The organism is Devosia sp. (assembly GCF_035944845.1).
In the GTDB taxonomy this organism is placed as follows: Bacteria; Pseudomonadota; Alphaproteobacteria; order Rhizobiales; family Devosiaceae; genus Devosia_A.
Window position 1 is genome coordinate 1 of sequence record NZ_DASZAW010000067.1, and the last position, 56,251, is coordinate 56,251.

The 56,251-nt window shown below is 64.7% G+C and carries 53 protein-coding genes; 33 read left to right on the forward strand and 20 right to left on the reverse strand.

Annotated features, from left to right (window positions below):
- Positions 1 to 550 precede the first annotated feature (550 nt).
- Complete coding sequence (locus tag VGV07_RS11965) at positions 551 to 1,117, reverse strand: hypothetical protein (protein ID WP_326868926.1); 567 nt, start codon at positions 1,115 to 1,117, stop codon at positions 551 to 553.
- 285 nt (positions 1,118 to 1,402) lie between these two features.
- Here VGV07_RS11965 and VGV07_RS11970 point away from each other — a divergent pair, with 285 nt between their 5' ends.
- Complete coding sequence (locus tag VGV07_RS11970; RefSeq protein WP_414649944.1) at positions 1,403 to 2,377, forward strand: LacI family DNA-binding transcriptional regulator; 975 nt, start codon at positions 1,403 to 1,405, stop codon at positions 2,375 to 2,377.
- A 220-nt stretch (positions 2,378 to 2,597) separates the two neighbouring features.
- On the opposite strand, the gene VGV07_RS11975 is transcribed toward VGV07_RS11970, so the two are convergent.
- The 4 genes from VGV07_RS11975 to VGV07_RS11990 all read right to left on the reverse strand — a co-directional run bounded on the left by VGV07_RS11975 (position 2,598) and on the right by VGV07_RS11990 (position 7,990).
- Complete coding sequence (locus VGV07_RS11975) at positions 2,598 to 3,629, reverse strand: aldo/keto reductase (protein WP_326868928.1); 1,032 nt, start codon at positions 3,627 to 3,629, stop codon at positions 2,598 to 2,600.
- A gap of 241 nt (positions 3,630 to 3,870) precedes the next feature.
- Positions 3,871 to 5,682, reverse strand: coding sequence for an ABC-F family ATP-binding cassette domain-containing protein (locus tag VGV07_RS11980; protein ID WP_326868929.1), 1,812 nt, complete (start codon positions 5,680 to 5,682; stop codon positions 3,871 to 3,873).
- A 594-nt stretch (positions 5,683 to 6,276) separates the two neighbouring features.
- Positions 6,277 to 6,753, reverse strand: coding sequence for an iron-responsive transcriptional regulator RirA (gene rirA / locus VGV07_RS11985; RefSeq protein ID WP_326868930.1), 477 nt, complete (start codon positions 6,751 to 6,753; stop codon positions 6,277 to 6,279).
- A gap of 190 nt (positions 6,754 to 6,943) precedes the next feature.
- Positions 6,944 to 7,990, reverse strand: coding sequence for an aldo/keto reductase (locus tag VGV07_RS11990; RefSeq protein ID WP_326868931.1), 1,047 nt, complete (start codon positions 7,988 to 7,990; stop codon positions 6,944 to 6,946).
- 251 nt (positions 7,991 to 8,241) lie between these two features.
- Here VGV07_RS11990 and VGV07_RS11995 point away from each other — a divergent pair, with 251 nt between their 5' ends.
- A complete protein-coding gene (locus VGV07_RS11995) occupies positions 8,242 to 8,580 on the forward strand; it encodes a hypothetical protein (protein ID WP_326868932.1) in 339 nt (112 codons plus the stop codon).
- Between the two features lie 165 nt (positions 8,581 to 8,745).
- Here the strand turns inward: VGV07_RS11995 and VGV07_RS12000 are convergent, their stop codons facing one another.
- On the reverse strand, positions 8,746 to 9,843 hold the full coding sequence (locus tag VGV07_RS12000; protein WP_326868933.1) for an ATP-dependent DNA helicase: 1,098 nt from the start codon (positions 9,841 to 9,843) through the stop codon (positions 8,746 to 8,748).
- On the reverse strand, positions 9,843 to 10,529 hold the full coding sequence (locus VGV07_RS12005; RefSeq protein WP_326868934.1) for a fumarylacetoacetate hydrolase family protein: 687 nt from the start codon (positions 10,527 to 10,529) through the stop codon (positions 9,843 to 9,845). The genes VGV07_RS12000 and VGV07_RS12005 overlap by 1 nt, the downstream gene beginning before the upstream one ends.
- A 166-nt stretch (positions 10,530 to 10,695) precedes the next feature.
- Between VGV07_RS12005 and VGV07_RS12010 the strand changes: the two genes are divergently transcribed.
- Positions 10,696 to 11,538 (forward strand): alpha/beta hydrolase, encoded by an 843-nt coding sequence (locus tag VGV07_RS12010; RefSeq protein ID WP_326868935.1) that lies wholly within the window; start codon positions 10,696 to 10,698, stop codon positions 11,536 to 11,538.
- Between the two features lie 180 nt (positions 11,539 to 11,718).
- Here the strand turns inward: VGV07_RS12010 and VGV07_RS12015 are convergent, their stop codons facing one another.
- Both VGV07_RS12015 and VGV07_RS12020 read right to left on the reverse strand, forming a co-directional pair.
- Positions 11,719 to 12,027: a Dabb family protein gene (locus tag VGV07_RS12015; protein ID WP_326868936.1), complete on the reverse strand. Its 309-nt coding sequence runs from the start codon at positions 12,025 to 12,027 to the stop codon at positions 11,719 to 11,721.
- Positions 12,027 to 12,773 (reverse strand): SDR family NAD(P)-dependent oxidoreductase, encoded by a 747-nt coding sequence (locus tag VGV07_RS12020; RefSeq protein ID WP_326868937.1) that lies wholly within the window; start codon positions 12,771 to 12,773, stop codon positions 12,027 to 12,029. Before VGV07_RS12020 ends, VGV07_RS12015 begins: the two co-directional genes overlap by 1 nt.
- 211 nt (positions 12,774 to 12,984) lie before the next feature.
- Here VGV07_RS12020 and VGV07_RS12025 point away from each other — a divergent pair, with 211 nt between their 5' ends.
- Together VGV07_RS12025 and VGV07_RS12030 are read left to right on the forward strand one after the other, a co-directional pair.
- Positions 12,985 to 13,173 carry a DUF4089 domain-containing protein gene (locus tag VGV07_RS12025; RefSeq protein ID WP_326868938.1) on the forward strand — a complete coding sequence of 63 codons (189 nt, stop codon included), beginning with the start codon at positions 12,985 to 12,987 and terminating at the stop codon, positions 13,171 to 13,173.
- Positions 13,170 to 14,564: an AtzE family amidohydrolase gene (locus tag VGV07_RS12030; RefSeq protein ID WP_326868939.1), complete on the forward strand. Its 1,395-nt coding sequence runs from the start codon at positions 13,170 to 13,172 to the stop codon at positions 14,562 to 14,564. The genes VGV07_RS12025 and VGV07_RS12030 overlap by 4 nt, the downstream gene beginning before the upstream one ends.
- Before the next feature lie 170 nt (positions 14,565 to 14,734).
- On the opposite strand, the gene VGV07_RS12035 is transcribed toward VGV07_RS12030, so the two are convergent.
- From VGV07_RS12035 to VGV07_RS12045, 3 genes are all read right to left on the reverse strand, one after another.
- Positions 14,735 to 15,466 (reverse strand): SDR family oxidoreductase, encoded by a 732-nt coding sequence (locus VGV07_RS12035; protein WP_326868940.1) that lies wholly within the window; start codon positions 15,464 to 15,466, stop codon positions 14,735 to 14,737.
- Positions 15,467 to 15,482: 16 nt separating this feature from the next.
- Positions 15,483 to 15,821 (reverse strand): type II toxin-antitoxin system HicB family antitoxin, encoded by a 339-nt coding sequence (locus tag VGV07_RS12040; protein ID WP_326868941.1) that lies wholly within the window; start codon positions 15,819 to 15,821, stop codon positions 15,483 to 15,485.
- 135 nt (positions 15,822 to 15,956) lie between these two features.
- Entirely contained in the window at positions 15,957 to 17,063 is a 1,107-nt protein-coding gene (locus tag VGV07_RS12045; protein ID WP_326868942.1) for a mandelate racemase/muconate lactonizing enzyme family protein, read from the reverse strand.
- 122 nt (positions 17,064 to 17,185) lie between these two features.
- On the opposite strand from VGV07_RS12045, the gene VGV07_RS12050 reads away from it, so the two are divergent.
- The 9 genes from VGV07_RS12050 (at position 17,186) to VGV07_RS12090 (ending at position 28,291) form a co-directional block, all read left to right on the forward strand.
- On the forward strand, positions 17,186 to 17,944 hold the full coding sequence (locus VGV07_RS12050; RefSeq protein WP_326868943.1) for an IclR family transcriptional regulator: 759 nt from the start codon (positions 17,186 to 17,188) through the stop codon (positions 17,942 to 17,944).
- A 145-nt stretch (positions 17,945 to 18,089) separates the two neighbouring features.
- The gene (locus tag VGV07_RS12055; protein WP_055994716.1) at positions 18,090 to 18,419 is read left to right on the forward strand and encodes an L-rhamnose mutarotase; all 330 of its coding nucleotides are present in this window, start codon (positions 18,090 to 18,092) and stop codon (positions 18,417 to 18,419) included.
- Between the two features lie 12 nt (positions 18,420 to 18,431).
- On the forward strand, positions 18,432 to 19,436 hold the full coding sequence (locus tag VGV07_RS12060; RefSeq protein WP_326868944.1) for a hydroxyacid dehydrogenase: 1,005 nt from the start codon (positions 18,432 to 18,434) through the stop codon (positions 19,434 to 19,436).
- A 66-nt stretch (positions 19,437 to 19,502) separates the two neighbouring features.
- On the forward strand, positions 19,503 to 20,429 hold the full coding sequence (locus VGV07_RS12065; protein ID WP_326868945.1) for a metalloregulator ArsR/SmtB family transcription factor: 927 nt from the start codon (positions 19,503 to 19,505) through the stop codon (positions 20,427 to 20,429).
- 171 nt (positions 20,430 to 20,600) lie between these two features.
- Positions 20,601 to 22,157, forward strand: coding sequence for an alpha-N-arabinofuranosidase (locus VGV07_RS12070; RefSeq protein ID WP_326868946.1), 1,557 nt, complete (start codon positions 20,601 to 20,603; stop codon positions 22,155 to 22,157).
- 177 nt (positions 22,158 to 22,334) lie between these two features.
- On the forward strand, positions 22,335 to 23,111 hold the full coding sequence (gene hyi, locus VGV07_RS12075) for a hydroxypyruvate isomerase (RefSeq protein WP_326868947.1): 777 nt from the start codon (positions 22,335 to 22,337) through the stop codon (positions 23,109 to 23,111).
- Positions 23,112 to 23,281: 170 nt separating this feature from the next.
- Entirely contained in the window at positions 23,282 to 25,927 is a 2,646-nt protein-coding gene (locus VGV07_RS12080; protein WP_326868948.1) for an autotransporter outer membrane beta-barrel domain-containing protein, read from the forward strand.
- Between the two features lie 278 nt (positions 25,928 to 26,205).
- Positions 26,206 to 27,468, forward strand: a complete 1,263-nt coding sequence (locus VGV07_RS12085) for a DUF763 domain-containing protein (protein ID WP_326868949.1) — start codon at positions 26,206 to 26,208, stop codon at positions 27,466 to 27,468.
- A gap of 43 nt (positions 27,469 to 27,511) precedes the next feature.
- Positions 27,512 to 28,291 (forward strand): hypothetical protein, encoded by a 780-nt coding sequence (locus tag VGV07_RS12090; RefSeq protein ID WP_326868950.1) that lies wholly within the window; start codon positions 27,512 to 27,514, stop codon positions 28,289 to 28,291.
- 244 nt (positions 28,292 to 28,535) lie between these two features.
- Here the strand turns inward: VGV07_RS12090 and VGV07_RS12095 are convergent, their stop codons facing one another.
- A complete protein-coding gene (locus VGV07_RS12095) occupies positions 28,536 to 29,603 on the reverse strand; it encodes a LacI family DNA-binding transcriptional regulator (protein WP_326868951.1) in 1,068 nt (355 codons plus the stop codon).
- Between the two features lie 177 nt (positions 29,604 to 29,780).
- Between VGV07_RS12095 and VGV07_RS12100 the strand changes: the two genes are divergently transcribed.
- Both VGV07_RS12100 and VGV07_RS12105 read left to right on the forward strand, forming a co-directional pair.
- Positions 29,781 to 30,317: a hypothetical protein gene (locus VGV07_RS12100; protein WP_326869026.1), complete on the forward strand. Its 537-nt coding sequence runs from the start codon at positions 29,781 to 29,783 to the stop codon at positions 30,315 to 30,317.
- 16 nt (positions 30,318 to 30,333) lie between these two features.
- Positions 30,334 to 30,612: a DUF4242 domain-containing protein gene (locus tag VGV07_RS12105; protein WP_326868952.1), complete on the forward strand. Its 279-nt coding sequence runs from the start codon at positions 30,334 to 30,336 to the stop codon at positions 30,610 to 30,612.
- Positions 30,613 to 30,782: 170 nt separating this feature from the next.
- On the opposite strand, the gene VGV07_RS12110 is transcribed toward VGV07_RS12105, so the two are convergent.
- Positions 30,783 to 31,985 (reverse strand): mandelate racemase/muconate lactonizing enzyme family protein, encoded by a 1,203-nt coding sequence (locus VGV07_RS12110; protein WP_326868953.1) that lies wholly within the window; start codon positions 31,983 to 31,985, stop codon positions 30,783 to 30,785.
- A gap of 115 nt (positions 31,986 to 32,100) precedes the next feature.
- Positions 32,101 to 32,793: a GntR family transcriptional regulator gene (locus VGV07_RS12115; RefSeq protein ID WP_326868954.1), complete on the reverse strand. Its 693-nt coding sequence runs from the start codon at positions 32,791 to 32,793 to the stop codon at positions 32,101 to 32,103.
- Between the two features lie 237 nt (positions 32,794 to 33,030).
- Here VGV07_RS12115 and VGV07_RS12120 point away from each other — a divergent pair, with 237 nt between their 5' ends.
- The 9 genes from VGV07_RS12120 (at position 33,031) to VGV07_RS12160 (ending at position 43,179) form a co-directional block, all read left to right on the forward strand.
- Positions 33,031 to 34,521 (forward strand): extracellular solute-binding protein, encoded by a 1,491-nt coding sequence (locus tag VGV07_RS12120; protein WP_414649943.1) that lies wholly within the window; start codon positions 33,031 to 33,033, stop codon positions 34,519 to 34,521.
- Between the two features lie 75 nt (positions 34,522 to 34,596).
- The gene (locus VGV07_RS12125) at positions 34,597 to 35,556 is read left to right on the forward strand and encodes a sugar ABC transporter permease (protein WP_326868955.1); all 960 of its coding nucleotides are present in this window, start codon (positions 34,597 to 34,599) and stop codon (positions 35,554 to 35,556) included.
- A complete protein-coding gene (locus VGV07_RS12130; protein WP_326868956.1) occupies positions 35,553 to 36,431 on the forward strand; it encodes a carbohydrate ABC transporter permease in 879 nt (292 codons plus the stop codon). Before VGV07_RS12125 ends, VGV07_RS12130 begins: the two co-directional genes overlap by 4 nt.
- A 22-nt stretch (positions 36,432 to 36,453) precedes the next feature.
- The gene (locus tag VGV07_RS12135; protein ID WP_326868957.1) at positions 36,454 to 37,551 is read left to right on the forward strand and encodes an ABC transporter ATP-binding protein; all 1,098 of its coding nucleotides are present in this window, start codon (positions 36,454 to 36,456) and stop codon (positions 37,549 to 37,551) included.
- Positions 37,552 to 37,621: 70 nt separating this feature from the next.
- Positions 37,622 to 38,977, forward strand: coding sequence for a mandelate racemase/muconate lactonizing enzyme family protein (locus VGV07_RS12140; RefSeq protein WP_326868958.1), 1,356 nt, complete (start codon positions 37,622 to 37,624; stop codon positions 38,975 to 38,977).
- Positions 38,978 to 38,987: 10 nt separating this feature from the next.
- The gene (manD, locus tag VGV07_RS12145) at positions 38,988 to 40,199 is read left to right on the forward strand and encodes a D-mannonate dehydratase ManD (RefSeq protein ID WP_326868959.1); all 1,212 of its coding nucleotides are present in this window, start codon (positions 38,988 to 38,990) and stop codon (positions 40,197 to 40,199) included.
- 11 nt (positions 40,200 to 40,210) lie between these two features.
- Positions 40,211 to 41,374: a mandelate racemase/muconate lactonizing enzyme family protein gene (locus VGV07_RS12150; protein ID WP_326868960.1), complete on the forward strand. Its 1,164-nt coding sequence runs from the start codon at positions 40,211 to 40,213 to the stop codon at positions 41,372 to 41,374.
- 26 nt (positions 41,375 to 41,400) lie between these two features.
- Positions 41,401 to 42,171, forward strand: a complete 771-nt coding sequence (locus VGV07_RS12155) for a ribonuclease activity regulator RraA (protein WP_326868961.1) — start codon at positions 41,401 to 41,403, stop codon at positions 42,169 to 42,171.
- 114 nt (positions 42,172 to 42,285) lie between these two features.
- The gene (locus VGV07_RS12160; RefSeq protein ID WP_326869028.1) at positions 42,286 to 43,179 is read left to right on the forward strand and encodes an HNH endonuclease; all 894 of its coding nucleotides are present in this window, start codon (positions 42,286 to 42,288) and stop codon (positions 43,177 to 43,179) included.
- A 136-nt stretch (positions 43,180 to 43,315) separates the two neighbouring features.
- Here the strand turns inward: VGV07_RS12160 and VGV07_RS12165 are convergent, their stop codons facing one another.
- Positions 43,316 to 43,789 (reverse strand): MAPEG family protein, encoded by a 474-nt coding sequence (locus VGV07_RS12165; protein ID WP_326868962.1) that lies wholly within the window; start codon positions 43,787 to 43,789, stop codon positions 43,316 to 43,318.
- A 127-nt stretch (positions 43,790 to 43,916) separates the two neighbouring features.
- Between VGV07_RS12165 and VGV07_RS12170 the strand changes: the two genes are divergently transcribed.
- The gene (locus VGV07_RS12170) at positions 43,917 to 44,567 is read left to right on the forward strand and encodes a TetR/AcrR family transcriptional regulator (RefSeq protein WP_326868963.1); all 651 of its coding nucleotides are present in this window, start codon (positions 43,917 to 43,919) and stop codon (positions 44,565 to 44,567) included.
- 66 nt (positions 44,568 to 44,633) lie between these two features.
- Here the strand turns inward: VGV07_RS12170 and VGV07_RS12175 are convergent, their stop codons facing one another.
- From VGV07_RS12175 to VGV07_RS12190, 4 genes are all read right to left on the reverse strand, one after another.
- Positions 44,634 to 45,683 (reverse strand): mannonate dehydratase, encoded by a 1,050-nt coding sequence (locus VGV07_RS12175; protein ID WP_326868964.1) that lies wholly within the window; start codon positions 45,681 to 45,683, stop codon positions 44,634 to 44,636.
- A gap of 162 nt (positions 45,684 to 45,845) precedes the next feature.
- On the reverse strand, positions 45,846 to 46,730 hold the full coding sequence (locus VGV07_RS12180) for a carbohydrate ABC transporter permease (RefSeq protein ID WP_326868965.1): 885 nt from the start codon (positions 46,728 to 46,730) through the stop codon (positions 45,846 to 45,848).
- A complete protein-coding gene (locus VGV07_RS12185) occupies positions 46,730 to 47,641 on the reverse strand; it encodes a sugar ABC transporter permease (protein ID WP_326868966.1) in 912 nt (303 codons plus the stop codon). Before VGV07_RS12185 ends, VGV07_RS12180 begins: the two co-directional genes overlap by 1 nt.
- Positions 47,642 to 47,877: 236 nt before the next feature.
- Positions 47,878 to 49,206 (reverse strand): ABC transporter substrate-binding protein, encoded by a 1,329-nt coding sequence (locus VGV07_RS12190; RefSeq protein WP_326868967.1) that lies wholly within the window; start codon positions 49,204 to 49,206, stop codon positions 47,878 to 47,880.
- Between the two features lie 260 nt (positions 49,207 to 49,466).
- Between VGV07_RS12190 and VGV07_RS12195 the strand changes: the two genes are divergently transcribed.
- The 7 genes from VGV07_RS12195 to VGV07_RS12225 all read left to right on the forward strand — a co-directional run bounded on the left by VGV07_RS12195 (position 49,467) and on the right by VGV07_RS12225 (position 56,139).
- Complete coding sequence (locus VGV07_RS12195; RefSeq protein ID WP_326868968.1) at positions 49,467 to 50,117, forward strand: GntR family transcriptional regulator; 651 nt, start codon at positions 49,467 to 49,469, stop codon at positions 50,115 to 50,117.
- A gap of 13 nt (positions 50,118 to 50,130) precedes the next feature.
- Positions 50,131 to 50,655, forward strand: a complete 525-nt coding sequence (locus tag VGV07_RS12200) for a putative immunity protein (protein WP_326868970.1) — start codon at positions 50,131 to 50,133, stop codon at positions 50,653 to 50,655.
- A gap of 179 nt (positions 50,656 to 50,834) precedes the next feature.
- Positions 50,835 to 51,638, forward strand: a complete 804-nt coding sequence (locus VGV07_RS12205) for an ATP-binding cassette domain-containing protein (RefSeq protein ID WP_326868971.1) — start codon at positions 50,835 to 50,837, stop codon at positions 51,636 to 51,638.
- A gap of 50 nt (positions 51,639 to 51,688) precedes the next feature.
- Positions 51,689 to 52,738, forward strand: a complete 1,050-nt coding sequence (locus tag VGV07_RS12210) for a sugar ABC transporter substrate-binding protein (RefSeq protein ID WP_326868972.1) — start codon at positions 51,689 to 51,691, stop codon at positions 52,736 to 52,738.
- 191 nt (positions 52,739 to 52,929) lie between these two features.
- Positions 52,930 to 53,919: an ABC transporter permease gene (locus VGV07_RS12215; protein WP_326868973.1), complete on the forward strand. Its 990-nt coding sequence runs from the start codon at positions 52,930 to 52,932 to the stop codon at positions 53,917 to 53,919.
- The gene (locus VGV07_RS12220; RefSeq protein ID WP_326868974.1) at positions 53,916 to 54,911 is read left to right on the forward strand and encodes an ABC transporter permease; all 996 of its coding nucleotides are present in this window, start codon (positions 53,916 to 53,918) and stop codon (positions 54,909 to 54,911) included. Before VGV07_RS12215 ends, VGV07_RS12220 begins: the two co-directional genes overlap by 4 nt.
- 34 nt (positions 54,912 to 54,945) lie before the next feature.
- A complete protein-coding gene (locus tag VGV07_RS12225; protein ID WP_055873456.1) occupies positions 54,946 to 56,139 on the forward strand; it encodes an enolase C-terminal domain-like protein in 1,194 nt (397 codons plus the stop codon).
- Positions 56,140 to 56,251 lie beyond the last annotated feature (112 nt).

The window sequence follows — 56,251 nt, forward strand, 5'->3', positions numbered from 1 at the left end:
TCTCTGGGGACGGCCGGGGTGTTACCTGAACTGTGAGACGAATGGGTGACAGAGGTCACATTCGTTTGGGTCGGTAACACCCGTTGGAGCGATCTACCCATTTACCAATAAGCCCGGTTTGGAGAGTGGTGCGAATAGCGAAGTGCATGTTCGTCTCCTTCCGGCGGCCGATGGCCTGGGTGATTCCAATGCCGGCGAGACTAGCGCGTCGCCCGCAGCTTTTGTGTGGCGAAGCTGAGTCCGCCATCAGGTCCTTGTACGGCGTCGACAGCCTCAGGTCTATCCGGCTTTCGTCGACGCTGGCGCAAAGATAGGTGAGCCCCGGCGGTTTCGCCAGCCCCGCGCGTTCCAAATCGCTAGCATGAAAGTGAAATTTCCTGCCCGGCGGAATCGGTTGGGTGGAACAGGACGCAGTGCGCCTGACGATCGTGCCCTGGGCCCACCCACGGGGTCATTCCCGCGAAAGCGGAACCTCTGGCGCGCCATCGCAAAAGGGAGATCCGCTTTCGCGGGGATGACACGGCGGGTGCTGCAGTCCGTCGGTAGAACTCTACAGGGTCGCGAGCAAGGCCACCCCGCGCGGCGACAGCCGGTAGCCGACTTCGAGGCTGATGGTCAGGCCCAGTGCCTTGAGCTTGCGGATGTTGAGCTTGAAGTCGGCGCGCTCGAGCCCAGCGCTCTCTGCCAGCGTCGTCGAGACCACGCCGGGATGCGCGGCGATCAACTGCAGCGCCCCCTTCGTCCATGGCGCCGGCGCCGCCTTGTCGAGCTTGTGCAGTTTCGCCGCCAGCGTCTTCAGCTCAGCGGCGTCGGGCACCGCCTCGCGCAGCATGTTGCGTGGGTCGGGGCCGGCCGGATGGAGGCGGATGCGGTAGCAGGTGCCCTGCTGCGCGTCGAACATGGCGATGACGCCGTCGCGGTTCTTGTAGCCGGCGGCGCGCGCCTCCTCCTCGGTCACCTCGCTTGCCGCGATCGCTTCGACCGAATCGATGCCGACCATGCCCAGCTGCGTTCGCACCGTGCCGCCCGGCTTCACCGTCGGCTTCTTCCAGCGCCGGAAGGCCAGTGTGCACTGGCCGGAAAAGATCGCTTCGAGGTCTTTCGTGCGGAACAGCATGGGAGCGAACTCTACCCGGAGTTTCGCCTGAAGCAACGGTTGCTACCAAAGTATGCCAACCGGATCAGGCCCCGGGGCTTCCTGCCTTGAAATCGATTGCATAACATGTTGAGCTATGCCTGAGCGGATCCTGGGGAGCATAACCGCTCACCCAAAATGCCTCGCCAGTAGGCACCATCCGTTCGAGGGAGAACATCGTTGGCCGATACGGAGACGCGCGACAACAAGCGCGCCAAGGCGCGCCAGCCACGTCGCGTCGCCGGTAAGCCCGGCGGCAAGCCGACCCTGCGCACCATTGCCGAAATGACGGGGCTCGCCATCACCACGATTTCGCGCGCCCTCAACAACGCGCCCGAACTGTCGGAAGAAACGCGCGTGCGGGTGCAGAAGATCGCCGCCGAAGTCGGCTACGTGCCCGACCGCACGGCGCTCCGGCTGAAGACCGGCCGTACGCACGTGGTCAGCCTGATTCTCGATCCGCACGACGAAATCCTCGGTTTCGGCCAGTCCATGGTCTCGGGCCTGACCGAGGCTTTGCGCGGCACGCCCTACCACCTGGTCATCACCCCGATGTTCACCGGCGGGGCGCCGATCGATCCGATCCGCTACATCCTGCGCAACAAGGCGGCCGACGGGGTGATCTTCTCGCGCACCCAGCCCGACGACGACAGGGTGAAGCTGCTGATGGAGGAGAACTTCCCCTTCGTCTCGCATGGCCGCACCGCCTTCCCCTCGGCCCACCCCTATGTCGACTATGACAACTATGCCTTCGCCCACCATGCGGTGATGCGTTTGAAGGCCAAGGGCTGCCGCAAGGTGACGATCATCCTGCCGCCCGACCGTTTCAGCTTCGGCCACCACCTGCGCGACGGCTTCATGGCCGCGATCGAGGAGACCGGCCTTGCCTACGAGATTCTGGCGCGCGCCAGCCTCGACAACAGCGCCGACGAAATTCGCCTCGCCACCATGCGGCGTATCGCTGAGCCGGACGCGCCCGACGGCTTCATCTGCACCGGCGACGCGGCCGGGCTGTCGATCATGGCCGGGATCACCGACGCCGGCTTCGAGATCGGCAAGGATGTGCAGATGGTGGTGAAGCAGACCTCCGGCATCTTCAGCCAGGTGCGGCCCAAGGTCGACGCCATTTTCGAAGATACGGCGCTGGCCGGCAAACAGATGGGCGAACTGCTGCTCCGCCGCATCAACGGCGAGCCCGCCGAGCAGTTGCAGATCCTGCACGAGCCGAAGGTGTGGTTTTAGCTTGTGGCGCGTGCGAGCGTGGGGCCCCCCCACCCAGCTTCGCTACGGGCCATCGGCCCTAGCTGCGCTACCCTCCCCACAAGGCGGAGGGAGACGCTTGAACCGAGAACGTGCAGCTATCGCCTCCCTCCCCCTTGTGGGGAGGGCAGCAAAGCTTGTGAGCGAAGCGAACTAGCGGCGCTGGGTGGGGGGGGTGGCCCCACGCTGAGCAAGTTGACGCCTATCGCCCGCCCTCGATCTTCCGGTACCGCTGGTTCACCCCGCCCTTGCCGTAGGGATAGTCGGCAACCTCGGGGGCGCTGGCGTCGGTCAGCTGTTGCGTGTGTTCGGCATCGAGTTTCAGACCGGCCGCCGCCACATTGTCGGCCAGCTGTTCGCGGGTGCGGGCGCCGAGGATCACCGAAGTGACGGCCGGCCGGTCGGCGAGCCAGGCCAGCGCCACCTGCGCCATCGAGACCCCAAGCGCCTTGGCCACCGTTTCGACCGCCGCGATGACCTTCCAGGTCCGTTCCTGCTCGTTGCGCGGACCGTAGGATTCCTGCCCGCGGTTGGGGTTCTCACCCAACCGGGTCGACCCGGTCGGCAACTGGTCGCGCTTATACTTGCCGGTGAGCCAGCCACCGCCAAGCGGTGACCACGGCAACAGCCCGATATTGGCATCGAGCGCTGCCGGCACGATCTCGTGCTCGATATCGCGGACGAGCAGATTGTAGTGCGGCTGCAGCGTGATCGGCGGCGCAAGGCCGCCGGCCCTCGCAATCCACGACGCCTTGGTCAGCTGCCAGCCGATGAAGTTGGAAAAACCATAATAGCCGATCTTGCCGTTGCGGATCGCATCGTCGAGGAAGCGCAGCGTCTCCTCGAGCGGGGTCAGCGCGTCGAAGGCGTGCATCTGGTAGAGGTCGATATGCTCGACTCCGAGCCGGCTCAGCGAGGCGTCGAGGGCCTGGTTGAGGTGGCGGCGCGACAGCCCCAGGTCGTTCGGCCCGTTGCCCATCGGGAAGCGCGCCTTCGTGGTGATCAGCACCTGTTTGGCCGCCTCCGGCCGGGCCTTCAGCCAGCGCCCGACGATCTGTTCCGAGGTGCCGGCCGAATAGACGTCGGCGGTGTCGAGGAAATTGCCGCCCGCCGCTACATAGTCGTCCATCAACTGGAACGACGTCGCCTCATCCGCCTCGGCCCCGAATGTCATGGTGCCCAGCGTCTGGGTGGAGACGATGGCGCCGCTATTGCCGAGCTTGCGATACTGCATGATTTCCCTCGATCGATTGAATCGCTTCAAGAGAGGTCATAAGCGCTACGGGTGTCATGGTCGAGTAGAACTATTTGATGAAGCGGGATGGTGCTGGCTGAGGCAGACGGCCCCCTCCCGGCCTCCCCCATGAAGGGGGAGGTGAAGAGTCGAAGCTCTGTCTACGATCGTGCCAAGTGAACCAGCGGGGCACCTCCCCCTTCATGGGGGAGGATGGGAGGGGGCCGTCTCTATCAGTCGACTACCCCTCGATCTCCTCGCGCAGCGCTTCGAGTTCCAACCACTCGTCCTCGGCCTTGCCGAGCGCTGCCTGGGCCTTTTCCAGCGCCTTGCCGGTCTCGGTGAACGTCTTGGGATCACGGGAATATAGGCTGCCATCGGCCAACGTCGCATTCAGCTTGGCGATTTCGGCTTCGAGCTTCGCGATCTCCTTGGGCAGCGTTTCGAGCGCGTGCTTCTGTTTGAAGCTGAGCTTCTGCTTTGCCGGATGCGAAGTGGTCTGCGGCAAAGCTGCCTGCCGCCCACCCTTCGGTTTGGCTGCCGCAACCGGCGCGGTGACGCCATAGCCGCGCTGGCTCACCATATCGGAATAGCCGCCCGGATACTCGGTCCACTGCCCGCCACCATCCGACACCACCACTGAAGTCGCGACCCGGTCGAGGAAATCGCGGTCATGGCTGACGACGATCACCGTACCCGGGTAGTCGGCCAGCATTTCCTGCAGCAGGTCGAGCGTCTCGAGGTCGAGGTCGTTGGTCGGCTCGTCCAGCACCAGCACGTTCGAGGGCAGCGACAAGACGCGCGCCAGCACCAGCCGGCCGCGCTCGCCGCCCGACAGCTTGCTCACCGCGGTACCGGCCTGCTCGGGGCCGAACAGGAAGTCCTTGAGGTAACCCATAAAGTGCTTGGGCTGGCCGTTGATAACAAGCGTATCCGAGCCGCCTCCGGTCACCGCTTCCTTGAGCGTCATGTCGGCGCTCAGCGTGGCGCGGCGCTGGTCGAGGCTGGCGAGTTCGAGATTGGCGCCGAGCCGCACTGTGCCGCTGTCGGGCGGCAACTCGCCGGTCAGCAGCTTGATCAGGGTGGTCTTGCCTGCGCCATTGGCGCCGATAATACCGAGCCGGTCGCCGCGGATCACCCGGGTGGTGAAATCCTTGACGACGACCCGCTCGCCATAGGCCTTGGAGATCTCCTTGGCTTCCATCACCAGCTTGCCCGAGGTCTCGCCCTCGGCCACAGAAATCTTCACCTCGCCGACGTTGCGCTTCAGGTCGCGCCGTTCCTGGCGCAGCGCAAACAGCCCGTCGAGCCGGCGCACGTTGCGCTTGCGCCTGGCGGTGACGCCATAGGTCAGCCAGTGCTCCTCGCGGACGATCTGCCGGTCGAGCTTGTGGCGGGCGGTTTCCTCTTCCTCCAGCACCTGGTCGCGCCATTCCTCGAAGCTGCCGAACCCCTTGTCGAGCCGGCGGGTCACGCCACGGTCGAGCCAGACGGTCGAGCGGGTTAGGTCGGCGAGGAAGCGCCGGTCGTGGCTGATGATCACCAGCGCCGAGCGGATGGTGGAGAGCTCGTTCTCCAGCCACTCGATGGCCGGCAGGTCGAGATGGTTGGTGGGCTCGTCGAGGAGGATGATATCGGGCTCGGGCGCCAGCACCCGTGCCAGCGCGGCGCGACGGGCTTCGCCGCCGGAGAGCCGCTGCGGCTCCTCGCTGCCGGTGAGGCCGAGTGCGTTGCAGAGGTAGGTGGCCCGATAGTGATCGTCGCCGGCCTGCATGCCGGCTTCGACATAGGCCAGAACGTTCGGATAGCCCGAGAGGTCCGGCTCCTGCGGCAGGTAACGGATGGTGGCGCCCGGTTGCAGGAAGCGGCGGCCGCCATCCGGTTCGATCTCACCGGCGGCGATCTTCAGCAGTGTCGATTTGCCCGAGCCGTTGCGGCCGACCAGCGCCACCTTCTCACCCGGCAGCAGGGACAGCTCCGCCCCTTCGAGCAGTTCGCTCGAACCCAGGCGCAGACGGATTTGCTGCAGGAAAAGTATGGGCGCGGCGGCCATCGGCTGGTCCAGTTCAGTGAGTTCGGGGGCATAGAGCACGCGGGCGCCGCGAGATCAACGCGACGGCGCCGTGCCGCAAAATGAGCATGCATGAACCAGGGCTGAAATCGGGAGTCACAAGCCGTTCAAGCTCGGCTTGGCAAAAGCGCCGGGCCTCGGGCTACGGGGCATGCCGGGCAGGTGACCGAGGGCCAGAGCGAGATCAGGAAAAGTTGTGAGACTTTTCCGGTCCGATCTCGCGCCAAGTGAGGGCTGGGAGCTGGAGTGCGATTCAAAGAAACGCAATCCTGCTCGAGGCAACTTGGGCCCTTCGCTGCCTGCCGGCAACCCCAGAGAGAGACTGGGTTCCGCCGCACGATCAACGCCCTCGGGTCGGGCGCGTGTGGCGAAAGGGCGGATGCCGGACGGTTGGAGTCGGTCCGGCATCCGCCGCTAGGGACTCATCTTCCCGGTCCCACTCGGTCAGTACCAACCACGGAGTCATTCCCGCGAAAGCGGGAACCTCTGTTTTGGTACTGCAGGCGAGATCGCAAACGGAGGTCCCAGCTTTCGCGGGGATGACCCGGTGACGGTCGCGGGCAAATGTGCCTGAAATCAGTGCGCCGCTTCCCGGATCAGCACCGGCTCCATGTCTTCGAACTTGAGGCCCAGCCGATCGCGCAGCGATTTCCGCTTCGAAGCGAGGTCCGCAATGGTGTAGCTCTCGAGCACGTTGAAGAACGCCCCCAGCGCTTCGCGCAGCGCCGCATTGACGTCGCAGCTGTCGGCCAGCGGGCACGTCACGTCGCCATCCTCGAAGCACTCGGCCATCGAAAAGCTCTCTTCGGTGAGGCGCACCGTGTCGAGCAGGGTGATCTCGTCGGCCGGCCGGCCGAGCTTGATGCCGCCGCGGCGGCCGCGCACCGTCTCGATCAGGCCGTTCTCGACCAAGGGCTTGATCAGCTTGAACAGGAACAGTTCCGAAATCGCGTGCGCCTTGGCGATGTCGGCGACCCGGCTGAGGCCGGGTGCATTGACCGCACAATAGATCAGCGTGCGGATGGCGTAGTTGGACTGGCGAGTCAGCCTCATCGAATCTCCGATTCGGCGCATCGCGCCGACTTCTTGCTGCTTCCCCCACGGAATCCCTTACGGAATTCCGGCTGGATGGGGTTTCGAACTGCCTCACAGTTTATAACGGTTCTAAACTTAGTCAACAAAACATGACGCCTGAGTTCAGGATTGTGCGGGCAGGGGAGATCGGCCTGCCCGCACAGTTGCGTCACTTGTCGAGATAGGGCCGGTGCAGCGCCAGGTCGGCCTCGCCCAGGCGGTCCTGTGCGGTGAAGCTCTGGTGCCAGTAGGGGTAGGGCAGGTTCGGCTGGCTGACCGCGTCGAGCTTTGCCACGTCCTCGGCGGTGAGTTTCAGCTCGGTCGACTTCAGATTGTCCTCGAACTGCGCGGTGCTGCGCCCGCCGATGATCACCGAGGCCACCAGCGGCCGCTGCAGCAGCCAGGCCAGCGACACCTGCGCGCCGGAAACGCCGTGCGCTGCTGCTACCTCGTTGATCACGTCGACAATGTCCCAGAGCCGGCCCGCGTCGTAGATCGGCGGCTCCCGGAAGCCGGTGACCTGCCGCCCGCTCTCCGGCTTGGAGTTGCGGGTGTACTTGCCCGACAGCCAACCGCCGGCGAGCGGCGACCAGACGAGGATGCCGACGCCCTGGTCGAGCCCGAGCGGCACCAGTTCGAACTCGGCCTCGCGCGAATAGAGCGTGTAGTGGATCTGCTGGGCGACGAAGCGCTGCTGGTGCGCCGCATCGGCGATGGAGAGCGCCTTCATCAGGTGCCAGGCCGAAAAGTTCGACGAGGCGGCGTAGCGGATCTTGCCCTGCTTCACCAGCGTATCGAGCGCCTCGACGGTCTCCTCGAGCGGCGTCTGCCCGTCCCACTCATGCACGTGATAGATGTCGATGACATCGGTTTTCAGCCGCCGCAGCGAATTCTCGCATTCGCGGATGATGTGCCAGCGGCTGAGGCCGCGGTCGTTCGGACCCTGGCCGGTTGGAAAGCGCACCTTGGATGAGATCAGCAGCCGGTCGCGCCGTCCACCGACCAGCGCTTCGCCGATCATGCTTTCGGACTTGCCGGCGTTGTAGACATTGGCGGTATCGATCAGGTTGATCCCGTGATCGAGGCACAGGTCGACCTGGCGTTGCGCATCCTTGAGCTCGGTCTCACCCCATGAGCCGTCATTGCCGAACGTCACCGTGCCGATCGACAGCGACGAGACCTTGAGGCCGGAACGGCCGAGCAATCGATAATCCATCATAACCCTCCACGAAATGCCGGCGCGGAACGTAAAGCGCTTTCAGGAAAAGTTGCAGACCTTTCCTTTTCGAGAACGCGATAAATGAGAGGCAGACCAGCGCCATGACAATGGGGAGTGCCCAGAGGCACGATCGCCTCGAGCCGCCCCGTCCGGCTTCCGCGCCGGCATCCGAGTTAACAAACTGCTACGCCCGCCGTCAGGCAACCGTCAGCGCCACCGCTCTAGTCTACGGTTCGGAGGTGGTGGAGGTGGTCGCATTTATCGTGCAGTTGCCAAGAGGCGACATTCGGCGCTTCGGCATGTTCAGCAGCATCGTGGTGCAGTCCGAGGAGGTCCCAAGCATCGTCAGCATGCATCCCGGCTACGCCGTGCGGCTCATGCAGTCCGACGTTCAGATGGCTGCCGTCATGGGGCAGATGTTCCCGGCCTGGCGGATCGAACGATTGGCGGAGCTTGCGCACCGCCCGCCATCAGGTCGGCCAATGCTGCTGCACCTGCCCGTCCTCGCTCTCCAGGAAGACCCGGTTGTTGCCCCTGGTCCTGCGAGCCATGTCGACCGCGGCGCGAACCGCCCGATCCAGGGTTGAGTGGTTGGCAAGAATCGTGGGGCCGACACTCAGGGTCCAGCGACCTTGACTGGGGGAGACGAGAAATCGGAGGGGCTGCATCATGCGGCGGTCCTCTGCTGCGAGGAGTCCAGCGTGCGAGACGCAGCGTTATCGGCCCGTTAACCCTGCCACCACCCTAAGGGCTCAGGTGACGACAGTAATTTTGTCGCTGGCGCGAGTGACGCCGGTATAGAGCCAGCGTTGCCGGTCCTCACGGAAGACGTAGCTTTCGTCGAACAGGTAGACATTGTCCCACTGGCTGCCCTGCGCCTTATGCACGGTGAGGCAGTAGCCGAAGGTGAACTCGTCGTATTGGCGGCGCTCCGGCCAGCTGAGCTGGTCCTCTTCGCCCGAAAAGAACGCCGCGTGCGTCACCACCTTGGCCTGCGTCGCCTTGGCCCCGGTAACCTCGTCAGGGTCGAGCGTCATCGAGTAGCGGGCATTGGAACGCTTCTTCACGTCCGCCGCGGTCCAGATCTGGCCGTTGAGCAGCTTCTTGATCGGGTTGTTGCGCAGGCAGACCAGGCGATCGCCCGACACCGGCTCGTGCCGCGGCAACTCCTTGATCTCGCGGATCCGGTCATTATAGGCGACGCGCGTCTTGTTGCGGCCAGCCAGCACCTGGTCGGCCTCCATCACCGCGTCGCGGTCGACGTCGGAGCGCGGGATGACGAGACTCTCGCCATAGCGGCCATGCTCGAGATAGCCGCCCTCGCGGATCTCCATCGACATGCGGATGATCGGGTTGTCCGCCGCCTGCCGGTGGATTTCGGTCAGCATGTAGTCGGGCTCGTCCGCGGTAAAGAAGCCGGCGCCCTGCACCGGCGGCAGCTGGAACGGATCGCCCAGCACCAGCACCTTGGTGCCGAAGCTCAAAAGGTCGCGGCCGAGCTGCTCGTCGACCATCGAGACTTCGTCGATAACGATCAGGTCGGCGGTCAGCGCTTCGCTTTCCGGGTCGAGCGCGAACTTCGGTTCGCCATCTTTCTCCGAGACCAGCGCGTAAATCAGCGAGTGGATGGTCGAAGCGCCGCGGGCCCCGTATTTGCGCATCACCATCGCCGCCTTGCCGGTGAAGGCGGCATACTTCACCGACTTCACCCCCTGGGCGAGGTGGCGGGCCAGCGTCGATTTGCCGGTGCCGGCCCAGCCGAACAGGCGGAACACCTGTTTGGCGTCCTTGTCCTTCAGCCAGCGCGACACGGCCTGCAGCGCTTCATCCTGTTGCGGCGACCACTCCATCAGGCGATGCGCACCGTGACGCTTCCGATGCCGGCGATCGAGCCCTCGAGCAGGTCGCCCTTCACCACGGCGGAAACCCCTGCCGGCGTGCCGGTGAAAATCAGGTCGCCCGGAAACAGTTCGAAATATTTCGACAGTTCGGCGATCACATGCGGCAGGTCCCAGGTCATGTCGGCGATATCGGCCGACTGCCGGGTCTCGCCATTGACGCGCAATTCGATGATGCCCTTCAGCGGCGTGGGAACTCCCGCGGCGGGGACCAAGGTGCCGATCGGCGCCGAATGATCGAATCCCTTTGCCACTTCCCAGGGCTTGGCGCCCTTCTTGGCCCAGGCCTGGAGGTCACGACGGGTGAGGTCGATGCCGACTGCATAGCCCCAGACATGGCGCATCGCGTCGGCGACGGCGATGTTCTTGCCGCCGCTGCCGATAGCCGCGACCAGTTCGATCTCGTGGTGGTGGTTCTGCGTTTCCGACGGATAGGGCGAATCGGCGCCGTTGGTCACCAGCGCATCGGCGGGTTTGGCAAAGAAGAACGGCGGCTCGGCATTGGGATCATGCCCCATCTCGCGTGCATGCTCGGCATAGTTGCGGCCCACGCAATAGATGCGGCGAACCGGGAACAGGCCTCCACCCGCTACAGGGACGGCAGGCTGCGGCGGCGGCGCGATAACGTAATCTGACATCATGGTTCCATGCTCTGAGGCGCGCCACCCTAATCGAATCGGTGCTGGGACAAAATGAGAACTTTGCCATTCGGCAAGTTCCCTGGGGGCGGCCGCTGCACCGTTTGGGGTGCTTGACTTGGCCGTTGGGTCGGGCTCGGGTTGGTGGAGCCTGAGGGAGCACGCCGTGACCGCCATCGACCCGTTCGACATTCCCAACCTGGTGCCGGACTTCGAGGCCGTAAAGAATGGCAATCTCGCCGCCAGCGCCCGCACCCGCGCGACGCTCAAAAGCCGGCTTGACCTACACTATGGCGATGGTCCCCGGCAGCGGCTCGACCTGTTCTTTCCCGAAAACGCCACCGGGCCGTTGCCCATCCACATGTTCATCCATGGCGGCTACTGGTTCTTGAACGACAAGGAGATGTTCGCCTTTCCGGCCGAGACCATCACCCGAAGCGGCGCCATCGCGGCGATCGTCGAATACACGCTGATCCCCAATGCGCGCCTGGCGCAACTGGTCGACGAGGTGCGTCAGGCGGCGCGCTGGCTGGTGGCCAATGCGGCAAGTTTCGGCGGCGACCCCGCGGCCTTCTCGGCGTCGGGGCATTCGGCTGGCGGGCACCTCGCGAGCTATCTCGCGGCCCGCGCCCCGCACGAAGCGCATGCGCCCGGGATTCCGGTGAAGTCGCTGTTCCTGGTCTCGGGGCTCTATGATTTGCGGCCGATCACCACGAGCTACCTGCAGCCCGAGTTGTCGCTGACCGACGAGGAGGTGGCGAACTTTTCGCCGCTCGGCGCCGAACAGCTTGCCGGCCCGGATGTCATGGTAGCCATCGGCCACAACGAGACCGAACCGTTCCACCTGCAGGCGCAGGACCTCTGCTTTGCCGCCGAGCAGCGCGGCCTTCATTACGAGCGGATCACGCTGCCCGACCTCGACCACATGACCATCGTCCGCGACCTCGGCCGGCCGGAGAGCCGCATGGGCGGGCTGCTGGCAGAGACGATTGCGGCATCGAGAGGGTAGCGTTTCGAAAATGCGACCGATGGGCCGGTGCGGGAAGAGTACCCCCACCCCTGTCCCCTCCCCGCAAGGGGGAGGGAGACGCCAACTCGGACGTCAGTGTTTTGGTCTCCTCCCCCCTTGCGGGGGAGGGACAGGGTGGGGGGTATCTTCCCGCACGGAACCATCCCCCTCGGGGCTTCGCTAAACCTCGATATCGAACACGAGCAACCCTTTGACCCCGCCCTCGAGCGCTGCCACCAGCCGCGCCCCGGCCTCCTTGTGCTTGCCGTCCACCAGGTACGCGTCACGCGCCGCCGCATCCGGAAAGTCCATGGTGAAACCATCCACAAACCCCTGGTGCAGGCCCTCCGGCGAGAGGTTCGGCCCGTAGCTCATCTGGTCGATCTTGAGATGCACGCCGAGCGCAGCGAGCTGCTCGTAGATGGACTGCTTCTCCTTGTCGGAAACGTCGGAGCGGAACTTCAGGAACACGCAGTGCCGGATGGTCATCAGTAGGTCGTCCGGCCGCCCGAGAGATCGAATACCGAGGCGGTGGTGAAGCTGTTCTCTTTGCTCACCAGCCACGCCACCATATTGGCCAGTTCATCCACCTCGAGGAAGCGCCCGCGCGGAATGCGGCTCAGCATGTACTCGATGAACTCCTTGGTGACTTCCTTGAGGATGGCGGTATTGGCCACCGCCGGTGTAATGGCGTTGACCGCGATATCGTATTTGGCGACTTCCTTGCCGAGCGCCTTCACCAGCCCGAGCACGCCGGATTTCGACGCCGCATAGGCGGCGGCATTGGGGTTGCCCTCCTTGCCGGCCACCGACGAGATGTTGACGATGCGGCCATAGTTGCGCGCCTTCATCGACGGGATCACCACCCGGTTGACGTAGAACGTGCCGTTGAGGTTGATCTCGATGACGCGCCGCCATTCATCGAGCCCATACTCGTCGAGCGGTGCGTTCTTGCCGGCAATCCCCGCCGAGTTGAGCAGGATCGACACCGGCCCGATCGCTTTCTCCACTGCGGCATGGGCAGCGGCGAGTCCATCATAGTCGGTGATGTCGACGGTCTGGCTCGACGCGCCGTCGCCAAGCAGCCCGACTGCCACCTTGAGGGCCTCGGCATCGCGGTCCCACAGGCTGACCATGGCGCCCGAGGCGATGAAGCGCTTGGCGCAGGCCAGCCCGAAGCCCGAGGCGCCGCCGGTGATCACCGCCACCTGGCCGTTGAGATCGATCTGATTCACTTCTGTTCCCTCGCTGCCGGTTTTTCCGGCTGTTTCCTCAACACCACGGCTAACATGTTAGTTGGAGCGAAGCCAGTCGCCGTGCGGGTGTCGGCCTTGTGACGATCAAGGTGATTGCCGGGCAAGCCGCTGTCGTGTGAGGATTATTCAGGGCCGGTAGCACGAGAGCAGGGGGCTGCGCTCGGCCGGCCGCTGCGAGGCATGACGCGCCATGGCCTATAAACCCTTCGATGCCGATGCGCTGATCGATGCTGCAGCGCCACTGCTGCAGCTGCGCATTGCGCCCGAGCATCGCGCCGGCATCAAGCTCAACCTGAAGACCGCCTCAAAGATGGCGGCCGTGGTCGAACAGATCAGGCTCGACGACGACGCCGAGCCGGCGCCGGTCTACCGCGCATGAAGGCGAGCGCCGACGCCACCGAGATCGTCGAGGCGGTCAAATCCGGCCAGGTCACGGCGCGCGCCGTCACCGAGGCGGCGCTCGCGCGCATCGAACGGCACAACCCGATGCTCGGCGCCTTCACCGACGTGACGGCGGAACGGGCGCTGGAGCAGGCCGAGCTGGTCGACAGCAAGATCAGGAACGCCATGGACCCCGGCCCGCTGGCGGGCGTGCCGTTCGCGGCCAAGAACCTCTACGATATCAAAGGCATCCCGACCCGCGCCGGCTCGAAGATCAACCGCGACAACCCGCCGGCGGCGCGCGACGCGACGCTGGTGAGCCGGATGGAAGCGGCTGGCGCGGTGCTGCTCGGCGGCCTCAACATGGACGAGTACGCCTACGGCTTTACCGGCGAGAACGCTCATGACGGCCCGTCACGCAACCCGCACGGGCTCGACCGGATGACCGGCGGTTCTTCCGCCGGGCCCGCTGCCGCGGTGGCCGGCGGGCTGGTGCCGCTGAGCCTCGGCTCCGACACCAATGGCTCGATCCGCGTGCCGGCCTCGTTCTGCGGCTTGTTCGGCCTGAAGCCGACTTATGGCCGGCTAAGTCGAGCTCACAGCTTTCCCTTTGTTTCGAGCCTCGATCATCTCGGGCCGCTCGCCCGGTCCACCCGTGATCTGGCTTTGGCCTATGATGCGATGCAGGGTTTTGACGAGGCCGATCCGGCCCAGACCAAGCGGGTCAACGAGCTGACCTTCGCGCGGCTGAAGCATCCTATCCCCGGGCTGCGCATCGCCGTCGCCGGCGACTATTTCCTCGGCGCGCCCGAAGTGCAGGCAGAGGTGCAGAAGGTGGCCAAGGCGCTCGAGGTGACCAAGACCGTCACCCTGCCCGACGCACAGGCGGCCCGTGCCGCCGCCTTTCTCATCACCATGGCCGAGGGAGCGACGTTGCATCTCGAGCGGCTACGGGAGCGGCCCGACGATTTCGATCCCGAAGTGCGCGACCGCCTGCTCGCCGGGACCATGCTGCCTGCTGTCTGGGTGGAGCGGGCGCAGAAGCTGCGCCGGGTGTTTCGCGACCGCGTGTTGAAGCTGTTCGACGGCGTCGATGCCATCCTCGCCCCGGCAACGCCGATGAAGGCGCCGCTGCTCGGCCAGAAGACCGCGATGTTCGGTGGCGTCGAGCTGCCGGTCCGCCCAAATCTCGGCATCTTCACCCAGCCGATCTCGTTCATCGGCTTGCCGGTGGTGACGGTGCCGATGTGGCAGGACGGCGAGGACCTGCCAATCGGCGTCCAGGTGATCGCCGCGCCGTGGCGCGAGGACGTGTGCTTGCGGATCGCCCACCAGCTGGAAACGGCGGGCGTGTGCAAGGCCCCGGTGGCGCAGGGGTTTGCGGACTGACGAAGCCGGATCGACGCCGGCGCGGGCGGCCCCCCAACCCTGTCCCCTCCCCGCAAGGGGGAGGGAGACGTCAACCTCGATACCAGTGGGAGGGTCTCCCTCCCCATTCTTAGGGGGAGGGGGCAGGGGTGGGGGTCAGCCCGCGCCGGCCTATCGGTTCTGCCCGGCCCTTAAGCCGTCCAGCCGCCGTCGATGATCTGCACCTGGCCCGTCGTATACGTGGCCCCTGCCAGATACACTGCGAGGTCGGCGACCTCTTCCGGCTGGCCGATGCGGCCGATCGGCTGGCGGGCGATGAAGGCTTTCTTCGCCGCTTCGAAATCGCCGGTGGCGTGCCAGCGCTCGTGCAGCGACGGTGATTCCACCGTGCCCGGGCAGATGGCGTTCACCCGGATGCCCTTGTCGGTATAGTCGGCGGCCATCGACTTGGTGAGCCCGACCACGGCGGCCTTCGAAATGGTGTAGGCGGCGCGGTTCGGCACCGCGGTCACCGACGAGGCGACGGTCGCCATGTTGATGATGCAGCCGTCCTTGCGCTCCAGCATCTGCGGCAGCACCGCCTTGATGGCGCGGATCTGCGCCCAGACGTTGAGATCGAAGGCGAACTCCAGGTCCTTGTCGGGCATCTCGAGCACGGTGCCCGACTGCACCACGCCGGCGCAGTTGAACAGGATGTCGATGCGGCCGATCTCGGCCACCGCCTTGTTCACTTCCTCGGTGCTCAAGACGTTGAGCACCCGGGTGGTGACGCCGGGGGTACCGTCGAGCTCTTTCAGCTTTGCCGCATTGATGTCGGTGGCGATCACCTTGGCGCCGGCCTTGACGAAGGCATGCACCGAGGCAAGGCCGATGCCCTGTGCCGCGGCGGTGATGAGAACGATCTTGCCGCTGATATCGGCCATGGGGTTGCTCCTGTGCTTACTTGACCGCGCGTTCGAGCGCGGCGGTGACCCATTTGTTGAGACTGACGCCTTCGCGGCTGGCCGCGGTCGAGACGGCCTTGTGCAAAGCCGGTTCGGCGCGCACGACGAACTGGCCGGAGAATGGCTTCTCCGGCTCTTCGCCGCGCGACCGGCAGAATTCGAGATAGTCTTCGACGGACTCGGCGAGCGCTTGTTTCAGCTCCGCCGCCGAGCTGCCCTGGAAAGTGATGACGTCGCGCAAGTTGATGACTTCGCCGTGGAACAGCTCGGCGTTCTCGTCGAGATAGAGTGACGCTGCGTAACCGTCATAGTGCATCGAGACCGAAGGGCTCATTCGCCGCCCCACTCACCGGTGTCATCCCAGCGAAAGCTGGGACCCATGCCGCCACCTGCGCCAGCCGCGAGTTGGGTCCCTGCTTTCGCAGGGATGACATCGTGGTTGGGAGACGTAGAGGCCATGCCCTGACACCTACAAGTGGATCGAATGCGAGCCTTCGACGGTCATCCGTTCGATGGCGTCGAAATCCCAGGCGATGCCCAGCCCCGGCTTCGACGAGGGGATGGCCTTACCATCCCGGATGGTCATCCGTTCAGTCGTCAATTGGTCTAGCTGCGGGATGTATTCGACCCACCGGCCATTGGGGATGGCGGCGCACAAGCCCACATGCAGTTCCATCAGGAAGTGCGGGCACACCGCGATGTTGAACGCCTCCGCCATGTGCGCGACCTTCAGCCATGGGGTGATGCCGCCGACCCGGCCGACATCGACCTGGATGATCGAGCAGGCATGGCGCTCGAGATACTCGCGGAAATGCATCGCCGAATAGAGGCTCTCGCCGATGGCGATGGGGATCGAGGTGTGCTCGACGAGCCGGGTATGGCCGGAAATATCCTCGGCGGTCAGCGGCTCCTCGAACCAGCCGATATCGAGCGGCTCATAGGCGCGGGCCCGGCGGATCGCCTCGTCGACGTTGAAGCGCTGGTTGGCATCGGTGAAGATCTCGAAGCCCGGCCCGACCGCCTCGCGTACCGCGGCGATGCGGTGCACGTCCTCATGGATCGGCCGGCCGACCTTGAGCTTGCAGCCGCCGAACCCGTCCGCCTTGGCGCGCAGCGCGTCCTCGATCAGCGCCGCCTCTTCGAGATGCAGCCAGCCGCCTTCGGTGGTGTAGAGTGGAATGGCGTCCTGGGCTCCGCCGGCAAGGAGATGCAGCGGCAGCCCGAGCTTGCGCGCCTGCAAATCCCACAACGCCGTATCGATGGCGGCCAGCGCAATCGAGGTGATGGCGCCAGTGGTGGTGGCGTGGGTGAGAAACAGCAGGTCGCGCCAGAGCTTCTCGATCTCGTTGGCCTCGCGGCCGACAATGGCGGGGACTAGGGTACGCTTCAACAGCTCGATCACCGAGTGGCCGCCGGTGCCGATGGTGTAGCTGTAGCCGGTGCCGGTCACCCCGTCCGCATCGGTGATGCGGACGATCGGGGTCTCCTGCGACACGAAGGATTGGATGGCGTCGACCCGCTTCACCTTGGGTTTGAGGTCGACCATCAGCACTTCGACCCGCGCGATCCGCGCCATGGCTTCCTCCCGAGGCGATGCGCACACCGGCTGTTTCCGGCTTGTTGTGCATATGTGAAAAGACTATTCGTGAGTAAGCACGTGAGGTTTGCGGCGTCAATTGCGCCGAAGGGGGAGGGCGCATGGTTCAGGTCGACGATCTGGAGAAGTATCGCGCCCCGGCCCTCGACAAGGGATTGGATATTCTCGAACTCCTGGCGGCCACCGAGGAGAGCCTGAGCCAGGCCGAGATCGCCAAGGCGCTGGACCGCTCGCCCAACGAGATCTATCGCATGCTGGATCGCCTGGTGCGCCGCGGCTTCGTGCGCCGCACCTCGGCGGATCGCTACGAGGTGACGCTGAAACTGTTCGAGCTGGCGCATGCCCGCCCGCCACTGCAGCGGCTGCTGAGCCAGGCGATGCCGGTGATGCGGCGCTTCGCCCGCGACGCGCAGCAGGCCTGTCATCTCGCCATCTATGACCGCGGCAACCTGGTGGTGGCGGCGCAGGTCGATGGGCCGGGTTACTGGAACGTCTCGGTGCGGGTCGGCTCGCGCATCAGCCTGATCAATACCGGCTCGGGCCACGTGCTGCTGGCATTCGCCGCGGCCGACGAACGGCGGCTGATGCTGGAAGAGCAGGATCAGCCCGAGCAGCTGACCCCCGCGCTGGAAGAACGGCTGACCCGGGTACGCCAGCAGGGTTTTGAGAACATGCAGAGCCTGCAGATCGCAGGGGTGAACAACCTGTCGGTGCCGATCCTCGGGCCGATGGGCCGGGTGCTGGCGGTGTTCACCTGCCCCTATTCGGAGCGGCTGGACGTCAAGACCGCACCGGGGTGTGATGCGGCCCTCCAACAGCTGATCGCCTGCGGCCAGGAAATTTCGCAGCGACGAGGATGAGTATCTGGCGTGCCCAGCAAGAAGGCAGTCGGCAGTCGGCAGTAGTAGCAGGACGCTTTCTCACCGGGCAGAAACTCGACTGCCGACTGCCGACTGCCGACTGCCGACCCGCGGAAAACAATCAGAACTTGAGGAGAACTATCCGATGAAACGTTATGGGGCGGTGCTGGGGCTGAAGCCCGAGGCGGTGGCCGATTATGTGCGGGTGCACGCCGCGGTGTGGCCGGATGTGCTGAAGCAGATCAGGAACTCCAACATCCGCAACTACTCGATCTTCCTGAAGCAGCCGGAAAACCTGCTGTTCTCGTATTTCGAGTATGTCGGCACCGATTACGCCGCCGACATGGCGGCGATGGCTGCCGATCCGGTGACGCAGGAATGGTGGTCGGTCTGCATGCCGATGCAGTCGCCGCTCGAAACCCGCAAGGACGGCGAATGGTGGGCCTCGATCGACGAGGTGTTCCATACCGATTGAGGCGCCCCCGCGATGAAGCTGAAGCTCGCCTTCGCCTATGATCCACAGTTCACCGAGCACGTGTTCGCGGCCGAGCAACTGGGCCGGCTCGCCGGTCTCTGCGAGGTGCTGCGGGTTGAACCGCTGTTGGAGCTGAACTCGCCTGAGGCGCGAGCCGTGCTGGCCGAGACCGAGGTTCTCGTTACCGGCTGGGGCCCGCCGCAGCTCGACGCGACAACGCTGGTGGCAGCGCCGCACCTCAAGCTGATCGCCCACTCGGCCGGCTCGATCAAATACTTCATCGCCCCCGAGGTAGTGGAGCGCATCGCCGTGACCTCGGCGGTGGCCGCCAACGCGGTGCCGGTGGCCGAGTTCACCGTTGCGGCGATCCTGTTCGCCAACAAGGGCGTGCTGGCTTTCCGCGATATCTACCGGCGTGAGAAGCGGCACCTGCGTTCGCACCCGCTGATGTCCTCGGAACTCGGCAATTATCGCAAGACCGTCGGCATTATCGGGGCCTCACGCATCGGGCTCAAAACCATCGAGCTGTTGGCGCCCTACGATTTCGAGCTGCTGCTGACTTCGGCCAGCACCACCCCGCGACAGGCCGCGGCGCTTGGCGTCGAACTGGTCGGGCTCGACGAACTCATGGCCCGCTCGGACGTCGCGTCGCTGCATGCCCCGGCGCTGCCCTCGACGCGAAACATGATCGATGCCCGTCGGCTGGCGCTGCTGCGCGATGGCGCCACTTTCATCAACACGGCCCGCGGCAGCATCGTCGACCAGGATGCCTTGGTCCGTGAACTGGTCTCGGGGCGGCTCAACGCGGTGATCGACGTCACCGAGCCCGAAGTGTTGCCGGCCGACTCGCCGCTCTACGATTTGCCCAACGTGCTGCTGACCCCGCACATCGCCGGCGCCATCGGCACCGAGCGCGAACGGCTCGGTACACTCGTCGTCGATGAGGTCGAACGCTTCGTCCGCGGCGAGCCGCTGCTTCATCGGGTGCCGCATGCGTTGCTGGGACAATTGGCCTGAGCTTGGTTTGACTGTACCGAACTTCCTGATACAAACGCCCTTCAGCGTTTGGGAGCGTAACCATTCATGAGCCGTAACTTCCTGCTCATCGACCCCGAGGAGAGGCCGGAGGTGCTGAAGGCACTTGCCTCCGAAGTGCGTGTCGCCATCCTCAAGCTGCTGCACGTGCAGGGGGCGATGAATGTCAACGACATCGCCGCCAAGCTTGGGCAGCCGCAATCGACCGTCAGTTCGAACATGCAGACCCTGGTGGAAGCCGGGCTGGTGCGCACCGAGACGCAGAAGGCCCGCAAGGGCAACCAGAAGATCTGCCACAGCCTGTTCGATGAAGTGCTGGTGATGTTCAAGGAGGACATCCGCCCGCTGAAGGCCAACGCCATTGAGGTGGCAATGCCGCTCGGGCTCTATACCAGCTGCGAAGTCTCGGCGCCCTGCGGCCTTTGCTCGATCGAGGGGATCATCGGGCTGCTCGACGTGCCCGACACATTCCTTGATCCCGACCGCATGAAGACCGGCCTGATCTGGTTTACCCGCGGCTATGTCGAATACCAGTTTCCCAACAATGCGCGGCTGGCACAGCAGAAGATCACCTCGATGGAATTCAGCTTCGAGCTGAGTTCGGAAGTGCCGGGCACCAGTGCCGACTGGCCCTCCGACATCACCGTCGGGGTCAATGGCCAGGATATCGGCACCTGGACCTCGCCTGGCGATTTCGGCGACAAGCGGGGCGTCTACACCCCGGATTGGTGGAAGCTGAAGGGCAGCCAGTACGGCAAGCTGAAGAGCTTCCGCGTCAATGGCAGCGGCACCTATGTCGACGGCGTGAAGATCTCGCCGGTCTCGCTGAAGGACCTCGACCTCGACACCCACCACTCCATCCGGCTCCGGATCGGGGTCAAGGAGGACGCCAAGCACCCGGGCGGCATCAACATTTTCGGGCGCGGCTTCGGCAATTACGACCAGGACATCGTGCTTCGCATCGAGACGGAGTGAAGCGAGGAGCGAATGGTGAATAGTGAATGGTGAATGGATTTCGCGGCTGCGCATCCTCCGCCCACCATCCACCACTCACCATTCACCATCTCCTCCACTTGACGCGCCGCGACCGGTTCCATATCAAGCTACGCGATATAAATCACCAAAGCTGGTGACATGGAGGAGCGGATGCGGGCGACGGTAACGGCGCACAAGGACTATACCATCTCGAAGATCGACGACCGGGTGTACGGGGCCTTCCTCGAGCACCTCGGGCGCGCCATCTATACCGGCATCTACGAGCCCGGCCACGCCACTGCCGACAAGAACGGCATGCGCGGCGACGTCGCCCAGCTGGTGCGCGAACTCAAGGTGCCGATGGTCCGCTATCCCGGCGGCAACTTCGTCTCCGCCTATAACTGGGAAGATGGCGTTGGCCCGCGTGAGCAGCGCCCGACCCGGCTCGATCTCGCCTGGCACACTTCGGACAGCAACGCGGTAGGTGTCCACGAATTCGCCGACTGGTGCGATCTGGTCGATACCGAAATGATGCTCGCCATCAACCTCGGCTCGCGCGGTCTCGACGATGCCCGCAACTTCCTCGAATACGTCAACGGCCCGACCGGTTCGTACTGGGGTGACCTGCGCAAGAAGAACGGTCGCGCCGATCCGTTCAACGTCAAGCTCTGGTGCCTCGGCAACGAGATGGATGGTCCCTGGCAGGTCGGTCACAAGACCGCGCACGAGTATGGCCGGCTGGCCAACGAAGTGGCCAAGACCATGCGCGCCTTCGACAAGAAGCTCGAGCTGATCGTCTGCGGTTCGTCGCATTCGAACATGCCGACCTATCCCGATTGGGAACGCGAGGTGCTCGAGCATACCTACGACAACGTCGACCACATCTCGCTGCACATGTACTTCGCCAACCGCGAAAACGAGCGGGCGTTGGCCGAAGGCGGCACGGCCGACGTGCTGGCCAAAAACACCGCCAACTATCTGGCGCTCAACGAAAAGCTCGACCGCTACATCGCCACGGTCGCGTCGACCATCAACTTCGTGAAGTCGAAGAACCGTTCCAAGCACAACGTCTACATCAGCTTCGACGAGTGGAACGTCTGGTACCACTCCAACAAGCAGGATCGGAAGATCCTCGACGGCAATGACGGCTGGCCGCATGCGCCGCGGCTGCTCGAAGACATCTACAACTTCGAGGACGTGCTGCAGGTCGGGCTGATCCTCAACACCTTCATCCGCCGTTCCGACGTGGTGAAGCTCGCATGTATCGCGCAGCTGGTGAACGTCATCGCCCCGATCATGACCGACCCCAAGGGGCAGGCCTGGCGGCAGACGATCTACTATCCGTACTATTTCGCCTCGGTCTACGGCCGCGGCACGGCGCTGCAGCTGGCGATCAACACCCCCGGCTATGATGCAGAGCATGGCGACAACATCGGCTATGTCGACGTCTCGGGCGTCTACAACGAAGAGGATGGTACCATCAGCTTCTTCGCCGTGAACCGCCACGCCACCGAAGCCATCGATGTCGAGCTGAGCCTCGAAGGATTTGGTGCGGCGACGGTCATCGACCACCAGGTCATGACGCACGCGAACCTGCGCGCCGTAAACACCGCCACCGAGCAGACCAACGTCGCCCCGTCGAAGGGCACCGGCGCCAAGGTCGACGGCAAGCTGCTGAGCGTCAAGCTCCAGCCCTACTCGTACCAGATGATCCGCGTGAAGGTCTGATCGGCTCAGAGGTTCCTTCTGGCGCCGGCGCGGGCTGACCTCCACCCCTGTCCCCTCCCCCTTGCGGGGAGGGATCAAGGGTGGGGGGCCACAGCCACCGGCGTCTCAACTCGGGACCAGCCTTTACCCCCATCCGCAAAGCATGGTTGTGTCCGCCCGCTGCCGTGAGGACCCGACGTGCCGAAATTCTCCGCCAACCTCTCCTTTCTCTACCCCGACCTGCCCTTCCTCGACCGCTTCGCCGCCGCGGCCGCCGACGGCTTTGGCGCGGTCGAGTATGCAGTGCCCTATGTTGCAGAGGCCCAGACGTTGGCGTCGCGCAATGCCGAGCACGGCCTCGAGCAGGCGCTGTTCAATATGCCGGCCGGCGATTGGGATGGCGGCGAGCGCGGCATTGCCTGTCACCCCGATCGGGTCGATGAGTTTCGAGCCGGAGTGGACGTCGCGCTCCGCTATGCCGAGGTTCTCGGCTGCCGCAAGGTCAATTGCCTCGCCGGCATCGCACCGCCGGGCGTTGCGCCCGAATTGCTGGAAGCGACCCTGGTCGCTAACCTCCAATATGCCGCACCACGCTTCGCTGCGGCAGGCGTCAACCTGCTGATCGAGCCGATCAACCCGCGCGACATCCCGGGCTTCCATCTCAACACCGTGCGTCATGCCGAACGGCTGCTTGCCGCAGTCGGCTCGGACAACCTCAAGATCCAGTACGACCTCTACCACCAGCAGATTACTGCCGGTGACCTGGTCCCGACCTACGAGCGGCTCCGGCACCGGATCGGCCATATCCAGATCGCCGATACGCCGGGCCGGCATGAGCCGGGTACCGGCGAGATCAACTATGGCTTCGTCCTCAGCGAACTCGATCGGCTCGGCTACGAAGGCTGGGTCGGCTGCGAGTATCGACCGCTCGCCGGCTCCGGCGCCGGCCTCGGCTGGATGGCTGCGTTCCGCTAGAGCGCCTTCAGGACAAGCTGCAGACTTTGCGCGACTGAGCCAAAGTCGTCTGGCCGATGCCCCGAGTTGCCGCACCGGCTCCCCGTATTGCCCCGGCTTGCCCCGAGTGACCAGCTACGCCTTGGCTGCACTGCCGCCTAGCCTCGCTCCGATCGGTCGGGGTGATTGGCATGCAGGTTTTCCGGAGGCGCGCGTTCGCCGCGGCGCTGTTGCTGGGTGTGGCTCAACCGGCGGCGTGGGCCGCTGATCTGGACATTGCGGCGACCACCACGACCGGCGTGGACCTCAACCTCTATGCCGGCACCACCGTCGATATCCTCTCCGGCGTCTCGGTCAGCAACACCCTGGGCGGGCCGACGATAAGCGGCACCGGCACCTGGACGCTCGGCAACCATGGCAGCGTCAGCGGCCAGATCAAGCTCGACGGCGCCGGATCGCTGGTCAGCAATTCCGGGCTCCTGACCGGCGGCAACGCCATCACGCTGGTCAACGGCGGCACCGTCATCAATGAGCTGGGCGCCACCATCAATGCCTCGAGCAGCGCCATCAGCATCGGCAAGTTCCCGAGCGGCGGCAACCCGGGCGTCGGCCCTGGCGTGGTCAGCAATTCCGGCACCATCACCCAGGTGGTTTCCGGCGGCGACCTGGTGTTGCTGCAGTTCGGCGGTTCGGTGACCAATACCGCAACCGGCGTCATCACCGGCGACAGCTCCGGCAATGCCGTGTCGATCGGACAAGGCACCGAGCGCACCGTTATCAACTCGGGCTCGATCATCAACACGCGGGTGACCGGTTTCTCCACCGGGGTGTTCGTGCAGGGTGGCCCGAGCACCATCACCAACAATGCCGGGGCGGTGATCAAGGGCGGCTATAACGGCGTCTATGCCAGTGCCACCGGCGTGCTGACCTTCACCAATGCCGGCACCATCGAGTCGACCGGCAGCAATGCCAGCTCCAAGGCGGTGGAGGCGACCGGTGGCGGCACCTTCCTCAATTCCGGCACCATCCGGTCGGCGGCGGGCGACGGGCTCTACCTCAACGCCGCCGGCACCGTGACCAACTCGGGCACTATCACCGGCGCGGTGAACGCCATCAACTTCAACGGCAGCAGCACGCGAACCCTGATGCTCGATACCGGCTCGGTGCTCAACGGGCTGGTGAAGGGCGGCACCGGCACCGACAACCTGATCCTCCTCGGCGCCGGCAGCGAGAGCGTCGCCAGATTCCTCAACTTCGAGACCCTGTCGATGCAGGGCAGCGCCTGGGCGCTGAACGACGCGGGCGGCTTTTCGACCAGCGCCGAGGTCCAGGCCGGGGTGTTGACCATCGCGGGTACGCTCACCAGCCCGGCCATCGATATCCGCGCGCTGGGGACCGTCAGAGGCACCGGCACGCTCGCCGGCGCGGTGAACAATGCCGGCACGATCGACCTGACCGCCGGCACCCTGCATGTCTCCGGCGCCTATGCCAATGGCGGCACCGGCGTCCTGCAGGTCGGAGTGACACCCGTCGCCGCCACCGGCGCGCTGGCCGTATCGGGCGTCGCGACCCTCAGCGGCGGCACCGTTCGCGCCCTGACCGCGCCGGGCGTCTACACCGTGGGCAGCGGCTACAAGGTGCTCACCGCGGCCAGCGTTCTCGGCGGCTTCGGCGGCGTGGTCGACGACTCCGCCTTCCTCCAGTTCGTGCTCGACTACGACACACCCGGCGTGGTGTGGCTGCGCGTTTCGGCGATCGCCAACCTCCCGGCGATCGCCGAGACGCCAAACCAGTTCGCCACCGCCACGGCCCTGCAGGCGCTGCCCTCGAGCCCGCTGTTCGATGCCGTGGTGCCGTTGAACACCGCCGCTGCACTCGAGGCCTTCGACGACCTCTCGGGCGAGGTGCACGCCTCGCTGCTGCGCGTCCTCGCCGATGCCAGCCGGAACCCGCGCGAGGCTGCCTTCGATCGCGTCGACGCGGCATTCGCAGCGCTTGCCGAGGGCCAGGTCGGCGCCCGCGACATCTGGGCTCGCGGGTACGGCGGGGCCGGCACTGTGAATGGCGACGGCAATGCCGCCGGCTTCGATTTCGGCTCCGGTGGCTTGCTGGTCGGCGTTGACGGCTTGGTGAGCCGCGAGCTGTTCCTCGGGGTGTTGGCGGGCAACGGTGGCGTTGCCGTCGACCTGCCGGCGCGGGACTCCCGCGCCGAAGCGACCAGCTACCAAATAGGCCTCTATGGCGGCGCAGCGCTGGGCGAGGTGCGACTGGCTTTCGGCGCGGCTTTGGCCTCCAGCCAGGTGTCCGTGACCCGTACCCCGAGCTTCTCCGGTTTCAGCGAGACGGTGGTCGCGGACTACACCACCACGACCGCGCAACTGTTCGGCGAGCTCGGCTACGTGTTCGAGCTCAATGAGGTGACGCTGACGCCGTTTGCCCGCGCCGCGCTGCTTGGCCAGTCGGGCGGACGCTACGCCGAGAGCGGAGGCGACGCGGTCCTCAGCGGCGCTTCTGATGCTATCGGCGCGGCAGTGTTGACGGCCGGCCTCAAGGTGGCGCGCCGCTTCGTGCTTGGCGATGGCCTGGTGGTCGCGGCGCGCGGCAGTATCGCACTTGAGCACACAACCGGGGACCAGCCGACCGCCACGCACAGTTTTGCAGGCGGCACGCCGTTCACGTTGAGCGGCGCCAAACTCGGTGACACGGCACTCCTGCTCGGAGCCGGGCTCGGCACCGAGATGGCCCCGGGGGTGAACCTCGATCTCGGCTACCAGGGCCAGTTCGGCAGCGCGCAATCGGCCCAGGCTGTGAAGCTCACCCTGTCGGGGAAGCTCTAGCCCCGGTTTCTCCACCCACTCGGTGTCGTTTCCGCGAAAGCGGGAAGTTGGGGGATGCCGCCACACCTCCCGCCGTTGAGACATCGCACTGGGTCCCGGCTTCGCGGGGATGACGCAAAGTTACTGGATTTCACCGCTCCGACGCACCGCATCAGCGCGCTGACATCTCCCCAAACACCGGTGGTGGAGGTGAGGTCGCTGCATTAGCACAGCTTCGCAGTCAGTTTGTTTCTCTTTTGTTCCCGTGCTACAATCACATGAGAACAAGGAAACTTCCCATGGCCAATCGCGGCGGGAGCGCCGATCTGCCTTTGCATGGCGGACGGGTGCCGAAATGGCTGAGCGAGCGCATGGCGCGGCTCGGCGCGGTGATCTGCCAGGCCATCGTCATCGAATATGGCCGCGACGAGCTGTTGAGCCGGCTGGCGCATCCGTTCTGGTTTCAGTCGTTTGGCGCCGTGATGGGAATGGATTGGCACTCCTCCGGCATCACCACCAGCGTCATCGGCGCGCTGAAGGGCGGGCTCCGGCCACTCGAGCGCGAACTGGGCCTGCATGTCTGCGGCGGGCGCGGCCGGCACTCGCGCAAGACCCCGGACGAGCTGGTGGCGATCGGCAACCGGGTCGGCTTTGACGGCGCCGCCTTGGCCAAGGCCAGCCGGCTGGTGGCCAAGGTCGACAGCGCCGCGGTGCAGGACGGCTTCGAACTCTATCTCCACGGTTTCATCGTCGCCGATGATGGTCATTGGGTGGTGGTGCAGCAGGGAATGAAGGGTGATGCGAAAACCGCGCGGCGCTATCACTGGCGTTCCGAGGGCCTCAGGAGCTTCGTCGAGCAGCCGCATGCGGCGATCGAGGGCGCCGGGCAGGGGACGATCGTCAACCTGACCGATATCCGGGCGGCGCGCTCCCGCACCTCGCAGGTCGATATCCTCGGCGGCCTGGGACCGGATGCCATCGTGCGCGAGGTCGGCCGTATCGAGGGCATCGTCGAGCCGGCGCCGGTCGAGGATGATCAGCCGCTGCTGCCGCATCTGGTGATGCCGGAGCACCACGACATCCGCCCCAAGGACGTGATGCTGCGCCGCCTGCACGGCAGCCTCGCCGCCGCGGCCGATCGCGCGCCTGCCGATTTCACTGAACTGCTGCTGGTGCCGGGCGTCGGCGCGCGCACCGTCCGCGCCTTGGCGCAGGTGGCCGAAGTGGTGCACGGCGCGCCGCACCGCTTCGCCGATCCGGCCCGCTTCGCCATGGCACATGGCGGCAAGGACGGTCACCCCTTTCCGGTGCCGCTGAAAGTCTATGACGAGACCATCCGGGTGCTGAAATCGGCGGTCGGCAAGGCAAAACTCGGCCGCGACGAGGAACTCGATGCGATCCGGCGGCTCGACCGCCAAGCGCGCCAGCTCGAGGCCGGCGCCACCGGCCCCAGCTTTAACGAGTTCATCGCCGAGGAGCGACGCCGGGCCCCGGAATATGGCGGGCGTACGGTGTTCGACGATAGGCCGAGCCCCTATGCGCGTGCGAAGATGCGGGTATAGCCACCGCAACGGACCATCGAGCGGACGCCCCCGAGAGACCAGCATGTCGATCATCGATGATCAGTTCACCCTCGTCTCGGCCGAGCAGCGGCCGGACCTGATCCCGGCCTTCGCCGCATTGGCGGCGCCGGTCTGGCCGGCCTTCATCGACGGTGACCAGGCGATCACCGACTATTGGGAGCACCTCTTCGCTGCCGGCCTGTCCCGCTTCCAGTTCGTCGTGTTGCGCACCGGGCTCAGCGGAGCAGAACAGGTTGTGGCCACCTCCAACAGCATCCCCTTCGCCTGGGCGCAGCCCGAAGACGATGCGTCGCTGCCGGATCATGGCTGGGATGCGGTGCTCAGCGGCGGCGTGGAGGCGTTTATCGCCGGCCGGCGCGCCAACGCACTCTCGGCACTGTCGATCGTCCTGTCGCCCGAGCTGCGCGGTTCCGACCTGGCCGAGCGGCTGCTGCGCAACATGAAGGCTTGCGCCAGGGAGCACGGCTTGCAGGCGCTGGTGGCGCCGGTCCGTCCCACGCGGAAGCCGAGCTATCCGCTGACCTCGTTCGCCGACTATCTGGGCTGGACGACCGAGAGCGGTGCGCCGTTCGATCCCTGGGTGCGCAAGCACTGGCAACTCGGTGCCCACATCGTCAAGATCGCGCCCCGCTCGATGAGCGTGGCGGCGCCGCTGTCACAATGGACGGACTGGACCGGTCTCCGCTTTCCGGTCTCGGGACGCTACCACCTGCCGGGTAGCCTGGCGCCGTTCGTCGCCGACTGCTCTGCCGGAACCGGGCTGTACGAAGAGCCCAATGTCTGGATGCGGCATCCGCTGTAGTCGCGAACTACGGCGCCTCGTTCAGCGGCTCTGCTGCACGGCGACAAGGCGCCTCTGATGAAACCGGCGGTGCCCCTCGCGTCCCCTCGCCCCTCTGGGGAGAGGGTCAGGGTGAGGGGCGCCAAGCACACGGTGCGGGAGACTAAGCGAACTCGGTGTAAAGGGCTTCCACCTCCACTCGCTCGGCGCCCCCTCACCCCAGCCCTCTCCCCAGAGAGGGGCGAGGGGGCGCCGCGGCGCGATCTCAGCCAGCCCGCACCAACCCAGTCGATCCCCTGACCTTCAGTTCCACCGGCAGCTCGATGTGCTGCGGCGGGCCGCCTGAGAACAGCATTCGAGTGGCCAGGCGGGCCGTCTCCGCCACCGGCGCGGCGATCACCGTCAGTGGCGGATCGGTCAGAGCCGCCTCGGGTGGATCGTCGAAGCCGACGATCGATAGTTCCGTGGGCACCACGATGCCGCGCCGCTGCGCCTCGGCGACGAGGCCGATCGCCAGTTCGCCGCCGAGCACGATAATTGCGGTAGCCCCGTTCAGCTCGTCGAGCACCAGGTCGGCAGCGGGCCCATAGAGTCTGGTCTCTTCGTCGCTGCCGCACGCCTCGACGATCGGCATGTCGTCGAGCGACAGCCCAGCTTCGGCCAGCGCGTCACCAATGCCCGCCAGGCGCTGCTCGTCGATGTCGTAGGTCGAGATCAGCTCGCGCGGCGCGCCGGTGGCGCGATGGAGGATCGGCGCGACATAGCTGCGTCCGAGCGTCGTGACCATGAAGCGGCGATGCCCGAGCTGGAGCAGGTGGCGCGCCAGTGCATAGGCGCCGCCGCGGTCATCGATGCTGACCGAGCTGACATTGGTGTCCGCGATCCGATCCATCACCACGATCGGCATCCTGGCCCTCAGCGCCGGGTCGACCGCCAGTACCTGGTCGGCGGTGTGCAGGATCAGGCCATCGACGATGGTGCGCCGGATCGTCTCGGCGCCGGCCTCGCCGAACCCGTCGATCAGTTGGATGGCAGTGCGCTGCGGCTGGCATTCTTCGGCGACCGCGGCGAGGAACTGCCGCATGTAGGGGTTGTCGAACACCCAGGTGATGCCTTCGCCCGATGGCACCACGCCGATCACATTGGCTTTGCCGCTACTGAGGAGTCGCCCACGCGGGTCAGGTCCGGCAAAGCCCAGTTCACGCGCCACCTGCTCGATCCGGCTTCGCACCTCCGGCCGCACCCGCTCGGGGTGGTTGAACACATTGGCCACCGTGGATTTCGAGACCTGGGCGGCTTCGGCGACATCGAGCAGCGTGACGGGCGATTTCATGACGGCAGCATAGCAGAAATTGCACCGGTGCAAAATACTGCTTGACTCTTTCCGGTGAAGGGCGCATTTGCCGCCCCAAGGGGAAATTGCACCGGTGCAATTGTGCTGCAGACGCAGTTTGCACCAATAGGAGAACGCGCAATGCTGCGCCATGTCGAAGACCATACTGCCCGGCGGATGCCGGATCGCAACGGCACCATCCGAGTCGTCGTTTCAACTGCCCTCGCCGTGCTGGTGCTGCTTGCCGGCCCGGCCACTGCCCATAGCGGGCATGCCGGGGTGGCGGCAGAGAACCCGCTCGCCGCGAAGGTGCGCGAGGTGAACGCCCGCTTCGCCGATGTCGGCGTGGCGACGGCCGAAGGTTATGCCCCAATTCCCTGTGTCTCGGGGGTCGAAGGCGGCGCCATGGGCATCCACTATGTCAACGGCGCGCTGATCGAGGATGGCATCATCGATATCAGCAAGCCCGAAGCGGTGATGTACGAGCCGCAGGCCGATGGCAGCCTCGAACTGGTGGCGGTCGAGTACATCACCACCAAGGGGCCGGCCAATCTCGACGGGCACCTGTTCAGCTTCACCAACGCGCCCAACCGCTACGGCCTGCCGCCCTTTTACGAGCTGCATGTCTGGGCCTGGCGCGCCAACCCCACCGGCACCTTCGCCGATATGAACCCTAACGTCTCCTGTGACGCGACCGTCGCAGCCACCAACTGAGCAAGGACCGAACAAAATGAAACGCTATGTGATCGAACGCATGATCCCCGGTATCGGCAGCAAGACCGCCGGGGAACACCGTGAGGCGGCTGCCGTCTCGAACGAGGCGCTGGCCAAGCTCGCGCCGCGGGTGCAGTGGGTGCACTCGTACTTCGCCGACGACATGACCTACTGCGTCTATCTGGCCGAAGATCCCGAGGACATCCGGCGCCACGCCGAACTCAGCGGTTTTCCGGCCAACAAGATCACCGAGGTCAGGGTGGTGGTCGATCCCGCAACTGCCGAAGCGGCCTAGATCGTCTCAGGATTGGACGGGAGCGGAGAAGCTGGCTGGGCTCGATCTAGCCCACACACCATCGCAGATCTGGCGATTGCAGTGGTCCCTCTCGTCCTTGAGATGCCGAGAAGTGGAACGGGCCGGGCGGTGCACAACCGCCCGGCCCGAACTCACGATCTCCGTAAGGCTCAGTCGAAGAAGCCGGCGTCCTCTTCCTTGAGGTAGCGCTTGGCCGCCTTGGCATCGATATCGAGCCCGAGGCCGGGGCCGGGCAACAGGTCGACATGGCTGTCGACGACGATCGGGCCGGAGGGCAGGCCCGTGACGATCTCGTTCCAGAACTCGTCGGAGGCCGAAGGGTATTCGAAAGCGATGTAGTTGGCCGGCAGCGTGGCGCAGACATTGATCAGCGCGCCGAGGCCCAGGAGGCCATTGGCGGTGCCGTGCGGCGCCATCATGATCGAGTGCATATAGGCGTGTTCGGCCACCCACTTGAGCTCGGCAATGCCGCCGATATCGGCCGGGTCCGGCCCGACGACGCGCACCGCCTGGGTCTCGATCAGTTCCTTGAAGTTGTGCCTGAGGTAGATTTGCTCGCCGGTATGGATCGGCGTCGTGGTCGAGTTGGTCAGCTCACGGTAGGCCTGCGGGTTCACCCACGGCACGTAGTCGCCGGTGAGCATGTCCTCGAGCCACATGATGTTGTACTTTTCGACCGCATTGGCGAACTTGATGGCGTCGTTGAGGAACCAGCCCGGGCCGCAGTCGAGGGCGAGCGAGACCTTGTCACCCAGCGCTTCCTTCATCGCGATGACGCAGTCGAGCATGTAGTTGAAGCCGTGCTCGGAGATCTGCCCCTGGTCCATGGCGCCATGGTAGCCGGCCTTTTTGCCGATCGGGCCGTAGTGGAAATCGGGGTAGCTGTCCTTCTGGCTGGAGTGGAAACTCAGGCCCTGCTTGACCATGAAGAAGTTCTGCGGCTGCTCGGCCATCCACTTGACGTCGGCAGCGAAATCCTCGGGCCGGTCGCCCGAGCGCTTGCGGCGCACCGAGCCGTTATAGACGCGCACCTTGTCGCGCACCTTGCCGCCCAGGAGCTTATAGGCCGGAACGCCCGCCGCCTTGCCGGCAATGTCCCACAGCGCATGCTCGATCACCGAGACGGCGGCGCCATAGGGCTTGAAGCTGCCGCGCTGGCGAATCTTCATCATGCAACGCTCGACATCGGTCGGGTCTTCGCCGATCAGCGCGTCGCGGAAATGCAGGATGAACGGCTTCAGGTAGGTCTTGGTATACTCCACCTCGCCGATGCCATAGAGGCCTTCGTCGGTGACGATACGCACGATCGGATGCTTGCCGATGACGGCAACGCGCAGGTCGGTGATTTTCATGATTTCTCCTCGTGCCTGCCATGCGGCAGGCCTCTCCCAAATTCGGCCGCCGCGGAGGCAGCCCTTCAAATGACTTTCGGCCGGCGTGGCAGGGCCCGCGGCCAAACTCAAGACTTCAGCGGCGCAGGCTCCTCTGGGCGACGCCCATCTGCTCGATGATGTGGCGCCCCGAGCCCTCGACGTGGCGTGCGACAACCGCGGCCGCGCCGTCGGCATCCTGCGCCCGGTTGCGGTCGATCAGGTCGCGATGCTCGCGCAGCACCGATTGGCGACGGCTCAGCGAGGTCGGAAAGCGCCGGCTGATGGCGCGCAGGATCTCGCGATGCTTCCACCACAGCTCGGCGGCGTGCCGGTTGTAATGCCGATCGTAGATGAACTGGTGGAAGCGGGTATCGAGCCGGCCATGCAGCATCGGATCGACAAAGTTCAACGCTTCGATCTCGGCTTGAATGCGCTCGAGCTCGACGATGTCGGCATCCGAGACGATCGATACGAACCAGCGGGTCAGCGCCGGCTCGATCAGCATCTCGATCTCGATGATGTCGCGCACGAAGTCGGCATCGATCGGTCTGACCCGCGCCCCGCGGTTGGGCTCGATCAGCACGAACCCCTCGCCGCGCAGCTGCTGCAGCGCTTCGCGCACCGGGTTGGTCGAGGTCTGGTAATGCTCGGCGAGGTCTGCGACTTTGAGGCGCTCATTGGGCCCCAGCCGTCCCGAAACGATATCCTCGCGGATCATCTCGTAGACGGAGGCCTGCTGCTCGAGGCTGTCCTCGGGCCGGTCCGACTTGACGGTCGCCTCGCTCATTAGTCCTGTTTATGCAGCTTTTTTGAGCAAGCCAAGTCCCGTTTGCACGCAAAGCGCGCAAAATAATGTACGACTTTGGTGATGTTGACATACACCAGTTTTTGCTGGAAATCTGCCATACTAGTTGGGAAAGCCGGTGCCAAAACCGGTCCCGAGGCGAGAACAGCGTACGCTGTAGAGGCTTTGCCAAGGCTGTGGGCCGGGCGAGGCTTTCGATTTGTGGAGGAGGATTTCTCAATGCATAAGAACACCGGCCGGCGTTTGCTCGGCCTTTCGATGGCGGTGCTGAGCGCTGCCACCATGCTGACCACGGCAACCACCGCGTCCTACGCCCAGAGCGTGGACCTGTCGAAGTGGTCGCCGGAATACGTCAAGTCGATCGCCGGCACCAAGCAGTTCGACGCCGCCAAGGATTGTGGCGCGGTCGTCCCGAACGACTACACCGGTTCGGTCAGCTACTGGTACACCGGCCCGTTCGAAGCCGATCCGCAGATCGCGCACGACCAGGACAAGGCGTTCTGGGAGGCCTTCAAGGTCGCCTATCCGAACATCACCACAGACGTGCAGTCGATCACCTATAACGAGCTGCTCGACAAGTTCCGTACCTCGCTGCTCGGCAACTCGGCTCCGGCCGTCATCCGCCTGCAGATCCTCGGTGGCGTCGAGTTTGCCGCCAAGGGATACCTGCAGCCTCTGAAGCCGGAAGATATCGGCCTGACCGCTGCCGACTTCTGGCCCGGCGCGCTGAAGTCCGTGACCTATGAGGGCACCACCTACGGTCTGCCGACCAACAACGAAACCATGGCGATGATCTGGAACGCCAAGGTGTTCGCCGATGCCGGCCTCGATCCGGAAAATCCGCCGGCCACCTGGGATGATGTCGTCGCCTATTCGAAGACCATCCACGAGAAGCTCGGCATCCCGGGTTACGGCCTCGTCGCCAAGCAGAACGCCGGCAACACGCCGTTCCGCTTCATGCCGCAGATGTGGGCCTATGGCGGTGGCGCGCTCGACGAAGCTTCGGCCGAGCCTGGCTACAAGGATGTCTGGATCAACAACGCGGGCTCGAAGGCCGCGCTGCAGGCAGCGTACCAGATGTACGCCGTCGACAAGTCGGTCCCGACTTCGGCGCTGACCAACACGCAGGGTGAAAACCAGGCGCCGTTCATCGCCGGCAAGCTCGGCATGATGATCGCGCATCCGTCCGAATTCGCCAAGATGAACGACCTCGCCAGTAAGGCCACCGGCTCCGACAAGGTCGTCGCCGACGAAGTGGTCGCCAACATGCGCTACGGCCTGATCCCGGCTGGCCCGGACGGCAAGCGCGCCGTGGTGTTCGGCGGCTCCAACATCCATGTGGTCAAGCCCGAGTTCGTGCAGGGCGGCAAGGTCGACGAGCAGGCCGTCAAGGCGCTGATCTGCTTCTGGAACAGCCCCGAATGGTCGACCAAGCTGGCCTGGGTCGGCTCCAACCCCGGCAACATCAATGGCTTCCTGACCGACGCCATGAAGGAACGTCTCGACACCATCAAGTTCCTCGACGTCACCACCTCGATGCTGCCCAGCGGCATCCCGTTCCCGGTGATCCCGCAGGCTCCGGAAATCATGAACATCATCGTGCCGGATATGCTGCAGAACGCCCTCACCGGCAACATGACCGTCGACCAGGCAGCCGAGGATGCGGCCACCAAGGTCAAGGCCATCGTCGACGGCGGTGGCGGCATCTGATCGCCTGACTGAAACACTCTCGGACCGGCGGCGCGCGTCGCCGGTCTCATATCTTCACAACCAGGGTTATGCGCTGTGAGCACTGTTCCGGGACAAGCCATCTTTCGCGACGTACCCGAGCCCCGGCGCGTCGGCCTTGGCAAGAAGGTGTGGAGCAGCCGCTTCGACTATCTCTACGTGGCGCCCGCCCTCATCGTGATGCTGATCGTCATCGGCTATCCGATCTATTACACGATCGAGCTCAGCTTCTTTAACACCCCGGCGAGCCTGGCGCTCAGCGCCAAGCAGTTCAACGGCCTCGACAACTACGTCACCATCCTCACCAGTCCGGTCTTCTGGAAGGTCACCTGGCAGACGGTGCTGTGGACGGTGCTCTCCACCTTCTTCGCTTTCCTCCTCGGTCTCGGCGCAGCGCTGGCGCTGCATCGCGAGTTCGTCGGTCGCGGTTTCCTGCGCGCACTGCTGCTGATCCCGTGGGTGGTGAGCGCGGTGGCGGCCTCCTATGTGTGGAAGTGGCTCTACCACTCCGATTTCGGCGCCATCAGCGCCATGCTGACCCAGGTCGGCCTCATCGACAAGCCGATCAACTTCGTCGACAACACCAATACCTCGCTCTACGCGCTGATCGTCGTCAACGTGTGGAAGGAGTTCTCCTTCGCCATGATCATGCTGATGGCGGGCCTGCAGACGGTGCCCGACACGCTGCTGCGTGCTGCGCAGGTCGATGGCGCCAGCCCCTGGCAGCGTTTCTGGCACGTCACCTTCCCGCACCTCTCGGGCGTATCGATGGTGACGCTGCTGCTGCTTGCGGTGCAGAACTTCAACTCCTTCATCATCCCGTGGATCATGACCGGCGGCGGCCCGGCCGGCTCGTCCGACATCTGGATCACCCACATCTACCAGCTCGCCTTCGGCCGGCAGCGCTGGGGCGTCGCCTCGGCCTATGCGGTCATCCTGTTCATCGTGATGATGGTGCTCGGCTACTTCTATGTCCGCGCACTGACCAAGGGCGACGAAGCGAGGGCCGGCGCATGACCATGGAACTGAGTGCCGGCGCCGCCAAGCGTCGTGGTGCAGACGGCTGGCGCTGGAGCGGGAGAATCTTCCTTATCCTCCTGCTCGGCTTCACCGTGATGCCGATGATCTGGATGTTCATCACTTCGCTGAAGACCGGCTTTGCTGCGATGCAATATCCGCCGCAGTGGTGGCCGGCCGAACCGACGCTCGAGAACTACTGGCGCCTGATCGATCCTTCCGGCACCGTCGGTCGCGACTTCATCCAGTATTTCTGGAACAGCATCTGGGTCTCTACCCTCACCACCATCCTCGCGGTGGTGGTGGCGGTGCCGGCGGCCTATGCGTTCTCGCGCTTCCGCTTCCCCGGCCGCACCTTCCTGTTCTTTGCGGTGCTGCTCAGGAACATGTTCCCGGCGGTGGTGTTCCTCGTGCCGCTGTTCATCCTGATGAAGGCGCTCGGGCTGGTGAACACCCATGGTTCGCTCATCCTCACCTACCTGACCTTCGGTCTGCCGCTCGCCATCTGGCTGCTCAAGGGCTTTTACGACAACATCCCGGTGCAGCTCGAACAGGCGGCGCGCATCGATGGCGCGACGCGCTTTCAGGCGTTCCTCCTGATCGTCATGCCGCTGTCGACGCCCGGTATCATTGCCACCTCGATCTACAGCTTCATCGGCGCCTGGAACGAATACATCTACGCCTACACCTTCCTCACCCGGCACGATCAGATGACCCTGCCGGTCGGCATCCAGCGCTTCTTTTCCGAGAACGCCACGGATTGGCCGGGGCTGATGGCCGCCACCTTCATGATGAGCATCCCCGTCGTGGTGCTGTTCCTCGTCCTGCAACGCTACTTCGTGCGCGCCCTGACCGAGGGCGCCGTCAAGCACTAACGGAAAGCTCAAGGAAACCCATATGGCTCAGGTTATCCTCAAGGACGTGGTCAAGAACTACGGCGACGTCTACGCCGTGAACCACGTGTCGCTGACCGTCGAGGACGGGGAGTTCGTGGCGCTGGTGGGCCCTTCGGGCTGCGGCAAGACCACGACGCTCAACCTCGTTGCCGGCCTCATCCCGATGTCGGGCGGCACCATCAGCATCGGCGACCGTGACGTCACCGACCTCGATCCCAAGGACCGGGACATCGCCATGGTGTTCCAGAACTATGCGCTCTACCCGCAGAAGTCGGTGTACAAGAACCTCGCCTTCCCGCTGCAGATGCGCAGATTGCCCAAGGACGAGATCGACAAGCGCGTCCAGGCCGCGGCCAAGACGCTCGATATCGTCCACCTGCTCGAGCGCAAACCGCGCGAACTGTCGGGCGGCCAGCAGCAGCGCGTGGCGCTGGGTCGGGCGCTGGTGCGCGAGCCGCGCGCTTTCCTGATGGATGAGCCGCTCTCGAACCTCGACGCCAAGCTGCGCGTGCAGATGCGCTCCGAGATCAAGCGCTTCCACCAGGATCTCAACGCCACCATCGTCTACGTGACCCACGACCAGCTCGAGGCGGTCACCATGTCGGACAAGATGGCGGTGATGAATGGCGGCTTCCTGCAGCAATATGACAGCCCGGCTAATGTCTTCGCCAACCCGGTGAACATGTTCGTCGCGAGCTTCGTCGGCTCTCCCGCCATGAGCCTTGTGCCGCTGACCGCCGCATCGAAGGATGGCCGGGTGGTGCTCCAGAGCCCCGAGGGCTGGGAGATGCCGCTCTCCGACGCCAATGGCCGGAAGGCGCTGAGCGCCAAATCCAGCAAGGTGGTGCTGGGCGGCCGGCACTCGACCATCAAGGTCCACAAGTCCCAGGTGCCGGGCTCGGTGCCGGGCAAGGTCTATACGGTAGAGCCGACCGGCGACGTTACCTTCGCCCAGGTCTTCGTCTCCGGCGCCGTGGTCAATGTCAGCGTCGCCCCGACCTTCCAGCTCAGGCCCGACGAGCCGGTATTCCTCGAGTTCGACCAGGATCGCATGCACCTGTTCGACGGCGAAACCGAAATGGCGCTCAGGCTCCAGTAACCCGCCAGTCGATTAGTTCTTCCATCGGGCGGCCCGGTAGCGACCGCTCCCCAGCCGAGGCCTTACCCCAATGACTTCGAACCCTGCCGAAGACGCGCTCAATCGCGTCAACACCAGCTCCCGCCCGTCTGACTTGAAAATCACCGATATCCGGGTGGCCGAGATCACCGGCGCGCCGTTCCGTTCGGCGCTGCTGAAGATCTACACCAACCAGGGCATTGTCGGCCTCGGCGAAGTCCGTGACGGCGCCAGCGCCACCTATGCCCTGATGCTGAAATCCCGCCTGCTTGGCGAGAACCCCTGCGACGTCGATCGGCTGTTCCGTCGCATCAAGCAGTTCGGCGGCCACGGCCGGCAGGGCGGGGGCGTCTCGGCCATCGAGATCGCGCTCTGGGATCTCGCCGGCAAGGCCTATGGCGCACCGATCTACCAGATGCTGGGCGGCAAGTTCCGCGACAAGGTCCGCTGCTATTGCGATACCGACGCCGATCGCCCGAGCGGCACCGAGATGGGCAAGCGCTTGAAGGAGCGCATGGATAAGGGGTTCACCTTCCTCAAAATGGACCTGGGGCTGATGGAGATCGCCCACATCCCCGGCGCCGTCGTCGGCCCCGCGGGCGTACTCGAAGGCTTCAGGCAGCACGCCGGCGGCATTCGCGCGACGAACAATGACGAGCGCAAGGCGCGCAACCTCGTCTACGACGCGCAGAACGTCATGCACCCATTCACTGGCCTGCACTTCTCCGAAATGGGCCTCGACCTGCTCGAGCAGTACATTGCCGAAGTGCGCGAGGTAATCGGGCCCGAAATCCCGCTTGCCATCGACCATCTCGGCCACATCTCGCTGCAGGACGGTATCCGCCTGGCGCAGCGCATCGAGAAATACACCCCGGCCTGGCTCGAGGACGTGATCCCCTGGCAGCATGCCGAGAGCTATCGCCGGTTGCAGGAAGCGACCTCGGTACCGATCTGCACCGGCGAGGACATCTACCTGAAGGAAGGTTTCGAGCCGCTGTTCAACGCCGGCATCTCGGTCATCCACCCCGACATCCTCACCACCGGCGGCATCCTCGAAACCAAGAAGATCGGCGACGCGGCGCAGGACCACGGCATCGCCATGGCCATCCACATGGCCGAGAGCCCGATCGCCGCGATTGCCGCGGCCCACATCGCCACCGCCACCGAGAATTTCCTGGCGCTCGAGTATCACTCGGTCGACGTGCCGTGGTGGGATGACATCGTCACCGGCTTTGACGGTCCGATCGTCAGGAACGGCTTCATCGAGCTCAGCGACAAGCCGGGCCTCGGCATCGACGACGTCAACGACGAGGTGCTGTTGCAGCACCTGCAGCCGGGTGTCAGCGGCATCTGGCAGCCGACCGACCAGTGGGACAACGACATGTCCTGGGACCGGACCTGGAGCTGATGGACCTAAAATGAAGATTACAGACATCAAGGTCATCGTCTGCTCGCCCGGGCGGAACTTCACCACGGTGAAGATCATGACCGACGAGGGCGTCTACGGCATCGGCGACGGTACGGTGAACGGTCGCGAACTTTCGGTGGTCTCCTACATCCAGGACCACATTGCTCCCACCCTGATCGGCAAGGACCCGCTGCGCACCGAGGATATCTGGCAGTTCCTCTATAAGGGCGCCTACTGGCGTCGCGGCCCGATCACCATGGCGGCGATCGCTGCAATCGACGTGGCGCTGTGGGACATCAAGGCCAAGGTCGCGGGCATGCCGCTGTACCAGTTGCTCGGCGGCAAGTCGCGCGACAAGGTCATGGTCTATAAGCACGTCGGCGGCATCGATATCCCCGAGGTGGTCGACGGCGTGCAGAAGATGCGCGAGCAGGGTCTCGACGCCATCCGCGCCCAGGTTTCGATCCCCGGCCTGCCGCCAATCTATGGCACCGGCCCCTCGACCGACCAGGCTGCCGGCGGCATGATCAAGCCGGTGGTGGCCGAAGAAGTCTGGGCGACCCACAAATATATGCCGCTGGTGCCCAGGCTCTTCGAAGCGCTGCGCGATGCGGTGGGCTGGGACGTGCACCTCCTGCACGACGTGCATCATCGCCTCACCCCGATCGAGGCCGCCCGCCTCGGCAAGGATCTCGAGCCCTACCGCCTGTTCTGGCTGGAGGATGCCGTGCCGGCCGAGCTACAGGAGGGCTTCCGCATTATCCGCCAGCACACTACCCAGCCGCTGGCCGTCGGCGAGATCTTCAACTCGGTCTACGACACCACGACGCTGATTCAGGAACAGCTGATCGACTACATCCGCGTCACTGCCGTGCACGCGGGTGGTGTCACCGGCATCAAGAAGATATTCGACTTCGCCTCGATCTATCACGTGAAGTCGGCCTGTCACGGCCCAATGGATATGTCGCCGATCTGCATGGGCGCCAACGTCCACGTTGACACCGCAATCAACAATTTCGGCATCCAGGAGTTCACAGGGTACACCAAGGAGACGTACGACGTCTTCAAGTGCGACTGGCGCTACGACCGCGGTTATCTCTACCCCAACGAGACCCCTGGTCATGGCACCGACTTCGATGAAGAGCTGGCCGCCCGGTACCCATACCAAGCCGCCTATCTGCCGGTCGCCCGGCTCGAAGACGGCTCCATGACCAGCTGGTAAGAGACATCAACGTGAAGATCACAGACATCAAGCCGTTTCCCGTGTGGGTCGGCCACCGCAACCAGCTGATCGTCAAGGTCGAGACCGACGAGGGCATTTTTGGCTGGGGCGAGAGCGGCCTTTCGGGCCGCGAGAAGGCCGTGGTGGGGGCGCTCGAGCATTTCCGCGAGTTCTTGATTGGCAAGGACCCGTTCAAAATCGGCGCCATCTGGCAGGAACTCTACCGCAGCCAGTATTTTGAGGGCGGTCGTGTCCTCACCGCCGCGCAGTCGGCCCTCGATATTGCGCTCCACGACATCAAGGGCAAGGCACTTGGCGTGCCGGTCTACGAGCTCCTCGGCGGCAAGCACCGCGACGTGATCCCGACCTTCGCCTCGACTGGCGCGATCACCGATGACGGCAACGAAACCATCGAGCAGGCCAGGGCGCTGATCGCCAGAGGCTTCAAGACCATCCGCTTCTTCCCTGGCCGCTGGGACAACCCGGGCGGCATCTTTGAACCGCGTGAATCCATCGGCGTCACTGCGCCGTTCCTCGTGCGTGCCCGCAAGGAACTGGGCGAGGAAATCGTGCTGGGCATCGACTACCATCACCGGCTGAGCGTCGCCGAGACGGCGAGCTTCTGCCAGAAGATGCCATCGGGCACGATCGACTTCCTCGAGGAGCCGATCCGCGACGAGACGCCGGAAGCTTACGAGAACCTCAGGAAGCTCACCGACGTGCAGTTCGCCATCGGCGAGGAGTTCGCTTCGAAGTGGCAGTTCCTGCCCTACATCGAGCGCGGCATTCACCAGTACAACCGGCTCGACCTCTGCAATGTCGGCGGCTTCACCGAGGCGATGAAGGTCGCCGGCTGGTCCGAGGCGCATTATGTCGATCTGATGCCGCACAATCCGCTGGGGCCGATCTGCACCGCGGCGACCATTCATTTCTCGGCGGCCGTGCCGAATTTCTTCGCGCTCGAGTGCCGCGCCAACGCCACCGACCTCTATGCCGGTACCCCCACGGCGGAGATGTTCCCACAGATGCCGATGCTCGATGGTGCGGTCTACCAGGTCCCGAACGGCCCTGGCCTCGGCATCGAGGTCAACGAGGCGGCACTGACCAAAAGCGCATTCAAGTTTTGGGAGGCGCCCCACCTGAAGCGCCGCGACGGTTCGGTCACCAACTGGTAGACCCAAGCTCATTGGAGGAGATTCTTATGGTCCACATCATGCAAAGCCCGATCCCGGCGTTCAAGCGTCCGAGCAAGGACGTCATCGCCGCGCTCAAGGATATCGGCACCGCTACCGTCGCCGGCTCGCTCGGCCACTCCGGCTTCCGCAACCCGCACATGGTTGGCCCGGTGAGCCAGTATAAGGGCAAGTCGATCGTCGGCACGGCGCTGACGCTGCAGTTCATGCCGCAGCGCCCCGACCTGTTCAGCGAAGGCGAATATTCCGATCCGGAAAAGCAGCTCCACCGCCACGTGCTCTATGAAGTCGAGGAGAACGACGTGGTCGTGGTCGACGCGCGCGGCGACCTGAGCTCGGGCGTCTTCGGCGACATGATGTCGACCTATTTCAAGGGCCGCAAGGGCGCCGGCATCGTCATCGATGGCGTGATGCGCGACAAGCCCAATGTCGACAAGCTCGATCTCGCCATCTGGATGCGCGGCTGGACCCCCAACTACCACGTCCAGGTCTCGATCTGGCCGTCGGCGGTGAACGTGCCGATCTCCTGCGGCGGCGTCATGGTGATCCCGGGCGACATCATCATGGCCGATGATGACGGCGTCGTCGTCTTGCCGCAGTCGATGGCCGAAAAGGTCATCGAGGATTCCAAGAAACACGCCGAGTGGGAAGTGTTCAGCCGCGAAAAGCTCACCGCCGGTGAATCGCTGCGCCGCTACTATCCGCTGCACCCTGATGCCGAAGAAGAATACCAGGCCTGGCGCAAGGCCAAGGGCCTGCCGCCGAGCCCCAGCCACTAAGGCGGCCTACGACTGCTGCGAAATGATAAGGGCGCCCCGGTGGCGCCCTTTCTCATCCATGCCGTGTTGCCCCGCGCGCGATGCGAAGGCATCATCGCGACACTGGGGGACTGGATGGCTTTCGGCGTCTTCATTCACAGAGCGGACTCGATCTACGAGGACACGCCGGCCGAGCAGTATCAGTTCCCCACTCAGTACCTTTCACGCGCGACCCAGTTCGTTGGCGACTGGATCGTCTACTATGAGCCAAGGAAGGTGCCCAACTCACATGGCTACTTCGCCGTAGCCAAGGTCAGAGACATCGTCCCGGACCGCAACTCGTCGGGGATGTTCCTGGCACTGATTGAGCCGGGCTCCTATCTGGAATTCGTCACCCCTGTGCCCTTCCAGGGGGACGAGGGGATCACCGAAACAGGTCTGTTGAACGAGGTTGGGCGGATATCGGGCCGCGCGCAGGCTGCGGTTCGACCTCTGTCGGCACGCGACTTCTCGAAGATCGTTTCGCGTGGCATGTCGGAGCATGACATCTTGCCACGCACTGAAGATGCGGTCGCCGGCTTCAACGAGCAGCAGGCACCGTTCCTTGGAGAAGAACAGGAACGCGTTCGCATCGACATTCTCACCTCACGGATCGTCCGAGATCGCGCCTTCCGAAGCGTGGTTCTTCGCGCCTACGGGGAGCGTTGCGCCGTAACAGGCCTGAAGCTGATCAACGGCGGTGGTAGAGCGGAAGTTGCTGCCGCCCACATCCGGCCGGTCGAGCGCAACGGACCGGACATGGTCAACAACGGCGTTGCCTTGTCCGGTACCGTCCACTGGATGTTCGACCGTGGGCTAATCACGTTCTCCGACGATCTCGATATCCTCATCTCTCGTCACGTCAACGACCGAGACGGAGTGGAGTCCCTGATCAACAAGACCAGGCGAATGATCGGCCCGCTTGCCGGGCGAGATAGACCTCACCCGGCGTTCCTTGGATGGCACCGCGAGAACATCTTCAAGACGTAACGCAGATTGGGCATCCAGCCCTGTTCGCACCCCCTCCGAGCTACGCTAGGCGGCAAGCCGCCAAACTCCGCTTGCCTCCCCCGTCAAGGGGGAGGTGGGGCCCGGTGCCTGGGTCTCCGTGGCCCTGCCACCGATCTCAGAACGCCGCCTGCAGACCTGCCCAGGCGCTGGCCCCGGCCATAAACAGGATGATCAGCGATCCTGGTGTCCACAGCATTGCCCGCACGTCGTGGATCTGTGCCGTCATGTAGGCCCAGAAATGCAGCGCCCGCGTCACGACGTAGCCGTAGAACAGCACCTGTGCGAGCCAAAGCGGCGGCGCCGTCGTTACATAGATGAGGCCGGCGACGAAGAAGTAGGGCAGGTTCTCGAGGTCGTTCATCTGGATGCGGCGTGTCCGCTCCACCCGAGGATTCGGCTCGAGTTGCCGGTCATGCGGCTTGGGGTTGAACGGCGTCTTCCTGCCGTCCTCCGGGTTCCGGAAGCCGCCGTTCTCGATCATCATCGTGAACACCGTCTGCCAGCTCATGGCCACGCCCTTGAGCAGCATGATCCCCGCCGCAATCGCATAAGTTGCGAACACCGGGTTCGCCAAGCTCAACTGTTCCACCGTGCATTCTCCCACCGGCGCCCTCACCGGATCATGCGACAAGTTTTTAGACCATTGGTCGAAAAAGTCAATTGGTGGACTTTTTACTGCACTGGTGGTATATCTTCGGCAGACCTGAGGACCAGCGATGAACGAAAACGCGGCCGATCCTGCGGTAGCGCGCCGCGCCCGCCAGCAACGCAAGCGTGACCGCTCACGCGAGGATATCCTCGCCGCAGCGCGCGTTGTGCTGATGCGTGACGGCATAGCCGCCGTGACCCTGGAGGCTGTCGCGCGTGAGGCCGGCATGTCCAAGACTGGGCTTTACTATTATTTCCCCTCCAAGGAAGCGCTGGTTTTCGAGCTGGTTTTCGGCGTCTGGCAGGGCCACGCCGAGCAGGTGCGTGATGCGGTAGATACGACCGATGTTGGCAGCGCCGCGCTCGGCGCCGTCATTGGCGGTACGGTCGACGCCTATGCCGCGCAGATGGACGATTTCCGTCTCGCCTACCTGCTCGGCCAGGTGTCGAGTAGCGCGGGCCTGCAACTGTCGGCCGAGCAGTTCGCGCGGATCCGTCCGCTCAATGACCTGCTGCTCGCCGGGGCCACCCGCAGGCTGAGCGAGTCCGACAGACCCGCCGTTGTGGAACCGCGCCTGCTGGCTTTCCTCGCCTATACGTCGGCCATCGGCCTGCTGACGGTGAAGGGGCTCGTCGAGTCCCAGGGAGACCCGTTGCGCTACTCCGATGCGCAACTGGTCGAGGGACTGACACGGATATTCAAGGCCGCCGCCGGCTGAGCCGCCGTCAAACCGGAAGGGCGGTCGTCGCCGACCGCCCCCCTGAGATCGTCACAAGCCCCTTGCTTATGCCTTGCCGAGGAACTCCGCCATCCGGATCAACCCCTGCATATAGCCAATCGCGTGCGAGCGGCCGCGGTGGTTCCAGTCGCTGTCGCCGTCCATCTTGGGCACGTGGTCGTCGAGCAGGAAGCCGTCAAAACCGTTCTTGGCCAGAAGCACGATGACTTCTGCCGGGTCGAAATTGCCGTCGCCGATGAAGCACTCGACGAAGTTCGGCACCGAGCCCTTCACGTCGCGGAAGTGGATATAGGAGATCCGCCCCTTGGGGGCGAAATACTCGATCATCTCGTTGACGTTCTGCTTGCCGCCTTCCATCTCCGAGCAGCAGCCAAGGCAGAGGTCGAGCGACCAGGCTTCCGACCGGCCGACCAGGTCATAGGCCTTCTTGAAGTTCTCCGGCTTGTAGAACAGCCGCGCCACGCCGCCCAGCATCGGCACCGGCGGATCGTCCGGGTGCAGCGCCAGCTTCAGGCCCTCTTCTTCGGCCACCGGCAGCACGGCCTTCATGAAGTACTCGTAGTTGCTCCACATCTGGTCTTCGGTGATCAGCGGGCCATCCTTGCCGAACAGCGGCATCGAGGAGGCACGGCCGAGCGTCGTCGGCATGAACGAGCGCAGCAGCTCGAGATTGTCGATATTGGCTTCGACCACCGCCATGTCGAACTGGCGGGCGACGGCGCCGCCGCGGGTCGCCGCATCGCGCTTGGTGGTCCACACCGAGTTGGGCATGAAGTGCAGCCCCAGCACCGGGATGCCGGCGCGCGCCACGGCGCGGATCGTCGCCTGGTAGTTCTCGATCTGCTCGTCGCGGCCCTCCAGCCCCATCATCGCCTTGTGGTAGAAATGGGTGGGGACGTTCTCGATCGCCTCGAACTTGAGGCCCGCGGCTTCCACCTGGTCGACCAGCGCCCTGACGTCCTTTTGCTCCCAGCGGTCGTCGCCGGGGAGCGTGGGGTTATTCATCTGCAACCCGGTGGCGCCGATCTGCGCCGCGAAGCGGAGTCGCTCCTCACTCAGTTCGTGGAACTGGCCTACCGCAACCCTGATACCCATCGTCTTTTTTCCATCCTCGAAGTCAGTTCGTAGTTTTCACCGGGCCATCCCGGCGAAAGCGGGGATCTCCGTTTTCTTTGCTCGCGATCCCGCTCGTGGCGCCAAACAGAGTTTTCCCGCTTTCGCGGGAATGACCCTGTGGTGGTGGCAAGTTTGTCGCGTTCATCCCTTCACCGATCCCTCGGTCATGCCCGCCACCATGAAGCGTTGGGCGACGAAATAGAGGATCATCAGCGGCACCGACGAGATCGCCGCGCCGGCCATCAGCGGGCCCCAGGGCAAGACGTCGGAGGTGATGAGATAGTTGAGCGCCAGCGGTGCGGTGCGCACGCTTTCCGAGGTGGTGAGCACCAGGGCGAACAGCAGCTCGTTCCAGGCGCCGGTGAAGGTGAAGATGGCGACGGCCGCGAGGCCGGGCGCCGACAACGGCAGGGTGATCCTGAGCAGCGCCCCGAAGCGGGTCAGCCCATCGATCATCCCCTGTTCCTCGAGCTCGCGCGGTACGCCGCGGAAATAGCCCTGCAGCAGCCAGGTGGAGAGCGGCAACGAGAAGGTGAGGTAGACGAGGATCAGGCCCTGCAGCGAGTTGCCGAGCTTCAGCTGCGCCATGACGATCGACAGTGGAATGAACAGCAGCGAGCCGGGGGTGAGGTACGCAAACAGGATCAGCCGGCCGATGACACCGCGGAACCGATAGCGGAATCGCACCATCGAATAGGCGGCGAATGACGAGATGATCACCGAGATCACCGTGACGGTCGAGGCGACGATGAAGCTGTTGCGGATCGACAGCAGGAACTGCCCGTCGGCGAGCAGCTTTTCGAAGTTGGCAAGGCTGAAGCGGGTCGGCCACAGCGATGGCACGCGCAGGATGTCGCGAGGCAGTTTGAGCGACGTCGCCAGCATCCAGTAAACCGGGAACAGCACCAGGATGACCGCGATGATCAGTGCGGCATAGCTCAGCAGCCGGGCGATCAGGAACCGGCGCCGCGCCGAGGCGCCCGCATTGGTCGGCGCCGCACTGGCGATTTCGGCGAGACTGGCCATTATTCCTCCCTCCGCATCATCAGCGAAGTGGCAAAGATCACGAGGATGGCCAGCACCGGCAGCATGTAGACAGACACCGCGGCGGCCTCGCCGATGCGCTGCGTCTGCATGCCGAAATAGGCCAGCACCGGGAATACCATGGTGGCGTCCGACGGGCCGCCGGCGGTCAGGAGCCAGACATGCTCGAAGCCGTTGGCGGTCCAGATCGATGAAAGCAGGGTGGTGACGATGATCACCGGCAGGATCGACGGGATGGTGACGTTCCAGAAGCGTTGCCAGGTATTGGCGCCATCAACGATCGCGGCTTCGTAGAGTTCTTTCGGCACCGATTGCAGGGCCGCGAGGATCGAGATGAACCAGAACGGAAAGCCGCGCCAAACCGAGGCGATGATCACCGAGGCCATGGCAGTGTTGCGGGTGCCGAGCCAGTCGACGGTGCCGGCGTAGAGCCCGGTCTGATTGAGGATCAGGTTGATGCCGCCGCCGATCGGCTGGTACAGCACGCGCCAGGTGAGGAAGGCGACGAAGGCCGGCATCGCCCAGGGCAGCATCAGGAACGAGCGGAAGATGCCACGGCCGGGGAGGTTCTGGTGCACCAGCAGCGCCAGGCCCAGCCCGATCACCAGCTTCAGCACGTCGGAAACGAGAACGATGACAATGGTGTTGCGGATGGCCGCCCAAAAGGTTGCGGTTCCCGCGAGGTATTCGAAGTTCTTGAAGCCGATGAAGTTGCCGGTGCTGCCGATCACCATGTCGGTGAACGACACCCAGATGGCGAACAGGAACGGGTAGGCGACGAGCCCCAGGATCAGCAGCACCACCGGCGCCACCAGCGCATAGGCGAACAGCTTGAGCTTGAAGCCGCCACCGAAGCGGCGGCGGGGGGCGGGGCTTGCGTCAGAAATGGCCATGTCGCTGTTCCCTTTGGGAGAAAGGCCCCCTCACCCGGCCTTCGGCCGACCTCTCCCCCGAGGGAGAGGTGGTGCGGTGGCACGATCGCGCCCCATCGCACCTCTCCCTTTGGGGGAGAGGTCGCCGCGAAGCGGCGGGTGAGGGGGCCTTCTGCCTCGTCGTCAACTCAAGCAATTCCAAAAACACCCGCGGATGGCCCCGGGAGGAACCATCCGCGGCAGGGAGGAACCTGGGATCAGTACTTGTCGTAGATCGCCTGGCCCTGGGCCTGCGCCTCGGCAATCGCCTGGTCGAAGTCCCAGCCATCCACCACCACGCGCTGGGCCAGCTTGGGGATCAGGAAGTTGGAGCCGAAATCGGCGAAGGCGGCATTGTTGACGTCGGGGTAGGCCGGGGCGGTGCCGTTCTTGGCGAGGCCGAGCAGCCCGACGAGGATGGTGTTGGTGCCATCGAATGCCGGGAGCTTTTCCTGATCCGCCAGCACCGGGCCATAGATCGCCACGTTGAAGTAGGCGTTCATGAACTCGGGGCTGGAAAGGTGCTCGAGCAGCGCCTTGGCTTCGTCCTGCACCGAGCTTGCCTTGGTGATGGCGCGCACCTGCACGTCGATCGGCGAGATGATGCCCTTTGGGCCACCCGGCAGCGGCGAGAAGGCGCTGGCTTCGAACAGCTCCGGATCGTCTTTCTTGGCGGCAATGCCGACCGACCCGGTATTGGCGATGAAGCCGGCCTGACCCGAGAGATAGGCCTGGTTGTCGCCGGCGCCGTCCCAGGTGGTGTTGCCGGGCGAGAACAGCCCCTTGTCCCAGGCGTTCTTCAGCCAGGTGAGCCACAGCCGCGTCTCGGGCGTGTCGAGCGTCACCTTCTTGCCGGCATCATCGGCAATGCGGCCGCCGAACGACTGCAGCACCGCCACCTGAAGGTTGGCGTCGCCCACATTGGAAAGGGCGAGGCCGAGCCCCGAGACCGGCGCCTTGTTGATCGCTTCCGCCTGCGTCACCAGTTCGTCCCAGGTCTTGGGCGCTTCGGTGAAGCCGGCCGGTTCGAGCAGATCCTTGCGCCTGAGCAGCAGGTTGCCGTTGACGCCGAAGGGGATGCCGACACGGGCGATGCCGCCATCGGCGGTGAGGTCGGTCGCCGTATCGGGGCCGGAGAACCAGCCGCCCTGTGCATCGCCGATCTTCTTGTAGAGATCGCCCAGGTCGGAGAACTGGCTCTGCCGGGCCAGCAGCCGCGCGAGGCCGAGGCCCATGTCGAGCGCATCCGGCATGGTGTTGGACGATACCGCAGCCGAAACCTTCTGGGTGGTCTCGTTCTGGTTGATCATCACCACTTCGGTGGCGACGCCATTGGCGGCGCCCCAGGCATTGATGGTGTCGGTCAGCAGCTTGTTGGCGTCATCCGAAAAGATCAGGCCGCCCCAATAGGTGAGCTTCTTGCCCTGGGCGATGGCGGGCATCGGGAAGCTGCTGGCGGCAGCCAGCGCCAGGCCGCTTGCGGCGGTCGTGAGCACACGGCGGCGCGACCAGCCGTTCGGCTTCTGCGTGTCTGATGATTTGGTCATGGGCTCTCCTCCAAGATGAGCGCGTATGCGGCTTGGCGATTTGCGGCGACGCTGCCGGACTGATCGCTCAGGCGGCCAAGCTTCGATAAGTCGGTCCGCCTCCCCGCGGGGTCCCGATTGAGTCGGAGCGGGAGAGCCCAAACGGCCGGCCGCTCACAGTTTTCTCGCAGCGCCAGCTTTTAAATATATTTATTAGCGCTAATAAGAGCGTATAATGGGGCTCGAACAACTGTCAATGTGCGATTGGCTAGGAGAAAAGGATGAGGGGTGAAATCGAGAATGCCGGCTATGCCGCGTTCTTTGACGCTCTCATCGATGGCCGGCTGAAACTCGGGCAGACCTTGACGCAGGACGAGCTCTGCAAGGTGTTGGGCCTGTCGCTGTCGCCGATGCGCGAGACGACGACCCTGCTCGAAGCCGAAGGGCTGATCACCGTCCGCCGCAAGGTGGGGATCACCATCTTCTATCCCGACGTGAAATTCGTCGGCAACTGCTTCCAGTTCCGTGGCCTGCTCGAGCGCGAGGGGCTCCGGAAATTCGCGCAGACGGTGACACCTGCCTGGATCGACGCGATGCGCGACGAGCATCGGGCGATCATCGATTTCGTCCGCCAGACCAATGACATGGAACGTTACCGGGTGCCGGTGAAGCTGCTCGAGCGCAAGTTCCATGACACCTTCGTCGCCGCCTTCGAGAACGACCAGATCAGCGTCAACTATGCCCGGCTGACCCAGAAGATGTACCTGTTGCGCCTGCATAACCTCAATGCGGTCGGCCCCGCCAACACCGTGACCTCGATGGAGGAGCATATGGTGATCATCGACGCTCTGAAGGCCGGCGATGTCGAAGCCGCCTGCGACGGCCTCGACCGCCACCTGCAGGGCGTGTTGCACCGCGTGCTCACCACCTGACGCGCCGGGCGCCATGACTGACCGGTTTCCGCTTGAGATGGACGAGTTGCGGGCGGTCGCGGCCTATGCCGCATACTGCGCCGAGACCGTGCTGGCAATCTTCGAGGCGCAGCATCCCGACGATGCGAGGCCGCGCCAGGCGATCGCCGCGGCGCATGCCTTTGCTGAGGGCGGTGCGCGGGGCAAGTTGCTGCGGGATACCGCCTGGGCAGCGCTCAAAGCCGCGGAACAGGCCGGCTCTGCAGCGGCCGGCGAGGCGGCCCGCGCCGCGATGGCAGCAGCCGGTGCGGCTTACCTCCATGCTCTGCCCAACGCCACCCAGGTCAAGCACATCCTCGGCGCCGCGGCCCATGCGGCACGCGCAACGGAGCTCGATGCCGGTGACGATCCGGCCCTCGGCGCCCGCCACCTCGATGCGCTGCGCCCGGCTCTGACGCCCACCGTGCTCGCGGTGCTCAGCCGCTACCCGGCCGCGCCTGCCGGAGGCGGGCGTCGCGGCACGCTGCTGCGTGCACTCGACCAGGCGCTGCGCGGTTAGTCTGCAGTCGCCTGACGCCGCTTCTGCGAGCATTACAGCAACTCCGCCGCCGTCCCCTCAGTCGCAAGTCGAATCCCGCGCCCGGTTGACAACCACCGGCACCGGCGCTTAGCTGTCCCTAATATGAAACGCCCGTTCCAGATGCGGAACGTGTACGAACGGGCGACCGGAGGAAGTTCATGAGTGACGAGGCGCTCTCGCCCGTGCTTGAGGCACGCAATATCTCGCGCCATTTCGGTGCCGTGGTGGCGCTCGCCGACGCTTCCCTCACGCTCAGGCCGCGCGAGGTGGTGGGCCTGGTCGGCGACAACGGCGCCGGCAAGTCGACGCTTCTGAAGATCCTCTCCGGCATCGTTACGCCATCGGGCGGCGACATCGTCATCGACAACAAGCCCGTGGCGCTGAAGCGCGCCCAGGACGCCATGGATGCCGGGATCGAGACCGTCTACCAGGACCTGGCGCTGGTCGACACGATGTCGGCCTACCAGAACGTCTATCTCGGCCGCGAGGAGCTCTCGAGCAACCCGCTCGCCCGGCTGTTCAACCTCGTCGACGATCGCCGGATGCGTGAGCGCGCCCGTGAAGTGCTCGATATGCTCAAGGTAAAGATCCCCTCGATCAACGTCTCGGTGAAAGGCATGTCCGGCGGCCAGCGCCAGTGCCTTGCCATCGCCCGGGCGCTGCTCTGGGGCCGCCGCATCGTCATCCTCGACGAGCCGACCGCCGCGCTCGGGGTGCGCGAGACCGGCCAGGTGCTCGAGGTGATCCGCGACCTGCGCCAGCACGACGTCTCGGTGATCATCGTCAGCCACAACATGCAGCAGCTGATGAGCGTCGCCGATCGCATCACCGTGATGCGGCTCGGCCGCTCGATCGCCACCCGCACCGTCAAGGATACCGAGGTCAACGAGATCGTCGGTCTGATTACCGGCGCCATTCCGGGCGATTCGCCCGAAGCGCGCGCCGCCCAGGTTGCCGCCTGAAACAAGCTTCAGGCCGCATCAGTTACGTTCGCAAAGGGAGGAGACCTATCTTGCGCAACTCAGTACGTGCATTCGCCGTCATGGCGCTTTCGGTGCCCGCGATCATCGGTATTGCCGGTGTCGCGGAGGCCCAGGACAAGTTCAAGCTCGGCATGGCGGTGGGTGGCAACACCTGCTGCGAATGGATGAAGGCGCAGGGCGACGTCGCCCGAGCCCTCGCCGAAAAGGCGGGCTGGGACTATGTCGAGCTTTCCAACAACAACGACCCGGCGACGGCGCTGAAGAACGCCCAGATCTTCGTCCAGGAAGGCGTTGACGCAGTCATCCAGTTCAACGGCCAGCCCTCGTCCAACCCGGCCATCTCGGCCGTGCTGAAGCAGGCCAATATTCCTGTGGTCACCTACGACATCGCCGATCCCGGCATGTATTTCGTCGGTATCGACAACCTCGGCGCCGGCATTGCCGGGGGTGAACAGCTGGGCAAGCTGATCAAGGAAAAGTGGAACTGCGAGCCCGACCTGGTGATCTCGGCCGAGGGCGCCGCAGCCGGCATCGTCAACGAGTGGCGCACCGGCGGTATGCGCACCGGCTTGAAGAACATCTGCCCCGAAATCCCCGAGGCCAAGTGGGTCGGCTTCGAAAGCCAGGGCGATGCCGCGGTCGGCCTGCCGGCGGCCCGCGACCTGCTCGCCGCGCATCCCGATGCCAAGAAGATGGCCGTCGTCGGCCTCAACGATGGTGGCGTGCTGGCGCTGATCAATGCCGCCGAACAGCTCGGCCGCGCCGATGAAGTGGTGGGCTGGGGCCAGGACGGCGCCTTCATCACCGGCGACAACGTCAACCCGCACCTCGCCGGTTCGGTGTTCTACTTCCTCGAGGGCTACGCCGTGTACGCCATCAGGGACGTGATCGGCCCGATCGCCGCCGGCAACGTGCCGCCGCTCAAGGCCGATGCCGGCGATCCGGCCTCGAAGGTGCAGCCGTGCCCGGTTTCGGCCGAACAGGCCAAGTCGGTCCCCGACATGCCGGAACGCGTCGCCCAACTGCTCGCCGCTCCGGCCGGCACCACCGAGTACGAGCTGTTCTGTCCGAACAAGTGAGTTGAACTGAACTGAAGAAAGGCCCCCTCACCCGCCGCTTTGCGGCGACCTCTCCCCCAAGGGAGAGGTGGTGGTGAGGCGCCGCCCTGCCACACGGGCACCTCTCCCTCTGGGGGAGAGGTCGGCCCAACGGGCCGGGTGAGGGGGCCTTCACCTGTACTGCAATACAATACTGCTCGGAACCACCACCGATGTCCCTCAACCAAGCCATCGAGACCGCGGCGCCCGCCGTACCGCTGAAGGTACGTTTCGGTGGCTGGGGCACGGCCATCATGCTGGTTGCTGTCTGGCTGCTGCTGATCGCAGCCACGACGCTCTACCGGCCAGATTTCCTGTCGCAGCAGACGGTGCTGGCCATCGCCTTCACCATGTCGATCGTCGGCGTGCTGGCCATTGGGCAGGGGCTGGTTGCCATCTCGGGCGGCTTCATCGACCTGAGCCAGCCGGCCGGCATGATCAGCGCCAGCCTCGTCGCGGTGCGGCTGTCCGAAGCCGGCCTGCCGCTGCCGGTGGTGATCGTTGGCGCCATCCTTACCGGCATGCTCTGGGGGGCGTTCAATGCGGCGATCATCGTCTTCGCCAAACTGAACCCGGTGATCGTCACGCTAGCCACCAACTTCATCGGTTTGGCGGCTTTGTTCCTGGTGTTCCAACTCGCCGAAGTGCCGCTCAACTCGCCGATCTACCAGTTCGGCCGCGCCAGCTTCCTCGGCCTGCCGGCAATCTTCTGGCCGATGCTGGCTTTGGTGCTGGTGGTCGGGTTCCTGTTGCCGCGCACCCGCTACGGCCGCCGCGCCACCGCCGTCGGCGGTAATCGCGCTGCCGCCAAGGCGCGTGGCATTTCCCTCAGGGCAACCCGCTTCGCCATCTTCATCGCCGCCGGTGGCTTTGTCGGCTTTGCCGCAGTGCTGTTCGCTGCCACTGCCGGCCCGTTCAACCCCGGCTCCGGCAACACCATGCAACTGAACATCATCGCCGCGGTGATCCTTGCCGGCATCTCGCTGGCCGGTGGTCGCGGCAACTTCTGGATCCTGCTGCTGAGCGTCGGCTTTCTCTCCACCATCCCCACTTCGCTGGTGTTCTTCGGGCTCAGCTCCGACACCCAGTCGATCTTCCAGGGCCTGATCCTTGTCATCGCCGTCGCCATCGACGGCTACCGGGCACGGAAGGGAACGCCATGACCCATACTGCTGCTTCCACTTTGCCGCCCGCCCCGCACCAGCCCTGGCGCGAACTGCTGACCGGCTCGGTCGCCTCGATCACCTTCACCTTCATCGCCGTGGTGGCGGTGGGCTGGTTCTGGGTCGGGCCGAAGTTTCTGAGCTTCGGCAACATCTCGATCATGGGCACCTTCCTGATCGTGCCGCTGATCGTCGGCGCCTTCTCCGGCATGGCGCTGCTATCGGGCGTCGTCGACCTCTCCATCGGCTCGATGGTCGGCTTCTCCTCGGCGGTGTTTGCGCTCCTGATCTCGCTCGGCTGGGATCCGGCCAGCGCCGCCGGGGTAACGCTCGTCGCCTGCCTCGGCTTCGGTGCCGTCAACGCCATCGCCATTGTCGGCTTCGGCGCCGAACCGATCGCTGCAACCCTCGGCATGCTGGTCGCCTTGCGCGGCATCGCCTGGGTGCTGCTCGGCTCGCAGGGCGCCATCTTCGCCTTCAACATCGACATGTTCAACCTGGTCAGCACCACCGTGTTCGGGCTGCCGCTGTTCTTCCTCCTCGCCATCCTCCTCACCGCCGTCGCGGCGCTGATCGTCACCAAGACCCGCGTCGGCCGGCACGTGCAGGCGGTGGGCGGCGACGACAAGGCGGCGGGGCGGGCCGGCATTTCGGTGAAGAAGGTGCGGGTCGCGGCGCTGCTGCTCTCTTCCTTCGGCGCCGGCCTCGGCGGCATCGTCTATGCCGCGCAACTGGGGAGTGCCGCCCGCACCACCGGCGTCGGGCTCGAATTCCAGGTCTATGCGGCACTGATGATCGGCGGCTACTCGATCCTGCGCGGGGGCGTCGGCAACCCGGTCGGCGGGGCGCTTGGCCTCCTGGCGGTCGCCGGGGTCAGCAACATTCTCGATCTCAAGGCGATCAGCCCCTACTACGTAAACATCATTGTCGGCCTGCTGCTGCTCGCCGCCGTCTTGCTCGACCGCCTGCGCGGCGGCGACGCCTACGAATAATAACCCGTTATCACCCGATTTGAGGACACGTGCCGTGAAGATCTCCGACATCACCATCAAGACGTTCCGCACCTATGCCGACCGCTGGGATGTCGGCCACGCGCTGCCGTTGCCAAACACCCAGATGATGCAGACCGTGCTCACCATCCACACCGACGAGGGCGTCGTCGGGCACTATTTCGGCGGCGGCTCGCATGGCGACAACGAGGGCCTCAACGTCGTCGACCAGCAGCAGATCCTGTGGCGCATCAAGGATCTGCTGGTCGGGCAGGATCCTATGGATCGCGAGATGATCTGGAAGTGGATGTGGGTCGCCAATGTCCAGGAGAACGTCGCCTCGGTGATCGACAACGCCCTGTGGGACCTTGCCGGCCGCTATGCCAACCTGCCGGTCTATAAGCTGATGGGCGGCGCCGGTCGCGAAAAGGTCAAGGCCTATGCCTCGACCTATCCCAATATCGGCAAGCCGCATGTCTATGCCGAGCACGCGCTGGCCTGCAAAAACGAAGGCTACATCGCCTACAAGATCCACCCGCACTATTTCTGGAACCCCGAAACCGGCCAGCCGACGCCCGGTCGCCCCTCCAACATCAAGGCCGATATCGAAACCTGCCACCTGGTGCGCGAGGCGGTAGGGCCCGACTACGTGCTGATGTTCGACCCGTGGGGCACCTACATGACCATGGAGGAGGCGATCCAGGTCGGCCGCGAGCTCGAAAAGCTCAACTTCTACTGGTACGAGCACCCGATGCCCGAATACCGCACCGAAAGCTATGTGCGGCTGTCTCGCGAGCTGCAGATCCCGATCCTCTCCCCCGAGATCATCGCCGGCGGCGTGTTCTCCCGCGCCGAGTGGATCCTGCGCGGTGCCGGCGACATGAGCCGCATCGACGTGGTGCGCGGCGGCATTACCGGCGCGCGCAAGACCGCCATCGTCGCCGAGGCCTATGGCCTGCGCTGCGAGATGCACATGGCCGGCTGGGGCAACCTGCAGGTGATCGGCGCCACCTCCGAGGACACCTCGGAATACTACGAGAAGGGCCTGCTCGCACCGGGCGTCGACTACGACGCGCCGCACCCCTACCTCAAGAACACTGTCGATAAGATCGATTCCGAGGGCTTTGTGCACATGCCCAAAGGCCCCGGCATGGGTTACGAAATCGAGTGGGACTATATCGACGACAACCTGATCGAACCCAACGCCACGACCAAGAAGACGCACTGGTGAGCGTGTCTGCAGCGCTGCCGCACACGCCGGCCTGCTCCCTCCCCTTGACGGGGAGGGTTGGGGTGGGGCGTGCCAAGCCAGCGGACGGACTGATGGGTACCGGGCTTGCCGC

What these genes read in the sequence shown, in the direction of transcription:
- rirA (WP_326868930.1), bottom strand. Translation starts at nt 6,753, where the DNA reads ATGAGGCTGACTCGCCAGTCCAACTACGCCATCCGCACGCTGATCTAT.
- VGV07_RS12195 (WP_326868968.1), top strand. Translation starts at nt 49,467, where the DNA reads ATGAGGGGTGAAATCGAGAATGCCGGCTATGCCGCGTTCTTTGACGCT.
- VGV07_RS12030 (WP_326868939.1), top strand. Translation starts at nt 13,170, where the DNA reads ATGAAGGCGAGCGCCGACGCCACCGAGATCGTCGAGGCGGTCAAATCC.
- VGV07_RS12070 (WP_326868946.1), top strand. Translation starts at nt 20,601, where the DNA reads ATGCGGGCGACGGTAACGGCGCACAAGGACTATACCATCTCGAAGATC.
- VGV07_RS12215 (WP_326868973.1), top strand. Translation starts at nt 52,930, where the DNA reads ATGTCCCTCAACCAAGCCATCGAGACCGCGGCGCCCGCCGTACCGCTG.
- VGV07_RS11990 (WP_326868931.1), bottom strand. Translation starts at nt 7,990, where the DNA reads ATGGATTATCGATTGCTCGGCCGTTCCGGCCTCAAGGTCTCGTCGCTG.
- VGV07_RS12055 (WP_055994716.1), top strand. Translation starts at nt 18,090, where the DNA reads ATGAAACGTTATGGGGCGGTGCTGGGGCTGAAGCCCGAGGCGGTGGCC.
- VGV07_RS12120 (WP_414649943.1), top strand. Translation starts at nt 33,031, where the DNA reads ATGCATAAGAACACCGGCCGGCGTTTGCTCGGCCTTTCGATGGCGGTG.
- VGV07_RS12160 (WP_326869028.1), top strand. Translation starts at nt 42,286, where the DNA reads ATGGCTTTCGGCGTCTTCATTCACAGAGCGGACTCGATCTACGAGGAC.
- VGV07_RS11980 (WP_326868929.1), bottom strand. Translation starts at nt 5,682, where the DNA reads ATGGCCGCCGCGCCCATACTTTTCCTGCAGCAAATCCGTCTGCGCCTG.
- VGV07_RS12200 (WP_326868970.1), top strand. Translation starts at nt 50,131, where the DNA reads ATGACTGACCGGTTTCCGCTTGAGATGGACGAGTTGCGGGCGGTCGCG.
- VGV07_RS12175 (WP_326868964.1), bottom strand. Translation starts at nt 45,683, where the DNA reads ATGGGTATCAGGGTTGCGGTAGGCCAGTTCCACGAACTGAGTGAGGAG.
- VGV07_RS12155 (WP_326868961.1), top strand. Translation starts at nt 41,401, where the DNA reads ATGGTCCACATCATGCAAAGCCCGATCCCGGCGTTCAAGCGTCCGAGC.
- VGV07_RS12110 (WP_326868953.1), bottom strand. Translation starts at nt 31,985, where the DNA reads ATGAAAATCACCGACCTGCGCGTTGCCGTCATCGGCAAGCATCCGATC.
- VGV07_RS12065 (WP_326868945.1), top strand. Translation starts at nt 19,503, where the DNA reads ATGAGCCGTAACTTCCTGCTCATCGACCCCGAGGAGAGGCCGGAGGTG.
- VGV07_RS12185 (WP_326868966.1), bottom strand. Translation starts at nt 47,641, where the DNA reads ATGGCCATTTCTGACGCAAGCCCCGCCCCCCGCCGCCGCTTCGGTGGC.
- VGV07_RS12025 (WP_326868938.1), top strand. Translation starts at nt 12,985, where the DNA reads ATGGCCTATAAACCCTTCGATGCCGATGCGCTGATCGATGCTGCAGCG.
- VGV07_RS12105 (WP_326868952.1), top strand. Translation starts at nt 30,334, where the DNA reads ATGAAACGCTATGTGATCGAACGCATGATCCCCGGTATCGGCAGCAAG.
- VGV07_RS12040 (WP_326868941.1), bottom strand. Translation starts at nt 15,821, where the DNA reads ATGAGCCCTTCGGTCTCGATGCACTATGACGGTTACGCAGCGTCACTC.
- VGV07_RS12000 (WP_326868933.1), bottom strand. Translation starts at nt 9,843, where the DNA reads ATGGAGTGGTCGCCGCAACAGGATGAAGCGCTGCAGGCCGTGTCGCGC.
- VGV07_RS12170 (WP_326868963.1), top strand. Translation starts at nt 43,917, where the DNA reads ATGAACGAAAACGCGGCCGATCCTGCGGTAGCGCGCCGCGCCCGCCAG.
- VGV07_RS12205 (WP_326868971.1), top strand. Translation starts at nt 50,835, where the DNA reads ATGAGTGACGAGGCGCTCTCGCCCGTGCTTGAGGCACGCAATATCTCG.
- VGV07_RS12095 (WP_326868951.1), bottom strand. Translation starts at nt 29,603, where the DNA reads ATGAAATCGCCCGTCACGCTGCTCGATGTCGCCGAAGCCGCCCAGGTC.
- VGV07_RS12085 (WP_326868949.1), top strand. Translation starts at nt 26,206, where the DNA reads ATGGCCAATCGCGGCGGGAGCGCCGATCTGCCTTTGCATGGCGGACGG.
- VGV07_RS12100 (WP_326869026.1), top strand. Translation starts at nt 29,781, where the DNA reads ATGCCGGATCGCAACGGCACCATCCGAGTCGTCGTTTCAACTGCCCTC.
- VGV07_RS12035 (WP_326868940.1), bottom strand. Translation starts at nt 15,466, where the DNA reads ATGGCCGATATCAGCGGCAAGATCGTTCTCATCACCGCCGCGGCACAG.
- VGV07_RS11975 (WP_326868928.1), bottom strand. Translation starts at nt 3,629, where the DNA reads ATGCAGTATCGCAAGCTCGGCAATAGCGGCGCCATCGTCTCCACCCAG.
- VGV07_RS12180 (WP_326868965.1), bottom strand. Translation starts at nt 46,730, where the DNA reads ATGGCCAGTCTCGCCGAAATCGCCAGTGCGGCGCCGACCAATGCGGGC.
- VGV07_RS12140 (WP_326868958.1), top strand. Translation starts at nt 37,622, where the DNA reads ATGACTTCGAACCCTGCCGAAGACGCGCTCAATCGCGTCAACACCAGC.
- VGV07_RS12135 (WP_326868957.1), top strand. Translation starts at nt 36,454, where the DNA reads ATGGCTCAGGTTATCCTCAAGGACGTGGTCAAGAACTACGGCGACGTC.
- VGV07_RS12090 (WP_326868950.1), top strand. Translation starts at nt 27,512, where the DNA reads ATGTCGATCATCGATGATCAGTTCACCCTCGTCTCGGCCGAGCAGCGG.
- manD (WP_326868959.1), top strand. Translation starts at nt 38,988, where the DNA reads ATGAAGATTACAGACATCAAGGTCATCGTCTGCTCGCCCGGGCGGAAC.
- VGV07_RS12015 (WP_326868936.1), bottom strand. Translation starts at nt 12,027, where the DNA reads ATGACCATCCGGCACTGCGTGTTCCTGAAGTTCCGCTCCGACGTTTCC.
- VGV07_RS12045 (WP_326868942.1), bottom strand. Translation starts at nt 17,063, where the DNA reads ATGGCGCGGATCGCGCGGGTCGAAGTGCTGATGGTCGACCTCAAACCC.
- VGV07_RS12080 (WP_326868948.1), top strand. Translation starts at nt 23,282, where the DNA reads ATGCAGGTTTTCCGGAGGCGCGCGTTCGCCGCGGCGCTGTTGCTGGGT.
- VGV07_RS11965 (WP_326868926.1), bottom strand. Translation starts at nt 1,117, where the DNA reads ATGCTGTTCCGCACGAAAGACCTCGAAGCGATCTTTTCCGGCCAGTGC.
- VGV07_RS12115 (WP_326868954.1), bottom strand. Translation starts at nt 32,793, where the DNA reads ATGAGCGAGGCGACCGTCAAGTCGGACCGGCCCGAGGACAGCCTCGAG.
- VGV07_RS12190 (WP_326868967.1), bottom strand. Translation starts at nt 49,206, where the DNA reads ATGACCAAATCATCAGACACGCAGAAGCCGAACGGCTGGTCGCGCCGC.
- VGV07_RS12060 (WP_326868944.1), top strand. Translation starts at nt 18,432, where the DNA reads ATGAAGCTGAAGCTCGCCTTCGCCTATGATCCACAGTTCACCGAGCAC.
- VGV07_RS12130 (WP_326868956.1), top strand. Translation starts at nt 35,553, where the DNA reads ATGACCATGGAACTGAGTGCCGGCGCCGCCAAGCGTCGTGGTGCAGAC.
- VGV07_RS12220 (WP_326868974.1), top strand. Translation starts at nt 53,916, where the DNA reads ATGACCCATACTGCTGCTTCCACTTTGCCGCCCGCCCCGCACCAGCCC.
- VGV07_RS12050 (WP_326868943.1), top strand. Translation starts at nt 17,186, where the DNA reads ATGGTTCAGGTCGACGATCTGGAGAAGTATCGCGCCCCGGCCCTCGAC.
- VGV07_RS12005 (WP_326868934.1), bottom strand. Translation starts at nt 10,529, where the DNA reads ATGTCAGATTACGTTATCGCGCCGCCGCCGCAGCCTGCCGTCCCTGTA.